The organism is Acidithiobacillus ferridurans (genome assembly GCF_003966655.1).
In the GTDB taxonomy this organism is placed as follows: Bacteria; Pseudomonadota; Gammaproteobacteria; order Acidithiobacillales; family Acidithiobacillaceae; genus Acidithiobacillus; species Acidithiobacillus ferridurans.
On the sequence record NZ_AP018795.1, the window covers coordinates 1,844,476 to 1,901,068 of the forward strand.

Below are 56,593 nucleotides of genomic sequence, written 5' to 3' on the forward strand. Positions count from 1 at the left end.
CCCAGGCGGCACACTAGGATACCGTCATGGCTTTGACCTTATCGGAAAGTGCGGCGCGGCAGGTACGCAAGAGTATTGCCAAACGCGGCAAGGGTGTGGGTATCCGCATCGGTGTGAAAACCAGCGGCTGCTCGGGGTTGTCGTATGTCATGGAGTTTGTGGATGTCCCCAACCCGGAAGATCTGGTGTTTCCCCATGATGACGTGAGTCTTTTCGTGGACCCCAAAAGTCTCATTTATCTGGATGGCACCGAACTGGACTTCACCCGCGAAGGCTTGAACGAGGGATTCCGTTTTAATAATCCCAACGTGAAAGATGCCTGCGGCTGCGGTGAGAGCTTTACGACCTGATGGTGGACTCCTGTTTCCGGTGCGGGGCGGAGTTGGGTGCTCCGCCCGCGCTTTGCGCTTCTTGCGGGGCGGTGCAGCCCTTCCGCGCGGACCTGTCCTTGTATGCGGTGGCGGGCTTGCCCGAAACGTATGACCTGGACGTGCAGACGCTGCGCACGCAAGTGTTGGCGCTGCAAAAAGGCCTGCATCCGGACCGCTTCGCCAATGCGGAACCGGCGGCAAGACGCTATTCCCTGGAGTGGAGTACCCGCCTTAATGAGGCCTTGGCCATATTGCGGGACCCCCTGCGGCGTGCCGATTATCTCCTGCAACGGCAAGGCGTGGACGCGTTGGGTGAGCAGGTGAAGGTCGCTGACCCGGAACTGCTGATGACCCAGATGATCTATCGCGAACGTCTGGAAGATCTGGTGGCGGCACGCGACCTGTCGGGCATGGAGGCTTTGCGTCAGGAAGTGGATACGGCAGCGACCGGGGTGGTGCAACGTCTCCGGAGATTATTGGGTGTTTTACCCTGTGTTGAGCCGGAAGCGGCGGGCGCGGCGCTGCGCGAGTTACAATTTCTCGATAAGCTTCTCGGCGAGATAGACCGCCGCGAAGAGCATTTGCAGAATGCCTGAGCGGCGGAACCTCCACAATCAGGGCGATATATCATGGCGTTAATGCAAATTGCAGAACCGGGCACGGCCGCTGATCCCCATCGGCGGCGGCTGGCTATCGGTATCGACCTGGGAACCACCCATTCGCTGGTGGCCTCCGTATTGTCGGCGGTGCCCACCGTCATGCGCGATCATGACGGTAAATATCTGCTGCCTTCGGTGGTGCGTTACCTCGGTGGCGGCGGTATTCACGTCGGCTATCCCGCGGTCGCCGCCGCCGGGCAGGACCCGCACAATACCATCGCCTCGGTGAAACGCCTGATGGGGCGCGGCCACGGCGATGTGCAGACTCTTGCCGGGCACTTACCTTACGACCTTGTTCCTGGAGAGGGTATGGTGCGCCTGCGCACGGTGGCGGGTGAAAAATCCCCCGTAGAGGTGTCTGCCGAAATATTGCGGGTACTCAAAGAGCGGGCAGTGGAAACCCTGGGTGGCGAACCGGAGGGCGCGGTGATCACGGTGCCCGCTTATTTCGACGAGGCCCAGCGTCAGGCCACCAAAGATGCGGCCCGTCTGGCGGGGCTGAACGTGCTGCGCCTGCTGGCCGAGCCGACCGCGGCGGCGGTGGCCTATGGCTTGGACAAGGGCAGTGAAGGCATTTTTGCCATCTACGATCTGGGCGGCGGAACCTTCGATATTTCCATATTGCGCCTACAGGCCGGAGTCTTTGAGGTGCTGGCGACCGCCGGTGATTCCGCACTTGGCGGTGACGATATGGATCATGCGGTGGCCGAATGGCTGATGCAGGAGGAGGGCGGTGATGCGTCCGATCCCCTCTGGCGGCGGCAGGTGCTGCAGCAGGCGCGTACCGCCAAAGAGGCGCTCAGTGCCGTAGACGAAACGATGATAGCGCTGACGCCTTCCGGTCGCGCGGCCCGCGAGATAAAGCTGTCGCGTGGCCAGTTGGAATCACTGATTCAGCCGGTGATCCAACGGTCCCTCCCGGCTTGTCGGCGGGCGCTGCGGGATGCCGGGTTAAAACTGACTGATATTGACGGTGTGGTGCTGGTGGGCGGCGCCACCCGTGTCCCCGCCGTGCGCGCGATGGTGGAGGCGTTCTTTCAGCAGAAGCCGCTGACGGACATCGACCCCGATCAGGTGGTGGCCCTGGGTGCCGCCATTCAGGCCGATGCCCTGATAGGCAATCAGCGTGAAGATTTGTTGCTCATGGACGTGCTGCCACTGTCCCTTGGTCTGGAGACCATGGGCGGACTGGTGGAGAAAATCATTCCCCGCAACACCCCCATTCCGGTGGCACGGGCGCAGGAGTTCACCACCTTCAAGGATGGTCAGACGGCCATGAGCGTCCACGTCGTGCAGGGGGAACGCGATCTGGTGCAGGACTGTCGTTCGCTGGCGCGCTTCAGTCTGCGCGGCATTCCCCCCATGGTGGCCGGTGCCGCAAGGATTCGCGTGACTTTTCAGGTGGACGCCGATGGCCTGCTGGCGGTGCGTGCAGAGGAAACCAGTACGGGGGTGCGTTCGGAAGTTGTCGTCAAACCGTCTTATGGTCTGAATGATGAAGAAATCGCCAGGATGTTGCAGGACTCGTTCACCCATGGCGCCGAAGATGTGGTCAGACGACGCCTGTCAGAAGCCAAAGTGGAGGGTGAGCGCGTGCGCGAAGCCTTGCGTACGGCTTTGGCCGCCGATGCCGACCTGCTGGATCCGGCGGAGCGGGAAGCCCTGGACAAGGCCAGTGCCGCGTTGATCAATGCCTTGTCGGGTGACGACGCCGGCGTGATCACCGCCGCCGCGGAGGCGGTGGAAACCGCCGCGGAACCGCTGGTGCAGCGGCGTATGGACAGTGCCCTGCGCCGCGCCATCACCGGCCGTTCCATTGACGATCTGGGAGATTGAATGACAAAAATACGCGTCCTGCCGAACCCGGAAGTCTGTCCCGAGGGGGCGGAGTTCGACGCTGAGCCGGGGGAGACCATCATCACCGCGGCGCTGCGCAATGATATTCACATTGAGCATGCCTGCGAGATGTCCTGCGCCTGCACTACCTGTCATGTGATTCTGCGCGCGGGTTTTGACAGTCTCGTCCCTGCGGAAGAAAAAGAAGAGGATTTGCTCGATAAGGCCTGGGGCCTGGAGCCGACCTCCCGCCTCAGTTGCCAGGCGAAAGTGACGGATACCGAACTGGTCATCGAAATCCCCAAATACACCATCAATCTGGAAAAGGAGCGGCACTGATGCGCTGGACCGACACCTCGGAGCTTGCCATTGCCCTGGATGAAGCCCACCCGGACGCCGATGTGGCCCATCTGCGTTTCACCGACCTGCACCGCTGGATATTGGAACTCCCTGATTTTGAAGGCGAGCCCGAAAAGTCCAGCGAAGGCATCCTCGAAGCCATCCAGATGGCCTGGTTGGCGGAGAAGGACTGAGTCAGGCCGCACACTATGGCCGAAAAAAAAGCCCTCATCGCCCTCTCGGGAGGAGTGGATTCTGCCGTAGCGGCCCTGCTTATGCAGGAGCAGGGCTACGAACTCACCGGTGTGACCATGCGCCTGTGGCCCAGGAGCCGCTGCTGCGATGAAAAAGATATCGAAGACGCCGCCGAGATCTGCGCCCGTCTAGGGATTCCCTACACGGTGCTGGATTATCGCGAGGCGTTCCGGCGTCAGGTGGTCGACGTGTTTGTCGCCGAATATCAGGCGGGGCGCACGCCCAATCCTTGTGCGCGCTGCAATCAGTTCCTCAAGTTCGATGCCCTGCTGGCGGAGGGCGAAAAGTTGGGCGCCACGATGCTGGCGACGGGCCATTATGCGCGGCTGGCGGAAACCTCCTCGGGTACTGCTCTGCTGCGTGGCCGTGACGATGCCAAAGATCAATCCTATTTTCTTTTCGCCATTGCTGCGGGGATATTGCCCCGCCTGCGCTTTCCCGTGGGTGGCATGAACAAGGACGAGGTGCGCGCCGTGGCCCGAAAGCATGGCCTGCCCGTGGCCGCCAAGCAGGACTCACAGGATATCTGCTTTGTCCCGGACGGCGACTACCGCCGCTTTCTGGAGGATTACGCCGGGCTGGACATGGCGCAGGAAGGAGAGATGGTTGACAGCAGCGGGCAGGTGCTGGGCCAGCATCCGGGTACGCTCAACTTCACCGTAGGGCAGCGCAAAGGACTGGGTGGCGGCAGTGACCAGCCGCGCTATGTCCTTGCGCTGGACTCAACCAGGAACCGGGTAATCGTCGGCAGAGAGGATGAGCTCTACCGCAATGTGGTCAGCCTGGCCGAGTGCAACTGGCTGGCGGATTTATCCCCCAACGAAACCCATGCCGTGACCGCAAAACTGCGTTACCGCTCCCGCGCCGAGTCGGCCACGCTGCACCTGCTCTCCGATGCCCGGGCCGAACTCCGCTTTCCCGAGCCGCAACGCGCCGTTACCCCCGGTCAGGCTGCCGTCTGCTACCTAGGTGAGCGCCTGCTGGGCGGAGGCTGGATTCAGGGCACGGAATAGTCCGCTGGCGCGCCGGGGTCAGGATATACCCAACAGGTGCTGTATTTCCGGTAACATGCTCTGTACGCATTTTTTCCCCTCCGTGATGGCTTCGCCGGCGCGATAAAACTCCAGTAAGCCAATGTGGGACAGCTTCGGAGAAAGCAGGATATCCGGAGGATCTCCGGCCATGCGGCTTCTGGTGATTCTGTCCTGCATGATATTCACCGAGCCGGCGATGGCATCAAAGAGGCTGGGTGGTTGCTCCTCATCGCCTGTCGCCGGAAATATCGAGGCTGTATATGCAGTGATCAGGTCTGATATTTTTCCGGTAACGCCGGTATCCTGTGTTTTTATGACTTTGTTATTTTGAAGGTGTTTTCCAACGATATCATCGTTCAACGTTACGGCAATAACGACATCGGCGCCAAGAGCCCGACAGACCGAAACGGGGACGGGATTCACCAATCCGCCATCTATGAGCCACCTGCCGTTGTTCTTGACTGCCGGAAAGAGGCCGGGCATGGATATGGACGAAAAGACGGCATCCAAAATGGAACCATCCGTCAACCAGATCTCGCTTCCGGTTTGCAATTCGGTTGCTACCGATGCATATTTTTTGTTAACTATGTCCTCTATTTTTGAGTCATCATCTGCCACATATTTATTGAGGAAATAATGTAGCCGCTCTTTATTGACAAAACCATTCAACGACATGTTGATGGCAAAAAATTTGGCTGTTTCAAGCTTGGTCAGTGAACAAACCCATTTCTCCAGCTTCTCAAGATTGTTGGAAACATAGGATGCGCCGACCAGCGCGCCTATGGACGTACCACAAACGATATCCGGTACGATTCCTTGATCACTCAGCGCGCTTATCACCCCTATATGCGCCCACCCGCGGGCCGCGCCGCTGCCAAGAGCCAGGCCAATAGTCATGCTGATCTTCACCTCCCATGCGTTTTTGACGCCACAACGTAAGCGGTAACTGAGCGGCGTATCTTGCGGCTTAGTACGAGATATTATAGAGATGTAACAGATGCCTCCCTCTACAGGACCGGCTGCGGGGCGCTCCAGAAGGGAGTCCCCGCTTGAACCGGACGGCATCAAGGTGCCAAGGTGGAAATTTATCCACGATAAGGACAAGGAGGACTCGACATGCAGGTTACAACTTATGGACTGGTTTGGCAAAAAAGGTCATGCAACTGCATTGGGTAGACATGGAGACGGGTGAGATTCACCGCAAACGAGGGTGTTCTGAATTTTGTGTAAACGGCGTTTTCATTTAACGTTGTGGCATCCCCCCGGTGTCAGCCTAGTTGTCGCCTTCCTGAAATGGCGTATCACGAAATGAGGGGGGCCGAGATTTGGGGCAACAGTTTAAGCGTGTTTTCTTGGTAAGGAGGAGGCGAAGAGCGCAAAATTGGAAGTTTCGTGAGGACTACACCAGACAGAACGCCTCCTTCTGTCTGGTGAGCGCCGTGCCCTGAGCTGCGGACGGCCCGGTTTTGCGGGGTTCATGGTCCACCTGCTTGGTGTCATTATAAGACAAAACGGTGAGGTTGCTTATTCAGGCCACCAGTCAGCCAAAATCTGAGCGTTTATATTCCAAGGGCAAGTGTCAGGGAACGTCGACAATGGAAGTCCTGTCTCTTCCGCTGCTTCGTCTGTCGCGCTTGTCCATGTTTCGGGTAATGAGTAGCGCAGAAAGTTATCGAGACTTGGAGAGTCCTTGAGGATGAGGGCTATCTGCTTTCGTTGCTCTTTGATGGTCTGGGACCAGCTCTGCGAGCGTTTTTCCGGCTGCCATTGCCATTTGGCGATGTGCACAAGCAGTTTCTCCAGGCGACTGATGATTTCGCGGCGATCCCTCTTACCCATGGATTCCAATTCCTCTGCGACGTTGTTCCAGTCCATCCAGTCCGGCTTGCGACGGCGCAAAAGGTCTGCCTGCTCCATAGTCCATACATAGAAGTCCTGATCGTACAGATTGACGGGCGTTTCGAGCTTTATTGCTGTTCCCATGGTCACGCCTCCTGTTGGGCATGCTTGATGCTGTAAAGCATCAAGCATGGCTCCAGCGTCTGTCAAGGTAGATACCGACTTGGTCCCGGCCCAGTCCTCTGATATTGACGGCGCCAACCATACGCATTTAGACTGGTCTAAGACTGGTTGAAAGATGAAGTGTCTGATATGTCCGAGATTGGCGCCTATGAGGCGAAGACGCATTTGTCCGAGATTTTAGAGCGGGTGCGCAAAGGGGAATGTTTCACCATCACCAAGCATGGGCAGGCGGTGGCCGAGTTGCGGCCGCCCATGGGCCAGGGATTGGAGGAACGGCGGGCCGCCGTGGCGCGCATGAAGGTGTTCCAGGCCAGCCATGACTTGGGGGGTGTTTCGTTGCGCGAGTTGATCGATGCGGGACGCAAATACTGATGGCTTTTGTCGCGGATGCTTCCATGACCCTCGCTTGGTATCTTCGGGATGAAAATGCCGAAGTCGCCAACCGGGTGCGGGAGCGGCTGTTGGGGGAGGGCATTTGCGTTCCCGCGCATTGGGCGTTGGAAATCTGCAATGCACTGTTGGCCGCCGCGCGGCGCGGTCGCATCACCATGCAGGAGCTGCGCGAACTGGTGCCCGACCTGCGCCTGCTGCCGGAGACCATTGACCATCAGACGGATGCCGCGGCGTGGTCTGCCACCTTGGATCTCGCCGAGGAGCACCGCCTGACGATCTACGACGCCGCTTATCTGGAACTGGCCTTACGGCGGAAGCTGCCACTTGCGACACTGGATAAGCAGCTTCATGGAGCTGCTCTCGCCCTGGGCATTGCGCTCGTGCCAGAGATAAAAAATGGCGACCGCTAGACCGGGAAAACCATGAACACCGCCACCATCGTCCAGAAACTCTGGAACTACTGCAATATCCTGTGGCACCAGCGGCTTTCTGTCGGCGGCGCACGATCGACTACGAAGATCTGGTCAGCCGCGACAAGGCGAGCCTGGACATTGTCTGGCTCAGGGACGAATCCCTGGAGGATGCAGAGAATCTGCCTGCCCCCGTACTGATCCTGCAGGAAATCATGGAGGATCTGGAAGGGGCCTTGGCGCAGTTGCAGGAAATGGCGGGAGATTTGGGGGCCACTTCAGGCACTACCCGTTTTCACGGAGCAGGTCGTAGATTGCTGCGGCATTCCCGCGAAAGCGCTCGCCGTGGGCGTAGATGGTCAGGCGCTGATCCCGCGCGTAACCGACAAGGGTAAGATTGTGGGTCTGTGCAATCTGGATCGCCAGACTGCTGACTCCGGAGATCGCCGCTACGATGGGAATCTGAAAGCTCAAGGCCTTGAGGGCAATCTCAAAAGTCAGCCGCGAAGACACGCCCAGCAGGATATTTCCGGAAGGCGGCCATCCCTGCCGGAGCGCCGCGCCGATGGTCTTGTCTACGGCGTTGTGGCGGCCGATGTCTTCCCGCACCAGGGTCATGCCGTTGGTGGCGGCCAGGACGGCGGCGTGAGCGGTCCCGGTATGCCGGTTCAATCGCTGATGAGCGCGCATCTCCTGGAGCAGGTCGTGCACCAGTGCGGGTTCCACACAGACATCGTGGTCTATGGGTGCGAAGGGGACGAGGTCCTCGAAGTTCGGGGTGCCACAGAGACCGCAGGCGCTGCCGCCGATCACCAGACGCCTTTTTCGGGCGGCTCTGGCTTCGGCCTCCGCCGAAACCTGCAGGTAGAGGGTCAACCCTTCCGGAATACAGACAGACTCCCAGGTGATGATATCGGCGATCGACCGGATCACCCCCTCACCGTAAAGGAACCCCATAAAGAAATCTTCCAGATGATCGGGGGTGATCATCATCACCGCATAGGGCTTGCCATTGAGGATCAACGAAACCGCCATTTCCTCCAGGATGGCTTCCTCGCATTTCACTGAACGGTACGCGCCGTCCATGCGCCTGGCCGGAGACCATACTATTCCGTTGCCGCCTGCATCTGTGCGCACAGGGTCCTCCCTTCTGGTGTCAGCGTGATGACGGTTCTGCCCCGTTGTTCTTCCGGGCGAACATAATGGAGCCCACCCCATTGTTCCGAGTTTCCCAAGAGCAGAAGCAGGCGCTCCATCTGGCTGCGGGGAAGGCCGAAAGACTTGCAGGCTCTGGCCACCGATACCGGCCCTTCCGTGCAAAGCATCCAGAGCAAGGCAATGGCCAAATCCTCCGGAGCGGCTTCTGGTGTATGCCGGTCGTTCCCCGCCTTGCGGTCAGGCGACATGGTGTTGGTCTCCCTTTGCCCGTGCCAGGGTCACCGGGATCGATTTGGATGTCGGCGTGCGGGCGCGATCGGCGTAACTGGACAGGGGCACCAATATGTTCAATTCCGGGTAATAGCCCGCAAGCATTCCTTTGGGAATATCGAACGCAACCAGCAGGAAGTCCCGCGCCACACGTTCACCGTCTGTCCAGTGCGAGGTGATGTCCACCCGGTCGTCGGCCTGAAAACCCATGTCCCGAATATCCTCCGGATGCATGAAACACACGTTGCGCAGGCCGGATACGCCGCGATAGCGGTCATCGTAACCGTAGATCGTGGTGTTGTACTGATCGTGGCTGCGAATCGTCATCAGGGTGAAGAGCTTTTCGGAGGTCTGCGGCACAAAATGGTCATCGGCGATGGTGGACAGCGCCTTGGCCAGAAAATTCGCCTTGCCGCTGGCAGTGGGCCATACCCGTGAACGGGGAGGCAGATCCAAATGAAATCCCCGTGGTTTATGGACTCGGGCGTTGAAATCCTCGAAACCCGGCACTACGCGCGAAATGCGGTCGCGAATGAGGTCATAGTCTCCCATGAGTTGCAGCCACGGGGTGGGGCTGAGCGGCAGGGTCGCCCGCGCCAGACGCGCCACGATGGCACATTCCGACAGCAGGGAAGGGGAGGCCGGTTCGTTCATCCCCTGGGAGATGTGCACCATGCAGAAGGTGTCCTCCACGGTTACCCCTTGGGGACCGGTTTTCTGGATGTCGATCTCCGTGCGTCCCAGGCAGGGTAAAATCAAGGCCTGTTCGCCGTGGACGATGTGGGACCGGTTGAGTTTGGTGGTCACATGCACCGTCATCGCGCAGCGCCGGAGCGCGGCGTGGGCGCGCGCCGTGTCGGGTGTAGCATTGGCAAAATTGCCACCCAGCCCGAAAAAGAACCTGGCTCGCCCATCCTCCATCGCTTCGATGCTGGCTACCGTATCGTAGCCGTGCTCCTGCGGCGGCGTAAAATGGAACTCCGCCCCGAGGCGTTGCAGAAACGCCGGGGAAGGTTTCTCATATATCCCCATGGTCCGGTCACCCTGCACATTGCTGTGACCGCGAATCGGCGAGGGGCCGGCGCCCGGTTTGCCGATGTTGCCCTTGAGCAGCAGCACGTTCAGGAACATCTGGATGGTGGCCACCGCATGCTTTTGCTGGGTAACGCCCATTCCCCACGTAAATATGGCGGCCTGTCCCTGATCATAGATGTGCCCGATCTCCTCCAGATCGTGGCGGCTGAGGCCGCTCTGTTCCTCGATCTCTGTCCAGGGCGTGTTCATGACCAGATCGCGGAAATCGTCAAACCCCTGGGTATGCTCTTCGATAAACGCCTGATCCGGGTTCCCGGACTCCAGGACGGTGCGGGCGATTCCCATGGCAAGGGCGTAGTCACCGCCGCTTCGGGGCTGATAGTAGTGGCTGGCGATGGGGGTGGCGTGATTGGTGAGCATCTCTACCGGATGCTGGGGATGCAGAAATCGCTCCAATCCGCGTTCATGCAAGGGGTTGAAGACCAGGATCTGCGCACCCCGCTTGGATGCCTCACTCAGCGTAGCCAACATACGTGGCGCACAGGTCCCGGGATTATGACCGAACATCAGTATGGTATCGGTCAGTTCAAAATCATCCAGGGTTACCATGGCCTTGCCCACTCCGATGGATTCGGGCATGGCCAGGCTGGTGGGCTCATGGCACATGTTGGAACAGTCGGGGAGATTATTGGTACCGAATTCCCGCACAAAGAGCTGATATAAAAATGCCGCTTCATTGGAGGTGCGCCCAGACGTGTAAAATATGGCCTCGTCAGGGGATGCCAGGGCATTGAGTTGCGCGGCGATCCGCGCAAAAGCGGTATCCCAGCTAACGGGCACGTAGCGGTCACTCTGCGGATCGTAAGCCATGGGCTCGGTCAGACGCCCCTGCTCTTCCAGAAAATAGTCCGTTTGCTCCGCCAGCCAGGACAGGGTGTGCGCTGCAAAAAAATCTGCGGTCACCCGTTTTCCGGTAGCTTCGGCGGCGACGGCCTTGACCCCGTTCTCACAGAACTCGAAGCTGGAATGCGCCTCGGGATCTCCCCAGGCGCAACCCGGACAATCAAAACCTTCCGCCTGATTCATTTTGAGGAGCAGGGCGGCACCATCCGCCAGCGCGTGTTCCTGACGCAAGCTGCGCAGCGAGGCACGCAGGGATCCCCAGCCTCCCGCCGGTTGTTGGTAATGGGTGATCTTGAACGAAGACATAATCCCTCCCGAATGATCGAAATATACAGGACAGCACCACCGTCCATTGCGACTCATGGTATAATGATAATCCACTAGCAGTTTCCGCGCCAGGGCTGCACGATCTGGTTGATTGTTATATCTCCAAACACTTATTTGACTCGGTATTCCCCAGAACCAGACTGTTGGTAAACCGGATGAAGGTGGATAGACGATAATGTCTCATTATGATACGGATCCATCAATGGATAATGACTATATAACCCATGCCTGGGATCGTTGCACCGGACAATATCGGTTGGACGCGCATGATGCCCCAGAACTGCAAAGACTGGATGCGGGCAACCTCGGGCGACTTCTTGAGGAACAGCATCTTTTTGTAGAGATCGGATCTGCGGAAATGGCCCGTCTGATTCAGCAGATGTTGCGATTTTCCGAGGATGCCCTGCTACCGTCACCAGACTGTACATTGCTGTTGCTGGATGCCGGCGGCATCGCGCTGCATGCTGTCGGGACGGAAATCGGGGGCGGATGTGATGCCCGCTATTCGGGTATGGACGCCGGATTCATATGGCGGGAAGAGTATGTCGGGGTAACCGGACCGAGCCTTTGTCTGCATGACATGAAGCCCCGCATGGTCCACCGGGAAGAGCATTTATTCAAGAACTTTGTGGAGATGGCGTGCTGCGCGATGCCCATTTGGGCGCCATCTGGCGCACTGCTGGGGGTGATCGATTCAACCTATTCCCGCAGCGGTTATGTGAAGTCGGCGTATGTCTCGGTCATGCCGCTGTTGGCACAACTGGCACGGCGGATCGAAATGAAATATTTCGCCCGGAGTTATCAGGACCATATCATACTGTCGGTGAGCAGGATGAACGATTATACCGACCATGATGACGAAGCATTGTTTGCAATTAACGAGAATGGCGTCATTATCGCGGCGGAATTCGCGCTGACAAAAGGCACCATCGCTGACGCCAATGGCCGTCTTGTCGGTGCGAACGTGCGGGATGTGTTCGATGTCTCGCTGGACAAGATGCTGGACGATCACCATCGTGCGGAAAAGTCGCTCTTCAGACCCCAGCTTCGAAATGCCGGAGGGGGTGATAGTCTGCGGGTATTTTCGCTGCCGGACAAAGTGCCGTTCAGGGCTGTCGTGAACGGCATTCTCGGAAATGCACCGCATTCCAGGGACGCAGCATCGGTTCAGGTGCACGATTCCCTGCGGGCGTTATCGAGTGGCGATGCCGTGGTATCGGAAAATATTGGTCGTATCCAAAAGGTATTGAACAAAAATATCAGCATTCTGCTGCTGGGCGAAACCGGTACTGGCAAAGATACGTTTGCGCGCGCCATACACTGCGCCAGCGATAGAAGAGATAAACCTTTTGTGGCGATCAATTGCGCAGCCATACCCGAATCGCTCATTGAGAGCGAACTATTCGGGTATGAGCCCGGCTCCTTTACCGGGGCGAGCCGGGTGGGCAAGCAGGGTAAGGTGATGGCCGCCAATGGTGGCACGTTGTTCCTCGATGAAATCGGAGACATGCCCGCCGCGCTTCAGGGACGCCTGCTGCGAGTTCTCGAAGAACGGGAGGTCACCCCTCTTGGGACCACCAAAGCCAGCCCCGTGGATATTCGGGTGATCAGTGCAACCAATAAGTCGATCGATGGTCTGGTGCAGCAGGGAAGCTTTCGGACGGACCTGCTTTATCGGATCAACGATGTCGTGCTAAGCCTGCCGCCACTGCGGGAGCGGAGCGATAAAATCCGGCTTATGGAAACCATTTACCAACAGGAATGTGGCGTATCTGAAATGGAGATATCAGCGGAAGCACGGAATATTTTTCTGGGTTATTCCTGGCCGGGTAACATCCGCGAACTTCGCAGTGTGATGCGTACTGCCCTGGCACTGAGTGATGGCAAGCTCATCCGGTGTGAAGACCTGCCAGACCGGTTGGTGACCGGCGAATGGGCCGCTGGCCGCGTAACGACACCGGCGAACACACCACTATGGAGTGATTGCGATGCGCTGGAGCGAAACCGAATTCTCGCGGAGCTGGAGCGTCACCACTGGCGCGTGATCGATACCGCGAAATTCCTCAAGGTCAGTCGTAATACCTTGTACCGTAAAATGCGCCGGTATGGCATTATGGACGCTAACGCATAAAATTGGTGTCCATTGCATCCATGCGGTCTTATGGAAGGTGCGCCAAGCAGGACAGCCTGCTTTTCCATGCGTCATTTCATCGGAACATTCTTGCATCGTTTTTCCCTGGTGCCGGTTATGATGTAACTGCGGCAGAGCCGGGCCAGATGCGCGGCCCGTGTGACATTATGTCATCTTCATATGAACATTATGTGCAGCATCGGGCCGGATAACAGGATCATGGCGACATGATGGACCATGCCTCTTCCCCCTAAAACCACATGTAAATCCGTTGGTACATAATGGCACAATAATTGCTAATAATTTGTGGATCCGGATTCCATGTCTTGAAAAGTTTTTTGCCACACCATGGTCCTTGGGCGTCGGTTGGTGCTCAAGCATATAACCGTTGAATTCTGCTTAGGAGGTATTGGATATGCCAAGCTCGGTTACCATTCATCCGTCTGTTGATCATGGGGTCACGGCGGGATCGTCCCATTTTCATGGCGGTACCTTACGTTGCCATTGCACCCATAACCCGGTGCTGGTGGAGGTGAAGTCGCAACTGGCCCACAATCATGCATGTGGCTGCACCAAATGCTGGAAGCCCAAAGGCGCCAAGTTTTCGGTGGTTGGGGTCGTGCCCAGGGATTCGGTCACGGTGCTGGAGAACGGCGATAAACTCCATGTGGTCGATCCGAGTGCGGTGATTCAGCGCCACGCGTGCAAGGCCTGCGGCGTTCACCTGTTTGGCCGCATTGAAAATAAAGACCACGCGTTTTATGGTCTGGACTTCGTTCACTCCGAACTGTCGCCGGAGAAGGGCTGGGCGGCCCCCGAATTCGCGGCTTTCGTCTCGTCGGTCATTGAAGGCGGTATGGCGGCACCGTCGGAAATGGCGGGAATCCGCGCGCGGCTGACGGAACTGGGACTGGCGCCCTATGACTGCCTGTCGCCACCGCTGATGGATGCGTTGGCTACCCACGCCGCCAAGCAAAAAGGTGTGCTCAAGGAAGCCTGATGATATCGCGGATCCGCCCCATGGTGCGCCCGACCGAAAATGCGGTGGCACCGAAGGCGGGGTTTCAGCAAAAATTCTTACCAGGAGTCTACAGTCATGGATGTTCGCGCAGCAGTCGCCTTTGAGGTGGGTAAACCACTGGTCATCGAAACCGTGCAACTGGACGGTCCCAAGGAGGGTGAGGTACTGGTGGAGCTCAAGGCCACCGGCATCTGTCACACCGACCATTTCACCCTTTCCGGTGCAGATCCCGAGGGTCTGTTCCCGTGTATCCTCGGTCATGAAGGCGCCGGGATCGTCGTCGACGTTGGCCCGGGCGTGAAGAGCGTCAAAAAGGGCGACCACGTCATTCCCTTGTATACCCCGGAATGTCGCGAATGCGAGTATTGTCTCTCGCGGAAGACCAATCTCTGTCAGAAGATTCGGACGACCCAGGGGAAGGGCCTGATGCCCGACGGGACCACGCGCTTTTCATTCAAAGGCAGGCCGTTGTTCCATTACATGGGTTGTTCGACCTTCGCCAATTATACCGTGATGCCGGAAATCGCCCTGGCCAAAATCCGGGAGGATGCCCCCTTTGACACCAGCTGCTATATCGGCTGCGGGGTAACCACGGGCATTGGTGCCGTGGTGTTTACGGCGAAGGTGGAACCGGGTGCCAATGTAGTGGTTTTTGGGCTGGGCGGCATCGGCCTGAATGTGATTCAGGGCGCCAAACTGGTGGGCGCCAACATGATCATCGGGGTGGATATCAATCCGGCCCGGGAGGCCATAGCTCGGAAGTTCGGCATGACGCATTTCGTCAATCCGAAGGAGGTGGAAGGCGACCTCGTATCGCATCTGGTCGAACTGACCCATGGCGGTGCGGATTACAGCTTCGAATGCATCGGCAACGTAAAAGTCATGCGCCAGGCGCTGGAGTGCTGTCATAAAGGCTGGGGTGTTTCCTGTATCATCGGTGTTGCCGGCGCTGGCCAGGAGATATCGACGCGCCCCTTCCAGTTGGTTACCGGGAGGCGGTGGATCGGCAGTGCGTTCGGCGGCGCCCGGGGGCGTACCGACGTTCCGAAAATTGTCGACTGGTACATGGAGAAGAAGATCAATATCGACGACCTGATCACCCATCGTCTCAAACTGGAAGATATCAACGAAGGGTTCCATCTTCTGGAAACGGGGCAATCCATTCGCAGCGTGGTGGTGTATTGATGGCTCCGCTAGAAATACGGGAAGAGCATCGCTGCTTTGGTGGACGCATGGGTTATTATACCCATGCGTCCAGTGCCACGGGGGTATCCATGAATTTCGCGGTGTACCAGCCGCCCCAGGCGTTGGGCGGTGTCCTGGTCCCGGCCCTGTATTACCTGGCGGGGTTAACCTGCACCGAAGAAACGTTCATGATAAAGGCTGGCGCGCCGCGCTTGGCCGCTGATCTGGGGTTGATGCTGGTCGCCTGCGATACCAGTCCCCGCGGACTGAACATCCCCGGCGATTCTGATACCTGGGACTTCGGCGTGGGGGCAGGGTTTTATCTCAACGCAAGAATGCTGCCCTGGACGCGGAATTACCGGATGGGCAGTTATGTCGATCATGAGCTGCCAACCTTCATCGAAGAACATTTCCCGGCCTCTCCGGAACGCCGGGGCATTTTCGGGCACTCCATGGGCGGTCACGGGGCGCTGGTGCTCGCTTTGCGCAATCCGCAACACTGGCACTCGGTATCGGCATTCTCGCCCGTCTGTCACCCCAGCACGGTGCCCTGGGGAGAAAAAGCCTTTGGGAATTATCTGGGACCTGATCGTGAGCAATGGCGGGAATGGGATGCCAGCATGCTGATGCGCCAGCGTCCCTATCCTGGCGAGATACTGGTGGACCAGGGGGAAGCGGATCCTTTTCTTGCGGCGCAATTGATACCGGAGGCCCTGGAGGCCGCCGCGGAGGCCTCCGGGCAACGACTCCGTCTGCGACGGCATCCGGGCTATGATCATTCCTACTGGTTCATCCAGACCTTTGTGGAGGATCACCTCCGGCACCACGCCCTGCAACTGGGCCGTGTCGCCTGAGATTTCTGTCTTGCGGAGTTCGGGGTTGAATCACGAACCGGAGGGTAACGGCAATAACGCCCTGGAAGCCATTGTGGAATCCAGAGCCTGATCCACCGTGTTGCGATCGAGGTGTGGCGCGTATAACGCTATGAAGGTGTATAGATACCCGCGTAAATAGGTTCCCTGCCTCAAGGCCAGGTAGGTGGTGCTGGGATCGAACAGGTGACTCGCATCGATCACCTCCAGTTTTTTGTCCCGTATGGGGTCATACGCCATTTGGGCGACGATGCCTATCCCTAACCCCAGTTCCACATACGCCTTGATGACATCGGAGTCTATGGCGGAGAGTACGATGTTGGGGGACAGGCTGTGATTGGCGAAAGTCCTGTCGATCAGGGAGCGCCCGGCAAAGGCCTGGTCGTAGGTTACTATGGGATAGGCGGCAACTGCTTCCAGCGTCAGTGGCTGGCTTTGCAGCAGCGGATGGCCGGTGGGGGTGATCACGACGCGATTCCACTGATAGCAGGGCAGGGCGACAAGGCCCGCGTAGGAATTCAACGACTCCGTTGCGATCGCCACGTCTGCCTCCCCCGCCGCAAGCATCTCCGCGACCTGGGTAGGGTTGCCCTGGCGCAGGCGCAACTGAACCCCTGGGTAGCGTTCCATAAAGGTCTTTATCGCCTTGGGCAAGCTGTATCGGGCTTGGGTATGGGTGGTGGCGATCACCAATTCCCCACGATCGCCCTGAGAAAACTCCTGACCTACTTTTCGGATATTCTCGATGTCGCCGACTACCCGTTGTGCAAAAGTGAATATCTGCTCACCCGCCGGGGTCATGCCGATGATGCGCTTCCCTTTGCGCACGAAAAGCGCCACATGGATCTCCTCTTCCAGGAGCTGGATCTGTTTGCTTACCCCCGGTTGTGAGGTATACAGGCTGTCGGCGGCGGCCGATGCATTGAAGTTCTGGCGTACCACCGCGCAGATGAAACGAAGCTGTTGCAGGTTCATGGTCTGCTGCTCACCCAAGCCGGTTGGCCTGCACTGCGATAGGTCGGCAGTTGCATCAGGCGATCTCTATATCAATGGCGTAGCGCTTGATTTTGTTGGCCAGGCCTACCCGGGAAAGGCCGAGCGCCTCGGCGGCACGACTTTGATTGCCGTGGAAACGTTTCAGCGCGGAGATGACCATGCTACGTTCCAGACTTTCTGTATGTTCCTTTAATGTGCCGCCTTCCGTTGCCGATATGAATTGTTCCGGCTCTTTCCTCCGGTAGTTGATGATCGTATCGGAAAGGCGATCCGCGGTGATCGGTTGCCCGGATGGGGCGAGCGCTACGGTCCGGCGAATTTCATTTTCCAGCTCTCGCACGTTTCCCGGGAATGGATACTGGCGCAATATGTTCAATGCCTCGTGATCGATACCGGCATAGGATTTACCCAGACTCATGGAGAATTGTCTGGCAAAATGTTCCGCAAGCAACCGAATGTCCTCCGGTCGTTCACGCAGTGGCGGAATGCTGATTTCGAGGCCCTTCAAACGATAATACAAATCCTGCCGAAAGTTGCCCTGCTCCACCAGTTGGTCGAGCGGTACGTTGGTGACGGCGATGATCCGTACATCGGAATAATGCGTTTTATCGCTGCCGAGCGGTTTTACTTCGCCGGATTGCAGAAAGCGGAGCAAATTGGCCTGTAAGGGAGCGGACATATCTTCTATTTCGTCCAGCAAGACCGTGCCGCCATCCGCCGCGGAGAACAGGCCGAGACGATCACTCAGCGCCCCGGTATAGGCGCCGCGGCGATGTCCAAACAATTCCGACTGGAGCAATTCTGCAGGCACGCCGCCGCAGTTTTGCGCGAGAAATATCTGTTCACGGCGATGACTGTGGTAATGGATGCCGCGCGCCAGTAATTCTTTCCCGGTGCCCGTCTCACCATAGATCAGTATGGGTAAATCCGTGGTTGCGGCATGTTTCGCCAGATTGCATATTTTGTTCATGGCCTGACTACAGAAGAATAATTCGTCGAACTGGTGCGGTGATTGATTTGGATTCGCGTCGGCGGCTGCCGCCTTGGATTTTATCTGTCTGGATAAATCATGGGTGAGTTGGCGATGTTCGCGGGAAATTTCACGGTATTCCAGAGCCCGCTTCAAGCTCAGGGACACCAGTTCCGGGAACAGGGGCTTGCGCAGGTATTCGTAAACAGCGGCCACATGCAGGGCGTCGGCAAACTCGCTGGAATCCGTACCCGGGCCACACAGAAATCTTATCGCCGTCGGTTGCCGGGTGCGGAAGTCGAAGAGACACTGGGTGCCCGACATATCCTCCAGTTTTGCGTCGCAGATGATGGCATCCACAGGATGTGCGCCAGCGAGGTCCAGCGCCGCGGCGCCGCTGGAGACGATGATGCATTCATAGTGCGTGGACAGTGCCCAGCTCAGGTTGCGGGCTTCCTGCTCGTCCGTCAGGACCAACAAAATGACTGGAACCGCACGCGGGCTTGCTTCCATCGGTACCTCTGCATGAAAAGGAAGTATGCACATAGTATATTAACTTTCTTTGCAATGACGCAAGCCGTTCCGGCGGTTTTTATATATCAACTTGTTTAATAACAATATTATTTGTTGGCATCCATTCTGCTTAATGACTCATGTGGTACCCATATGACCATTTCAGAGGAGGTTACGACGATGGCGAACGTGCTTTGGCTCCAAGGAGGAGCCTGTTCTGGAAATACTATGTCTTTTCTTAATGCGGAGGAGCCGAGTGCTTGCGATCTGGTGACGGATTTTGGCATCAAGGTGCTCTGGCAGCCCTCTCTCGGAGTGGAACTGGGGGACAATGTTCAGAAGTTGCTTCGGGATTGTGTGTCTGGGGCAATTCCCCTGGATATATTCGTTTTCGAGGGTACCGTGGTTAACGCCCCCAATGGTACGGGGACCTGGAATCGCTTTGCCGGTCGTCCGATGAAAGACTGGGTGAAGGAGTTAACAGGTGCTGCCCAGTACGTGGTGGCGTTGGGAGATTGTGCGACATGGGGGGGTATCCCGGCGACCGCCCCGAACCCCAGTGATTCTCAGGGACTTCAGTTCCTCAAAAAGCAACATGGCGGTTTCCTGGGAGCGGGCTTCAAAAGCAAAGCTGGGCTTCCTGTCATCAATATCCCCGGTTGTCCTGCCCATCCGGATTGGATCACCCAGGTACTGGTGGCAGTGGCGACAGGACGCGCCGGAGAACTGGAACTGGATGATCTGCAGCGTCCAAAGACGTTTTTCAAGAGCTTCACCCAGACGGGATGTACCCGCAACATGCACTTTGCTTACAAGGTTTCCGCCACGGAATTTGGGCAGAGAAAAGGCTGTCTCTTTTATGACCTGGGCTGCCGTGGCCCGATGACGCATTCACCCTGTAACCGCATTCTGTGGAACCGGCAGTCCTCGAAAACTCGTGCGGGGATGCCCTGTTTGGGTTGTACCGAGCCGGAGTTCCCTTTCTTCGATCTGGCACCAGGCAGTGTATTCAAAACCCAGACTGTGATGGGGGTGCCGAAAGACCTGCCAGAGGGTGTGGACAAGTCCGCTTATATCAAACTGACGTCAGCCGCCAAGAGTGCTTCGCCGGCCTGGGCCGAAAAAGACATCTTTGTGGTCTGAGGCGCTGAGCGACCCATTTCTGTTTATTGCATATTCGAGGAGATATTGACATGGCAACAGCCGTACAGACACTGGATATCAGCCCGGTTGGCCGGGTGGAGGGGGATCTGGATGTACGCGTGGACATTCGGGACGGCGTTGTGGTCGAGGCCTACACGCAAGCTGAATTGTTCCGTGGCTTCGAGGTCATCTTAAGAGACAAGGACCCGCAGGCGGGGCTGGTGGTGACGCCGCGTGCCTGTGGTATTTGCGGCGCTTCGCACCTGACCTGTGCCGCCTGGGCGCTGGATACGGCATGGCAGACGGAAGTCCCGCGCAACGCCATCCTGGCCAGAAATATCGGTCAGCTTGCGGAAAGTCTGCAAAGCTTGCCGCGTCATCATTATGGATTGTTCATGATCGATATGGTGAATGAGAACTACCGGCATGGTAAGTTCTACGATGAGGCGGTCAGGCGGTACGCTCCGTTTACGGGTACCAATTACGAAATCGGCGTGACGATTTCCGGCAAGCCTGTGGAAATCTATGCGCTCTTCGGTGGGCAGTGGCCGCATTCCAGCTACATGGTTCCCGGCGGCGTTATGTGCGCACCCACCTTGGCCGATGTTACCCGTTCCTGGTCCATACTGGAGTATTACCGTACCAACTGGCTGGAACCGGTATGGTTGGGGTGTTCAATGGAGCGTTATGAGCAGATCAAGTCCTATGATGATTTCATGGCGTGGCTGGACGAGCGCCCGGAACACGCTAATTCCGACCTGGGAATGTATTATCGGATCGGCGAGGATATTGGGCTGATGAAGTTTGGTGAGGGGTTGGGCAAGTACGTTTCGTGGGGCTATCTTCCCCATGAGGACCGTTACCAGCATCCGACCATTGACACACGGCAACAGTCAGTCTTCATGAAGGGCGGGGTTTACGATGCGAGGGCCGACAAGTTTCATCCCATGGATCAGTCCTTCACCCGAGAATCGACGACCCACGGCTGGTATGACGAAGGAAACAGTCCTGTCCATCCCTTCAACCGGAACACGAGGCCGATGCAGTCCAACGATCGGGACTTCAATGGGGCCTATACCTGGTGTACCGAAGTTGCCCATGAGCAGTTAGGGCGCATGGAAGCCGGTCCCCTATCCCGGCAATTGATCGCCGGCGGCAATCATGGCGAATCCTGGCAGCATTCTGACCCCTTCATTCTGGATGTCTACAAGAAAATGGGCCCCAGTCTGTGGTTGCGGCATTTTGCGCGGATGCATGAGGCGGTGAAGCTATATCGCCAGGCCGAACATTGTCTGCGTGAGTTCCGCCTGAACGAGCCATTCTATATCAAGCCCCGCGAACGGGATGGGCAAGGATGGGGTGCCACGGAGGCCATACGTGGCGCACTGGCACACTGGATTGAAGTAAAGGGTGGCAAGATCAGTAATTACCAGATCATTGCACCTACCACCTGGAATGTGGGTCCCCACGATGCGCAGGGTGGTCGTGGTCCCATCGAAGAGGCTTTGATTGGAACGCCTATCGCGAATCCAGCGGACCCGGTGGAGGTCGGGCATGTGGCCCGTTCGTTCGATTCCTGCCTGGTTTGTACGGTGCATGCCCATGATGCCAAGTCCGGAAAGGAGCTCGCCCGTTTCCGCACTGCCTGAGTCGTATAATCTAAAAAATGGGGTCGGATACCGGAGTGCAGGGTCCGGCCCCAAAAATTCAGCCACTTGAATCCAGAAAGGCAGGGGCATTATGAATCACATGGCACATGAAGAGGACGCATTAAGGGCGCAAATTGCCAGCATGCTTAAAGCAGGACTGAAGACAGAGATCACCCCATTTCCCGAAGACAGCAATGCTTTCGCGCAACTACTGCAGCGTATCCGCGAAGAGGCGGGGTCGGATCTGGAGAAGAAACTGGTGATCGGCGGTTTTACGGATTACCCCATGGGGGAAGATCAGCAGCGCTGTCAGGAGTGCATGTATTATCTCAACCACCGCCGCTGGTGCGACCTGCCGGAACTGGACGTTCCGGTAGAGCCGGACTGGTGGTGCCGCCTGTGGCGTATCTAGGCAAGGAGGTATCTGGACATGCAGACCATGGAAGAATTCCCGGAGGACGCGCCGATACGTGCGCGGCTGGAAAAATTGCTGCTCGCTGGCCTGCCTACCGAAGCGGAACCGCGTGCGTACGACCTGGAAATGCAACAGTCGGTGCTGACGCGTTTGCAAAAGATACCGGCGGAAGATATCGCAGAACGTATCGCGATAGCCGGGTTCACGCTGCATCCTTATGCATCTGAGGGGATTGAGGAAGCGTGCGAAACGTGCATGTATTTTCTATCGCACCGGCAGTTCTGTGCGCTTCCTGAATTAATGTTACCGGTCAGGCCCGAATGGTCCTGTCGGTTGTGGAGAATTTAGTCATGCGTGTGGTGCTGGGATGCGGTAACTTGTACCGACGCGATGACGGAGTGGGTATCACGGTTATTCAGCGACTGCGGGGCGCGCTGGATCCCCTGCCCGCAGATATCGCCCTCCATGATGCGGGCACTTCCGGCATGGACGTGATTTTTAAGGCCCGCGATTGTCGGCAACTTATCATTGTGGATGCGTGCCGGACGGGCAGCGATCCGGGAGCGGTGTTCAGGTTGCCTGGCAGCGAGCTGGAATTGCCTCATACCCCGACCCTCACATTGCACGACTTTCGCTGGGAACATGCGCTTTATGCCGGAAAGCGCATGTTTGGGGAGCGATTTCCCGAGCGAGTAACCGTCTTTTTGGTAGAGGGTACTGATTTCGGTTTTGGCGACGGGCTCACACCACCCGTGGAGAGAGCGATCCCCGCAGTGTTAGCCCAGGTGAAAGCAGCGCTGGTCGAGCTGGAAACAGTCTCATGACTGAGAATGTTGTCAATCTTCTGTTGAAGGATGGGTACCTTTTTATTCCCGCGCCCGTTTATCGCGATGCCATGGCTGATCTCCGGGCGGTTGCCGTGCTCTGGCGATCGGCATGTTTGCATTTGATCCCCTTACATCCTGGTAGTGTCGGTGGCTTTTTGTTGAAACGTCGCAATCTTGCCGGCGATCGGGTGGTCGATCTTCGCCTCTTCCTGCGGGAGCATGAACTGCAGGAGAACTACGAGGGGGTTCTCTCCTTTCTGTGGATGCCGGAACAGGGAGCGTGGCAGACGATGCAGCTGTGTCCAGAGTTGTCTTGATAAGTAACTTATCATATATGTAATTGTGCTTGACAGCTCTGCTTTCTACGCTATACTACGGTTGTAAATAAACATTACAGTGTGCGTTCCATTCGGAGGTCTTTCATGTCCAGTACTTTGGCAGAAACGGAATATCAGGTCGCCTTGAGAACCGCTCGGGATGACAACATTCCGGCTGGAGAACGTGCGGAAATGCTCATGGAAATCGCGCTGGGTCTGCAGCGGCACCCGCGCCGACCGGAGGATCTCGAGCAGGTCAACGATCTATACAAAGAAGGTTTACAGGTTTGCCCGGATGGGGACGCCTTGCTACGGGCACGGCTATTGGCCGGACAGGCAACTGCCTTGCTGGCAACGCCCGGCGATACCCGGGTGCTTGAAGAAGCTGTCGCTTGTCTGCGCAGTGCGTTACCAGTACTGCAGACCTTGGGGAACGCCGAGGAGGTTGCCGAAACCGAGATGAACGAGGGACTGGCCCTACAAGGACTCGCTGTGGCGGGGAAGGTCCCGTTTCCAGATGCCGTAACGAAGTATCACAGCGCCTTACGCGTTTTTACTGCGGATAAATTCCCGCGCGAATATGCGATCATCCATAACAATCTGGCTACCGCCTATCTGTCCATGACTATGGGTGATGAGGCTTCCAAAATGCGTGAGGCACTGGCCGTCCAATCCTATGAGTCTGCGTTGCGTGCTGTCACCCTTGACGCTCATCCGACGGAATACGCCATGCTGCAAAACAACCTCGGTAATGCGCTGCAGTACAGCAGCAGTGCGCATCCGGTCGAAAATAATCTGCGTGCCCTGGAAGCCTATCGGGAGGCCTTGCGGGTACGGACCCCCAAAGAGCGACCGGAGGAATATGCAAACACCATCAGCAATATGGCCAATGCGCTGAGGAACCTGCCCGACGACCCAGAGCACCCGGAGCTCGGCAAGATTCGTAATCTGGGTGAGGCGGTCAGGTTATATGAGACCGCAGAAAAGATCTTCATGGAAATGGGGGAAATGGATAAGTCAAGGTTAGTCCGTGTGGCTCTGGACGAAACCCTGGCACTGGTACGCGAACATGGATCTGTACATTAACTGGGAAAATATCGGAGAGCACCTATGTCGGCACTGAACGCGTTCGACGGTCAACAGGTACAGGCGATCGTCATTCTATGGATTTTGCTGGGTGGATTGGTCGGAGTGTTGGCGGGGGCTGTGTCGGGGATGCTGATCGGCGGCAAAAAGCTGGGCGATTACAAATTGGCGGCAATGATGGGGGGCATGTATGCGGTGATGCCCGTCATTCCCGGCGTGGTCTTGGGTACGATTATCCTTGTACTGATCTGAAGTCGGGGGAGACCCAAAGGAGGAGGACATTATGTGGGACATGATATGGAACTCGGCAGGATTGTTCCTGCGCGGAAAGCTGTTCAAAGATACCCGGCTGGTTCTGATGCTGCTGGCGGCCAACATCATCTTGGCTGCTGTGGTCGTCGTTGCCGGACATTTAGCCGGCATTCCGTATCTGGTGGATTGTCTGGTTGCTGGCCTCCTGTGTGGCGCCCTGCAACCCATCCTTTTTTTGAATTTGAAGTACGCATGACATGGCGACGTCACCCGTGCCTGAGGACATTGAAAGCAGGGAAGCAGATACCCTGACGGAAGATATCGCCCGATTGGGCAGCCTCGAAAAAATCATACAGGGATGGGATGAAACACAGCAAAGAACGGTGCTGGCACTGCGCAATGGCTGGGAGGCGATTTACAGGGAATGTTTGCGGCGTCTTATTCGTACCGTGCAGAATGCCCCACAGGGGGCCACCGGCTTGCGGGAAGCTGCAGCAGATCCGTATGTCTATGCGGTGCTGCGGACCCTGAGTCTGGTTCGGCCCTCCCTGCAGGAACGCATCGAAGCGGCGCTGGATAGTGTGCGGCCAGGTCTGGAAGGCCATGGCGGCAATGTCGAACTGGTCGAACTGCGTCCGCCCGATACTGTAGTTTTGCGCTTGCTGGGGTCTTGTCACGGTTGCCCATCTTCCTCACTGACCCTGTCGGAAGGGGTGGAGAAAGCAATCCGCGAGGCCTGCCCGGAAATATGTCATATTGAAACGGTAGGTCGTCAACATGCCGCCACCGCGCCGATCGGCGAAGGAACTGAACAGCGTATCAGCCCCTTCGCCATTGGCGGGCGTCATCCCTGGCTGCCGGCCCTGCGGCTGGAGGACCTGCCGCGAAATAGCCTGCTCGCTCGGGAGGTCCTTTCCGACGCCCTGCTGTTCTGGCGCGATCCCGAAGGAGATGTGCACTGTTACCGCAATGCCTGCGCCCATCTGGGTATGCCTCTTGATGAGGGAGAGATAGATCCAGTCGGTGTTCTGACTTGTCCGCATCACGGATTCCAGTTTGCGTTGGAGAGCGGAGAATGTCTGACGATACCCGAAATCCAGTTGGAGCCCTGGGCGGTGCGGATGGTCGATGGTGAGATCCAGGTGAGGAGGAATCATGACTGAATATACCCTACCCCTGAGTGCCGCTATCCGGAACCGGCCAACCGCCATCTCTTCGGAGCAGTTGCTGGTGGGGGCGGGGGCGAGGGTCATCCTGGGGGAGCAGGTACAGCCCAGGGGGGTCGTCGTTCCTGTCGTTCCTTCCGCGCGGACGCTTTTCGGCCCGCGCGGTGCCAGCCTCATGGCTGACGGATCTCTTTGGGTGGCTGATACCGGCCATCATCGCTTGCTGGGGTGGCCCACGCTACCCGCAGCCGATGGCCAACCTGCCACTTGGCTCATTGGTCAGCCAGACTTTGAACGGGACGGGGGGCGCAACGCCCACGGTCCCGTCGGCGCGGCATCGCTGAATGTTCCCACCGGGATCTGTCCGGTTGGCAACGGGATGGCGGTGGCGGACGTCTGGAACCATCGGGTGCTGATCTGGAATGAAGTGCCTCATGAAAGCCATGCTCCGGCGGATCTGGTTCTCGGCCAAAGCGATTTTGTGTCGGCGGAAATCAATCGCGGTGCGCCCCAACCATCCGCGTCTAGCTTATACTGGCCCTATGGGGTCTTTTGGGATGGTGCTAGGCTTTATATCGCGGATTCTGGTAACCGCCGCGTCCTCTGGTGGGAGGGCATTCCCACGGAAAAAGGACAACCCGCGGACGGTGTCCTGGGCCAGGCGGATTTTCATTGCCGGGACGAGAACGGAGGTCACGAAGCGGACGCCATGAGCATGCGCTGGCCCCATGCGGTAACCCATTTCGGGGATTGGCTGGCCATGGGGGATGCGGGGAACAACCGGGTGCTGCTCTGGCGTGGGGCACCACAGCGCAATGGCCAGGTGGCCGATATGGTCCTCGGTCAGCCTGACTTTGCTCAGAACGCCCACAATCGCGGTAATTACTTCCCCAATGCGGCCTGTTTCAATATGCCCTATGGCGTGACCGCCACGGGAAACTGGCTGATCGTGGCGGATACGGCCAACAGCCGACTGCTGGGCTGGCAGGCGGACGATCTGGTGACGGGCGCTCCGGCACGTACCCTCGCCGGTCAGGATGATTTCCAGCACAAGGGGGACAACCGCTGGGGTGTGGTGGGGCGCAATACGCTATGCTGGCCTTATGGGATTTCTGCTGCGGGAAGGAGTGTGATCATCGCCGATTCGGGTAACAACCGCGTACTGCTTTGGGACAGGCGGTCATGAATTCCCCCGCGGACCGGGTCGCAACCCTGGGTGAGGAAGTCCGAGTGCGCGGACTGGTTCAGGGCGTTGGGTTCCGTCCTGCGGTTTGGCGCATTGCCCGCGACTGCGGGTTGTCGGGCGATGTGTGCAACGATGGGGAAGGGGTGCTGATCCGGATCTGGGGGCCGGCAACCGAGCGGGATCGATTTCTGACCCGCCTGCGCGACGAACACCCACCCCTCGCGCGCATTGACGAGGTGGTCCGCGGATATTTGCGCGAAGATCCTCCTGAGGGGCCTTTCGGGATCAGCACCAGCCGCTCTGGGCACGTACATACGGGAGCGGTGCCGGATGCCGCTACCTGTCCCGCCTGCCTGGGGGAGATATTCGACCCCTTCCATCGGCGTTATCGTTACCCTTTCACCAATTGCACGCACTGTGGTCCGCGTTTTTCGATCCTCGAAGACATCCCCTATGACCGTGCCCATACCTCCATGGGCGTCTTTCCGCTCTGCAGGGATTGCCGTGCGGAATACGAAAATCCGGAAGACCGGCGCTTCCACGCGCAACCGGTGGCCTGCCATGCCTGCGGCCCGAAGGCCCGGCTCGTCCGGCTCGATGGCCACGCGGTCAGTGCCGACCGGTATACCCAACTGGACGCGGTGGACGCGGCGACCAACCTCCTCAAGCGCGGGGAAATCGTGCTCATCAAAGGGCTTGGCGGTTTTCATCTCGCCTGCGATGCCACGAATGACCGTGCGGTGTCCACCTTGCGCCTGCGCAAACACCGTCCCCATAAACCCCTGGCGTTGATGGCCAGGGATCTGGAGGTCGTGCGCCGCTATGCGCACGTGAGCCGCGCAGAGGAGAAGTTGCTGCGGTCTCATCAGGCGCCCATCGTGCTGCTGAACCGTCTGGACAACGACTCCCTGGCGCCTGGCATTGCGCCGGGGATGCGGCGGCTCGGATTTATGCTGCCTTATACCCCCCTGCACCATCTCCTGATGCGCCGGATGGACCGCCCGATCGTCCTGACGAGCGGCAATCTCTCGGATGCTCCGCAGGTTATTGACGACGCGACTGCCGTCCGGGCGCTGCGGGGGGTGACCGACTGGATGCTGACCCATGACCGGGCGATCATCAACCGCGTCGATGATTCTGTGGTGCAGATGGCGGGAGACGACACCATGATCCTGCGCCGGGGGCGTGGCTATGCGCCGGAGTCGTTGCCGCTGCCCGAGGGTTTCAGGGCAGCGCCGGACCTGCTGGCGCTGGGTGGGGAGCTCAAGAACACTTTCTGCCTGATCAAGGACGGACAAGCCATCCTTTCCCAGCACATGGGCGATCTCGAACAGGCAGCGGTCTGGGACGACACTGTCCGGAATCTCGCCCTCTACGCCCGGCTCTTCCAGCATGTGCCCAAGGCCGTCGTGGTGGACCGTCACCCCGAATATCTGTCGCACAAGTGGGGGGTGGAGATGGCGGAGGAGGGCGATCTCCCCCTGATTTCCGTGCAACACCATCACGCCCATATTGCCGCGGTCCTGGTAGAACACGGCCTGCCGCTGGAGCATCCGCCGGTCATCGCCCTGGCTCTGGACGGTATGGGTCTGGGCGAGGGGGGCGCTTTGTGGGGTTGTGAGTGTTTGCAGGTGAGTTACCGCGAAATCCGTCACCTGGGCGGGTTGCGGCCTTCCGCCCTGCCGGGGGGTAGTCGCGCGATGCGTGAACCGTGGCGCAACGCCTTCGTGCAGCTTGCGGACGCCTTCGGCTGGTCCGTGGCGGGGCAACGATTCGCCGATCTGGCCATCATGCAGTACCTGTCCGAAAAGCCGGTGGCGCAGTTGTTGCACATGCTGGACAGGAACGTCGGCACGCCGCTCTGCAGTTCCGCCGGGCGGCTGTTTGACGCCGTCAGCGCGGTCTGTGGCCTGTGCACGGACCGGGTGAGTTATGAAGGGCAGGCGGCCATGCTGCTGGAGGCCTGTGTCGATCCGTCTATCATGGGGGATGCCTCAGAGCCGGGCTATCCTTTCGGCATCGTCGAAAGCGAAAAGAACTTCATTCAGATGGATCCGCGGACCCTGTGGCCGCCGCTGCTGGGCGATCTCCAGGGTGGGGTTCCGCTGGCGGCGATTGCTGCGCGCTTCCACAAAGGCTTCGCCGCCGGCCTGGCGCAATTGCTCAGCCGGGCACTGGGCGCCACACCCTGGACTTCCACCGTCGCCTTGTCCGGGGGTGTTTTTCAGAATCTGACCCTGCTGCGGGCAACCCGGGAGGCTCTGGAATCCCAGGGGCTGGAGGTTCTGGTTCCGCATCTGATCCCCGCCAATGACGGCGGCCTGGCTTTTGGGCAGGCGGTGGTGGCGGCCGCGCAAATCGTCGCTGGTCAACATCCTATTGCAGGAGGGCATGAGCCATGTGTCTAGGTATTCCGGGTCAGATCACGAGAATCATCAATGCGCGTGAACGACGGGCGGAGGTGGCAATCAACGGGGTACGGCGGGAGGTCAATATCGCCTGCATTGCCGATGTGGAGCACCCCGCGGAGTCCTGTGTCGGTGACTGGGTGCTGGTGCATGTGGGTTTTGCCATGAGCCGCATCAGCGCGGAGGAGGCAGCCCTGACGCTGGATGTGCTGACGCAACTGGGCGAAGCTCAACTGGAAATGGATCGTATGCGCGAGTCCGCGCCAACAGGTCCCATGGCGTAATCGCCAGGAGGTGCAATGATGGATCCTCTGCAGGATCTTTATCCTTTTCTGCACGGTCAGGCCAAAAATCCGCAGCGGGAAAAGACGGCGCTGCTGGAGTCCGTGCGGCAGAAATCTGCCGAAAGCCGGAATGTCAAGGCGCAGTTTTTTGCGGCGCACGCGGAGGCGCTGGTTTCCATGGCGGCGGCCCTGGCGGCGGTTTATCAGAGCGGCGGTATGCTCTATACCATGGGTAACGGCGGCTCCTCCTGTGATGCGGACCACTTGGCGGTGGAGTTCATGCACCCCGTTACCACGGGCCGTCCGGCTCTGGCGGCGCACAGTCTGGTGAGTGACCGGGCCATGCTGACCGCCGTCGGTAATGACGTGGGTTATCAGCATGTGTTTTTACGGCAACTGACGGCCTTGGCAAGACCGGGGGATGCGCTGTTCGGCTTTTCGACCAGTGGCAACTCCGCCAATCTCATGGCCGCCTACCGCAAGGCCCGGGAAACCGGCATGGTGACCTTCGGCCTTGCCGGCATGGAGGGGGGTGAGATGCAGGCAAGCGGCCTGGTGGACCACCTCTTGGTGGTGGCGACGGACAGCATTCACCGTATCCAGGAATGCCACGTCACGACCTTTCACATACTCTGGGACCTGGTGCATACCATCCTGGCAGACCGGCGCGGAGACTTGCGGGCGGAGGTAACCGAAGATGCGTTACGTGGATGAGTTCCGGGATCCCGAAAAGGCCCGCTATCTGGTCAAGGATATTCAAAGGCTGGCGGCGCTGATCCCGGCCACCGCGAACCGGCCGTTACAACTCATGGAGTTTTGCGGTGGCCACACCCATACCATTTTCAAATACGGTATCGAGCAGATGCTGCCGCCCTCGGTGGAATTGGTGCATGGGCCGGGTTGCCCGGTCTGCGTGCTGCCCATGGGCCGGGTGGATGATTGCGTGACCATTGCCGAGTGTCCGGAGGTGATATTCACCACGTTCGGTGACGCCATGCGGGTTCCCGGCTCGCGCAAGAGCCTGCTGCAGGCCAAGGCCACGGGCGCTGATGTGCGGATGGTCTATTCGCCGCTGGATGCGCTGGCCATCGCCAGAGATAACCCGGACCGGGAAGTGGTGTTTTTCGGTCTTGGTTTTGAAACGACCATGCCGGCGACGGCGCTGACCATTCTCGCCGCAGAACGCCAGCGGGTGGCCAATTTTTCCGTATTCTGCAATCACATCACGACGCTGCCCACCATCAAGGCCATTCTCGACTCCTCCGATATGGAGCTGGACGGTTTCCTGGGCCCCGGCCATGTCAGCATGGTGATCGGTACCCATCCCTATCACTTTATCGCCGGGCATTACCACAAACCCGTGGTGATCGCGGGGTTCGAGCCTCTGGATATCCTGCAGTCCCTGTGGATGCTGCTGAAACAACTGGTCGAGCGTCGCTGTGCGGTGGAAAACCAGTACGCGCGGGTGGTTCCCGAAGAGGGCAATATTCAAGCGCTGGAAGCCATCCAGCAAGTGTTCGAGATTCGCGAGTACTTCGAGTGGCGGGGGCTCGGCTCCATCGACCACTCCGGGGTCGGGATCCGCAATCGCTTTGCAGCCTTCGACGCCGAGCGCCGCTTTACCATACCCAATCTGTCCATTGCCGACCCCAAGGCGTGTCAGTGCGGAGAGGTGCTCAAAGGGGTCATAAAGCCTTGGGAATGCAAGGTCTTTGGTATGGCATGCACCCCGGAAACGCCGCTGGGCTCCTTGATGGTTTCTTCGGAAGGGGCATGTGCCGCCTACTTCAATTATGGAAAGATGCCGGGAGAGGTTCCCGCTACGGCAGAGGAGGTGTCCTGATGGCTGCAAATCCGCAACCGCGTGTCAAAAGACCCCATGGTGATGTGGTCAATCTTTCCCATGGCAGTGGTGGCAAGGCCATGCGGGATCTGATCGAAGGATTGATTCTGCCCGCCCTGGGCGCCTCCAGTGCCACGCCGCTGGAGGATCAGGCCCGCATCGATGTACCGGAAATCCTTGGGAACGGTGACCGGATCGCCTTTACTACGGATTCCTACGTCGTCGACCCCCTCAGCTTTCCGGGCGGCGACATCGGCACGCTGGCCATCAACGGTACCGTAAACGATCTGGCGGTGGGCGGCGCACGGCCCATCGTGCTGAGTTGCTCCCTGATCCTCGAAGAGGGCCTGCCCTTCACCATTCTGGAGAAGATGATGTGCAGCATGGCGCGGGCGGCACAGGCGGCGCGGGTCAGGATCGTCACGGGGGATACCAAAGTGGTGCCCCGGGGCAGCGCGGACAAGCTGTTCATCAACACCGCCGGCATCGGAATCATCCCGAAGGGCGTCCATCTGGAGATCGCCCGGATCCGACCGGGTGACCAACTGCTGTTGAATGGCTACCTGGGGGATCATGGCGCCGCCATTTTGAAGGCGCGCGGCGATCTGGCCCTGGACGCCGATGTGGAGAGCGATTGCCAGCCTCTGCACGGGATTATCGCCGCCCTGCTGGCGGCGGCGCCGGGCACCCGATGCATCCGCGACGTGACCCGCGGCGGGCTGGCCACGGTGCTCAACGAATTTGCCGGGGGGGCTGGCGTGGGTATGCGCATCGTGGAGGATAGCATTCCCGTCCGCCCCGTGGTCAGAGGCATCTGCGAAGTGCTCGGCCTGGATCCCCTCTATCTGGCCAACGAAGGCAAACTCCTTGCAGTGGTGCCAAAGGAAGAGGCTGGGGCTGCGCTGGATGCGCTACGTTCCTGCCCGGAAGGCACCTACGCCGGGGTGATCGGCGAGGTGCTCGCGGGGCCTCCCGGAAGGGTCGTGCTGAGCAGCCATTTCGGCGGAGAACGCATCGTCGACATGCTGGTGGGCGAACAGTTGCCGCGAATCTGTTAGACGGGGAACGGCGATGCACGAACTCGGGATCACCCGCAACATTGTCTCCATCTGCAGCGAGCAGGCCCGTGGTCGCAAGGTGACCCGGGTGCGGCTGGAAGTGGGGTTGTTATCGGGGGTGGTGCCGGACTCCATTCGCTTTTGCTTCGACGTGTGCAGTCAGGGCACGCCGCTGGAGGGCGCGGAACTGGAAGTGCTGGAGATTCCCGGTGAGGGCGAATGCCGGTCCTGTGGCAAACGTATCCCTCTCCGGCAGGTATTCGGGCATTGTCCGTGTGGTGCGGGCGACCTGATCTGTGTGGCCGGTAAGGAACTCAACATCAAGGATATGGAGGTGCAGTGATGTGTAAAACCTGTGGATGTTCCGATGGGGCACAAACGCGGATAACGCACCTGGGTATTGCGCGGGGTGATGCTCCGGATACCCTGGAATCATCGGGCGATGTGCCCGGACATGCCCATGAGCACCGGCATGGCGATGCAGCGGTGCATAACCATGGCCTGCATTCGCATGCCCACGGTGGTGCGAGCTCCCATCTCCATCCCCACCCCCATGTACCGGCGGACGGGAATGCCCACCTGGTGTCTTTGGAGGCGCGGATTCTGGACAAAAATGATCGCCTCGCGGAACGCAATCGCGGCTGGCTGGCGGGACGGGGCGTGTTTTCCCTGAATCTTATGAGTTCACCGGGAGCCGGGAAGACGACCCTGCTGGAAAAAACCCTGGCAGAACTGGCGGGCGAGTTCCCCCTGGCGGTAGTGGAGGGCGATCAGGAAACCACCCACGATGCGGAACGCATACGCCAGGCGGGTTGCAACGTGGTGCAGATCAATACCGGCCAGGGCTGTCATCTGGAGGCGGATATGGTGGCGCAGGGACTGCAGGAGATCGACCCGGCCGCCGGTTCCGTCGTCTTCATCGAGAACGTGGGAAACCTGGTATGCCCGGCCCTCTTTGATCTCGGTGAAGCGGCGCGGGTGGTCATCCTGGCGGTCACCGAGGGCGAAGACAAGCCGGCAAAGTACCCCCACATGTTTCACGGCGCGGACCTGATTCTGATCAACAAGATCGATCTGCTGCCCTACCTCTCCTTCGACCTGGAACGTTGCCTCGGTTACTTGCACGAAGTCGCGCATCATGCCGAGGTGCTGCAGATCTCCGCCGCCACGGGAGCGGGTCTGGAGCCGTGGTTTGCCTGGTTGCGCGAGCATCGAAACAAGGCGTTGTCGGAGGCCGGAAAAGTGTTGGCCGGTTCCTGAGCTTCCTCGTGCCCAGGAGGCGGTCATGCCCACGGACGCCCATCAGACGCTGCACAAGACATTTCAGCTCGTTGATTTGTCCAGTCTGTCCATCTCCAGCGTGGGTCCCATCTTCAGCGTGGCGGCGGCAGGGTCGGCCATGGTCCAGGCAGCAGGAGCAGAGGTGCCCCTGGCGATCGTACTGATTGCCATTCCCTTCATTCTGTGTTCCTGGATATTTCTGTCGCTGAATCAGTATTTTCCCAACGCCGGTGCCTCCTATCACTGGTCCCGGCGGATCATGGGCATCGATTACTCGAATTTTCAGGCATGGATCGTGATCATGGCCTATTTCTGGTCGATCCCGCCGATCCTGATCCCGGCGGCGCGGTTCACTCTAGAGGCGCTGGGAGTACCGCACCCCGGCGCCGGATTGCAGATCGTGGTGGCCACGTTCTGGGCACTGTTCGCGGCGGGTGTTTTGTTGTTCGGGGCGCGTATCACCGCCAGGGTCACCCAGATATTTCTACTCATCGAGATGGTATCCGTCGCCTTCATGGCCATCGTCGGCTATTCCCATTGGGGGCCGCCGGCGGTGGGGGCGGGGTCCTTCTCCCTCAGCCATATTCACTGGGCCGGCGTCATCGTCTGCATGGTGGTGGGCGCCACCATCGTGGACGGCTGGGAAATCGACTCCTACGCCTCGGAAGAATCCAGAAAACCGCGCATCACCCCGGGATGGGGAGGAATCATCGGGGCTGTGAGCGTGGTGCTCTACTACCTGCTGATCTGGCCCCTGCTTCTGCATCAGGTACCCCTCGACCAGTTGCAAAACACCAATGATACCCTGAGTCTCTGGGCGGCAACGGTATCCCCGCAATTACTCCCGTGGATGCGCATAGCGATTATCGCGTCGACCGCCGGTGGTCTCTGGCTCACCACCTTCATCCTGTCCCGCGCCCTTTTCGCCATGTCCCGGGATAGGGTGATGCCGGGGTGGCTGGGCCGACTGAATGGCGAACACGTGCCGTACTGGTCCGTCATCCTGCCCATCCTGCTGGCCATGGCGGTTGTCCTCATGCAGGTTTTCTTCCACAGTATGCGGGACCTCTTCAACCTGGTGCTGAGCGCGGCGGGGTTCTTTCTGGTGGCGGAGTTTTTATTGGATGGGGTCAACATGATGCGTTTTTTATTGCTTCAGCACCGCTCCGTCCGGCACCATTTCAGTGCGCATCATCACGCCGGTCTCCTGCTCGGATCGCTGGTCGTGATCATCAGCCTTTCCGCCGTGGAGGTGCTGTTCCTCATCTATGGCCCGCAATATATTGCGGCCGGCATCGATCAGACCGTTGGGGTGTTTTTGCTGTTGGGCATCTTTTATGTGCTCTGGCTGCGCCGGCGGAAGGCGGGGCAAGACATTTACGTCTTCGATGAGCTGGAGTTGCAGGAAGATTGACCAGGACTGCGGCCTCTGCTATATCGGGCGGACGCTAACCTTCTCAACTTTCCCCGGGGTTTTTATGGCAGTACATGGTGAAGTGGTGGTTCTGGGAGCAGGCATCGTCGGGGTTTCCATTGCCCTGCAGTTGCAGTTACGGGGCCGTCCCACCATTCTTCTGGACCAGCAAGGGGCCGGAGAGGGGACGTCCTTCGGCAATGCCGGCCTGATTCAGCGCGAGGCGGTCATGCCGCACCCCTTCCCCCGTGCCCTGGTGACGCTGCTCAGCTACGCCCGCAATCAGTCGACCGAGGCCTACTACCGGGGGACGATGCTGCCGCGTCTGGCCATTCCCTTCCTGCGGTACTGGTATAACTCCCGTGAAGACCGTCACCGGATGATTGCCCGGCATTATGCGGCATTGATCGCGCACTGCCTGGATGATCATCTGGCTCTGGCCGGTGCGGCGGGGGCGATCGACCTGCTCCGTCCCGGTGGCTGGTTGCAGGTACACCAAAATCCCGAGTCTCTGGACCATGCCCTGAAAGAGGCGGCGTATAACGCCGGGAATTTCGAGGTGGCTTACGACGCACTTGATAGCGCGCAGGTGGCGGCGATGGAGTGCAGTCTGCGTCCCGGACTGGCCGGCGGTATCCACTGGACCCAGCCCCTGGCCGTTGTCGATCCCCACGCGCTCACTCTCGCGTACCTGAACTATTTTACCCGGATGGGCGGCGAGTTTCGCACCAGCGCCGTGCGGAGCATAGAGCGTGGTTCGACGGGGTGGCGCATCGCTACGGTGCATGAGCCGGTGGAGGCCGCCGAGGTAGTGGTGGCTTTGGGCGCCTGGTCGCCGGATGTGACTGGACCTCTGGGTTACCACCCGCCGCTTTTCGTGAAAAGGGGCTATCACATGCACTACGCCCAACCGGACGCCACACCACTCGGTCACCCGGTGCTCGATGCCGATCAGGGTTATATGCTGGTGCCCATGCAGCGTGGTATCCGGCTGACGACCGGTGCGGAGTTTGCGCATCGGGACGCCCCTCCTTCCGCTATTCCGCTTGCTCGGGCGGAAGCGCAGGCACGGCGGTTATTGCCTGCCCTCGGCGGGCGTCTGGACGCCGACCCCTGGATGGGGGTGCGCCCCTGCACCCCCGACATGCTGCCGATCATTGGTCGGGCGCCGGGGCATCCGGGTGTGTGGTATGCCTTCGGCCATTGTCACCAGGGTCTGACCTTGGGGCCGACCACCGGGCGTTTGCTGGCCGAGATGATGTTGGGTGAAACGCCGTTTACGGACCCTGCTCCCTACCGACCGGAGCGGTTCTGAACGTGGGATTTTTGGATATTGAAACGCAGTCTGCGAACGCCTGGAGCCAATCATCCTAAATTCGGCAGTTACCCCTGCTGATTTGGCAGGATTCCTCTGATAGGATTGATTTTTCCCCTGTGTTGGAGGCTCACCCAATGGGTGAACGCACTAAGCGGCCCCAAAAGCCCATTCCTGAGGCTATACAGAGCATGATTGTGGATACGATGGGCGGTCGTGTTCAGGTATCCTGGGATAAGGAATCGGCAGCCACTCCCTTTGGCCAGTTGGTGTTCTTTGCCGAGTTTCAGAAAGTCAGTGGTTTGTTTGATGCTTGGGTAGAAGAATGTCCCTTGATCTATAACAGCCCCAACGCACCCAAGAAGCGCGATGTATTGGGCACTTGGGATCTCTCCATACTGGCGGGTCACCGACGCTATGCACATGTCACTGGATTACGCAGTGATGGTGTCAGTCCGCAGATTCTGGGGATGAGCAAGATCGTCAGCGAAGACGCCCTGCGCCGGGCGCTGGGTAAAATCCCCGAAGGCGAAGGCACCGAATGGATGCGCAAGCACTTGTTCAAAAGCGCAAAGGCAGCCTGTGACACGCCTTGGATTCTTGATATCGACACCACCATCAAAACGTTATTCGGGCATCAGCAAGGGGCTGAAGTAGGCTACAATCCGCACAAACCGGGGCGTCCATCCCATGCCTATCATGCGTACTGGGTCGGTAATCTGCGGCTATTGCTGGATGTAGAAGTGACAGCCGGCAACACCACGGCCTCCAACCATGCCCAACCGGGGCTGAACCGCGTACTGGACACCCTGAGTGCCGAACAGCGTCCTTATCTGGTCCGTGGCGACTGTGGCTTTGGCAATGATGCGGTTATCCGCGAGATGGAAGCGCGGCAGCAGTCCTATCTCTTCAAATTGCGTCAATCGCCCCGGGTCAAGCGCCTGTTACAGCGGGAATTTACCCGCCGTGACTGGGCGGATGCAGGACAAGGCTGGGAAGGCCGCGAAGACACGATTCAACTGGCCGGGTGGCAGCAGAGCCGCCGGGTAGTCATTCTCCGTCGCCTACTCAAAGACCATCTAATCGCCACCCAGGAACATCAAGGCCAGCTGGAATTTGCTTTCGTGGACCGTCGCCAGACCAAGGTCTACGAATACGCCGTACTGGTGACGGATATCCAAGAAGGCATTCTGAGTATCGCGCAGTTGTACCGCGACCGGGCCGATGCGGAGAACGGTTTTGACGAACTCAAGAACCAGTGGGGATGGGGCGGGTACACCACTCGTGATCTGGCCCGTTGTCGGCTCTCCGCGCGTGCCGTGGGGCTGGTCTACAACTGGTGGAGCTGGTATTCCCGACTGGCTTTTCCGGGGTCACGGAGAGAAGCCATCACCAGTCGTCCATTGCTGCTCTCCGCTATAGGTCGCAGCACCAAACACGCTGGACAGATTCATCTTTTTCTGACACCCATGCATGCCGCGCAGAAAAAGGTGGAGCGCGGAATTGAGAATATCCGTAGAGGGTTGCGGATAGTTCGGGAGACTGCGGAGCAGTTCCTGGAACACCAGCCCTGGGACCTCCTCGTGAGCTACATCGTTGCGCAAATTACGCGATCACCATGGTCACCGCCGGGGACTTTTCCGGCACTTGCCGGACCTTAACTGCTTTTTTTAGGATCATGGAACAGGTAAGCCCTCCCAAACGCCGTCTCGAACCCCTGTGCGAAAAGATTACGCTGCCAGTGATCCGTGCCGTGGTGGATGATTTCTACAATCGTATCCAGCATCACCCGACCCTGGCGGAGCCTTTCTCCGTCGTTCAGGACTGGGAGTTGCACAAGGATCGTCTCGTTCACTACTGGTGGACCGTGTCTGGCGGACTTCCCTACAAAGATTACCGCTATGCGCTGGGCGACAAGCATGCTCCGGTCGGAATAACCCATCCGCTGGTGGATGACTGGCTCGCGCTTTTTCACGAAACCATGCTGGACCACATGGATGCGGATATGGCCCGTCGCTGGCATGGTATGGCCACCGGCATTGGCGAGTCTCTGCGCCTGATGTTCGCCCCGCGCGGGGATTAAGCAAAGGGTCGGTGCTGACCCTGATCCAAAAAAAACCGGTAGGCGGGGTTGGCGGTTTCCGCCACATGCGGGTAGTCGAGTCCGGCAAGCAGTGACTCGAATCGTGCCATCTCGCTGTCCGGCACCTCAAAGCCCGCCAGCACCCGGCCCAGGTCGACGCCATTATTGCGATAGTGGAAGAGGCTGATATTCCAGTGCCCGCCCAGTTTGTCGAGAAACTCCATCAGTGCCCCCGGCCGTTCGGGAAACTCAAAACGGTAAATCCGCTCATTCTGTGCGGCCGCCGCATGCCCGCCCACCATATGGCGGATGTGCAGTTTGGCCATTTCGTCGTCACTCAGGTCCAGCGCTTCGTGACCCGTGACTCGTAAGCTCTCCAGCAATGCATTGGCGTCTTCCCGGTCGCGGATGGCCACTCCGACGAAAATATGCGCCCGATCCCGGTGGTGCAGGCGGTAATTGAATTCCGTCACGACTCGTTGACCAATCGCCGCGCAGAAGGCGCGAAAGGCTCCCGGTCGCTCCGGGATGGTGACCGCAAACAGCGCCTCGCGTGCCTCGCCCAGTTCCGCCCGCTCGGCGATGAAGCGCAGGCGGTCAAAGTTCATATTGGCGCCGGAGAGGAGGGCGACCCAGGCCCCGCCCCGACCGGGGTCGGTTGCCGCCATCCGCTTGAGACCCGCCAAGGCCAGCGCACCGGCCGGCTCCATGACGGAACGGGTTTCGTCAAATACATCCTTGATGGCCGCACAGATCTCATCATTGGTCACCCGCACGATTTCATCCACATATTTGCGGCAGAGGGCAAAGGTGTGTTCTCCCACCTGGCGCACAGCCACGCCATCGGCGAAAATACCGACCTGGGGCAGAGTAATGCGTTCCCCCGCCTGCAAAGACCGATACATGGCGTCGGCCTCAAAGGGCTCTACGCCGATGATGCGAATCTCGGGCACGATGGATTTCAGGTAAGCCGCCACCCCGGCAATGAGGCCACCGCCGCCCACCGGAACAAAAATCGCTTCCAGGCCGGCGCCCCGCTGACGGAGTATCTCTGCGCCTATGGTCCCCTGTCCCGCAATCACCAGCGGATCGTCAAAGGGCGGAATGAAGACCATGCCCGATTCGGCGATCAGGGCGTCGCAATGCGCCTGCGCGTCGGAGTAGCTGTCACCATGAAGAATGACCTCCGCACCTCGCGCCCGTACCGCGTTGACCTTGATTTCCGGAGTGGTGCCGGGCATGACGATCACCGCACGGATACCCAGCTTCTGGGCAGCATAGGCGACGCCCTGCGCATGATTGCCGGCGCTGGCGGTGATGACGCCGCGTGCCTTTTCCGTATCCGAAAGCTGGGCGATCTTGTTGTAGGCGCCGCGCAGTTTGAAGCTGAACACCGGTTGCAGGTCTTCACGCTTGAACAGCACCTCGCGCTGCAGGCGTGCGCTCAATTTGGGCGCGGCTTCCAGGGGCGTTTCCCGAGCCACATCGTAGACCCTGCTGCATAGCACTTCGCGCAGAAGATTTTTCACGAAGCGTTTTCTTCCGGTTTGTGGAGCTGCATGAGTTTGCGGAATTCAGCGATATCAGGCGCCAGGGTCAGGTTTGCCTTGGCTTCCATGGCCTCGTAACGGGTGAGTATTTCTTCGCCCATTTCGGTCAGATGCGCACCGCCGCCGTGGCTGCCCCCGGTGGCGGTGCTCACCACCGGTGCCAGAAAACAGTGATTCATGGTGTCCACCAGCAACCAGGCGCGCCGGTAACTCATATTCATCGCCCGCGCCGCCGCAGAGATGGAGCCTTCTTCGCGAATATGGCGAAGCAGTTCGGCCTTGCCAGGGCCGATGGCGATGGCTTCCGCCAGCAAGACGCGAAGACGGGGTTGCAGGTGGTCTGTCATGGGATCCTCCTCTCAAAATAGTCGAGCAGCGTGTTTGGCAACCAACGCAGATGACCCGGAAAGGCGCCATCGATAAAGCCAACATGACCGCCTTGCTCGGTGATGCAACGTGTCACGGTCAGGCTTATCTGAACATTGCGCAGGCTGTCGACGGGTACGATAGGGTCATCCGCGCTGTTCAGAAGCAAAGTGGGTACCTGTATCCACGGCAACAACGGCGCCGCCGAGCCCTCTTCCCAGAGCTGCCGGGCGCCCGAGAAACCATGTACTGGCGCCGTAAAATATTCATCGAAATCATACACGCTTTTTGCCGAAAAGACCCGTGACCAGTCCGCCATGTCCGGGTATTTGGCTTCGTAACGGCGGACAGAAGCCTTCATTTTCTGGAGAAAATACCGGTTGTAGAAGCGAAGATGACTGGATTGCAGATACTCTGCCGTCGCGACCAGATCAACCGGGGCGCAGACCGCAGCCGCAGATTCCAGGTTTTTATGCGCCTCGTCTCCTGCCTCGCCCAGATATTTGAGCAAGGCGTTGCCGCCGAGGGAAACGCCGACGGCGTAGCGAGGGCGACATGGAAGCAGTGCCGTCGCGCGCTCCAGCATCCAGCGAATCTCGGCACTATCCCCCGCGTGGTAGCTACGGGGCAGTAAGTTGTCCATTCCTCCGCAGCCGCGGAAATTGATAAAACAGCCTGCCCAGCCCCTCCGCCGCAGGCCTGCCGCGAGGGCGCGGGCATAATGTCCCTGTGAACTACTTGCCAGGCCATGAAAGAGCATGACCACCGGCGCAGCGGCTGACGCGTCCACCCAGTCTACGGCGACCCGGTCGCCATCGGGGGTTTCCCAGATTTCCCGGCGAAAATCGACAGGATCCGAGCGCGCAAAAAAGGGCGCCCAGATGGTCTGAAAGTCACCACCCCGCGACCACCAGGGCGGATGAAAAGCGCAGAAAGGATTCAATCCTCTAGGTAGGCGTCATGGCTGCGCAAGTAGGCTTCGAGATCGCCGATGCAACTGCCGCAACCAGCGCCACAGCCGGCGTGGACCATCAACAGCTCCATAAAGGGCAGGGGGTTGGCGCGCTGGCGCTCAAGAATTTCCTGAAAAGTGGCGGCCGAACAGCAGCAATAGGGGCTGTCATCGACTTCCTCGGGGACGGCGGACATGGCGGAACTTTCACCTCTGATACAGCGCAAAAAGCAAAGCCATACAGTAGCCATTGAGGGCGTGCGGTGCAAGAGGGAGGCTACCACGATCCGTTCTGAAAACACCGTGGCCGAAGGCACGGGGCTGCTATTATCCTGGTCATGATATAAAATGTCTGTATCGGCGTTGGCGCCCGATGCAACCGCCCGATGCAACGGCCACCACAGAGAAGCCAACGCCCTTTTTGGGAAGAGGTTCCCATGTCTGTGAGCGTCAGCAGGTCATTGTCACAAAAAGTTCATCACAGTGCCGCACTATTGTCATATTTATGAGTCATAATGGGTGGAGATTTGCTATCGTTTTTGCACGGAGAACTCTGCATGCTCAGCACTCAGTCTCACGGCAGTACCAGTCACGCCGCCACCAGGAAAGAGCGCTCATTGCGCCTCTATCTGGCGCGTCACCAGGATGACGTAGAAGCAGCGCAGCGCCTGCGCTATGACGTGTTCAGCGCCGAGTACGGCGCGCAGCTCAGCGGTCGCCCCGGGCTGGATCAGGATGAATACGATCCATTTTGTGAGCATCTGATCGTCGAAGATGAGGTCCGTCAGGAGGTGGTCGGTACCTATCGGCTCTTTCTTCCAGAGAAGGTCGCCCGGGTGGGTCGCTATTATGCCGAGACCGAGTTTGACCTCTCCCGTCTGCTGACCATGAATGCGCGGATTATGGAGTTGGGACGATCCTGCGTACATCCCGAATACCGTCAGGGCGCGGTGATCGCGCTGCTCTGGTCGGGGCTCGCCGAGGCAATGACGATGTGGCAGATCGATTACCTCATGGGATGCGCCAGTGTCCACAGTACGGATGGTCAGGCGGTCGGCGCCCTGTATCAGAGTCTTGGCACCCATCTTACGCCGCTGGAACAACGTGTATTCCCCTTGCGGGCCCTGCCCCATTTTGACGCGCAGGCGCAGGTCGAACCGGCGCCACTGCCGAGCTTGCTCAAGGGGTATTTGCGGGCCGGGGTGCGCCTCGGCGGTGAGCCCTTCTGGGATCCGCAATTCCATTGCGCGGATTTTTTCGTCTGGTGCGAATCGACGTTGATCTCCCCACGCTACCAGCAGCGCTTCCTGGAACCGGCGGATGCGCGTAAATGATGCGTCGTAGAAAGCCCGCCCCGGTATTGGTGCCATACCCGGGGCGGCGCTGGCGCCGTTCGCGGCCCAAGGCTGTGCGGCGCATCTGGCGGCTGCCGGTGCTGGTATTTTATCTGCTTCTGGCCTTTCCGTTAGCGGTGTGGACCTGCGCCCGAAAGCCCGCACCGGACGCCGGTAGCTATCGGGCTTTTGCCTGGTGGAGTCGGCAGGCCCTGCGCATTTTTGGGATTCATCTGCGCGTGGATGGGGTCATCCCGGAAGCGCCGGTGCTGGTCGCCGCCAACCACGTTTCCTACCTCGACATTCTTGCGTTGGCGACCTTGATTCCCAGCCGTTTCGTAGCGAAGAAGGAAATGCGCGCATGGCCCTTTTTCGGGATTATGGGTGCGTGGTTGGGCACGCTTTTTATCGATCGCAGCGATGCCCGCGCCAGCCAGCGCATCCTGCGTCAGGCCGGTGAGATTCTGGCAGCCGGTACCAGCGTAACCGTCTTTCCGGAGGGGACTACCAGCGACGGCAGGGAAGTCGGCGATTTTTTTGCAGCGCCTTTTGAGGCCGCCTGCTGGGCAGGGACGCCCACCATACCAGTTGCACTGCGTTATGAAGACGTGCTCCGTCCCGGCCAGCCCGACGCACTTTGCCCCTTTGTCGGTGACGACAGCCTATTCGGCCATCTCTGGCGACTGGCGGCGGCCGCACCCCTGACGCTGCGGCTGGAATTCCTGCCCGCACTGGCCCCCGGATTGGGACGCCGCGAGTTGGCGACGGCCGCCCGGCAGGCCATCACCGAGGCCCTGCAGCGGATGGAACAGGGGGCGTCTGTCACCTATCTGCGCGACCCTCGCCGTCACTCCCTACGGGATGCCTGGGTGGCGTGGCGGCGGGGACATGGCGGCTGAGGAGGTATCCACAGGAGAACTAGGCGGTCTTCGGTCGCCAGCTCTGCACGCTTTCGACAAGAATGGCAACATGTTCAACGGGGGTCTGCGGGGTGATGCCGTGGCCGAGGTTGAAGATATGACCGGTCCCCGACCCGTGACTTTCCAGAATGCGCGTCGCTTCCCTGACAATCCCTTCGGGGCTGCCGTAGAGGGCGATGGGGTCCATATTACCCTGTAGCGCAACGCTGTTACCCAGACGCTGGCGGGCGACGCCCAGTTCCGTCGTCCAATCGAGGCTCAGTGCATCGGCGCCGCTCGCGGCCATGGCCTCGAGCCAGTTGCCTCCGCCCTTGGTAAAGAGTATGACCGGCACTCGGCGGCCTTCGGCTTCGCGCCGCAAAGCGGCGACGATCTCGCTCATATAGGCGAGGGAGAACTCCGCATACGCAGGAGTACTGAGGCTGCCGCCCCAGGTATCAAAAATCATGACCGCCTGGGCACCCGCGGCAATCTGAGCGTTGAGGTAGCTGGCCACCGACTGCGCCAGGTGGCGCAGCAGCCGATGCAGCAGCGCCGGATCGCTGTACAGCAGCCCTTTGATGTGGGTGAAATCGCGGCTGCCACGCCCTTCGATCATATAGCAGGCGAGGGTCCACGGACTGCCTGCAAAACCGATGAGGGGCACACGTCCGTCGATCTCACGGCGGATGAGCCGCACGGCGTCCATCACAAAGCGCAACTCCGTTTCCGGGTCGGGCTGGCGGAGTGCGGAGATATCGGCAGCGCTGCGCAAGGGGCGTGCAAAAACCGGACCTTCTCCTTCCTGAAATTCCAGCCCGAGTCCCATGACATAGGGGATGGTCAGGATATCCGAAAAAAGGATGGCGGCATCCAGGGGGAAGCGGTTGATGGGCTGTAAAGTGACCTCGCAGGCCAGTTCCGGCGTGGTGCAGAGGCTGAGAAAATCGCCGGCCCGGGCGCGGGTGGCGCGGTACTCAGGCAGGTACCGCCCGGCCTGACGCATCAGCCAGACGGGTACGTGATCCACCGGCTGACGCAGGCAGGCGCGCAGGAAATTATCGTTCTGCAATGTGGGTTTCACCGTCTATACCCCCAGATAGTCGAGGATACCCTGCGCCGCGCGGCGCCCTTCGTCCACCGCAGTGACCACCAGGTCGGAGCCTCGTCGCATGTCTCCCCCGGCAAAAATGCGCGGGTTGCTGGTCTGGAACTGCGCGTTGGTGCTGATCCGCCCCCGGCTGTCCGTAGTGATGTGGTGTTCCGCAAACCAGGGAGCAGGGGAGGGATCAAAACCAAAAGCGATGATCACGACATCGGCATCCAGCACTTGTTCCGAGCCGGGAATGATTTCCGGGTGACGCCGGCCCCTGGCATCGGGCTCGCCCAGACGGGTCTCCACCAGACGCACGCCCTGGGCTCCCGATGCAGCATCTCCGACCACTTCGACGGGCTGACGATGGAAAAGAAAGTGGACGCCTTCCTCGCGGGCATTGGCGACTTCCCGGCGTGAGCCGGGCATGTTCTCTTCATCGCGGCGATAGACACAGGTCACCTGGCGGGCACCCTGGCGGATGGCCGTACGCAGACAGTCCATGGCGGTATCACCGCCACCCAGCACCACAACCCGCTTGCCGGAAAGGCTGATATAGGGGAGTGTCGGGTCCGGCAACTGCATCAGGTGACGGGTGTTCGCGATCAGGTAGGACAGCGCCTTGAGGACGCCTGGCAGTTTCTCGCCGGGGAAGTCGCCGGTCTTGGCGGTATAGGTGCCCATCCCCAGGAACACGGCGTCAAAATCTTCCAGGAGCTTACCCAGGGAAATATCTCTGCCAACCTCCGTGTCGAGCTGAAAACGGATACCCATTTCCTGGAGCAGGTTGGCGCGGCGTGCAACCACTGCCTTCTCCAGTTTGAAGGACGGGATGCCGAAGGTGAGCAGACCACCAACCGCCGGATAGCGGTCAAAGACGACCACTTCGGTGCCTGCGCGGTTGAGGATGTCCGCACAGCCGAGGCCTGCCGGACCGGCACCCACTACGGCGACCCGTTTGCCATTGGGGAGGATGTCGGGCATCCGCGGCTGCCAGCCACGGGCCAGCGCTTCTTCGGTGACGAACCTTTCCAGATTGCCGATGGTGACGGCGCCGAAGCCGTCATTGAGGGTACAGGCACCTTCACACAGGCGATCCTGAGGGCAGATGCGGCCGCAGATTTCCGGCAGGGTATTGGTCTGATGGGACAGCGTGGCCGCTTCTTCCAGACGATTCTCGACAATGAGTTGCAGCCAGTTGGGAATATAGTTGTGCACCGGGCACTTCCATTCACAATACGGGTTGCCGCAATGCAGGCAGCGGTCGGCCTGAAGCTGGGCACTGCCCAGGTCAAAGCTCTGGTAGATTTCCCTAAAGGCTTCGCGGCGTTCTTCTACGTCCAGCTTTTTGGGGTCCTGCCGCGGGTCTTCGATGAATGAAAAATGACTCATGGTTTTTCCTCAGGGTGACGCGGTCAGCTCGCTTCTTCGAGCAGGACATCCAGTTTGGCGGCCTTGGGCACCACCAGCCAGACATCGCGGATAAAGTGGGTCCAGTCCTTGAGTAGCCCCGCGGCATAATCGCTGCCGGTGGCGGCCACATGGGCCTCGATATGGCGCCGCAGGAGGGCCTCGTAGCCGCGCATGGATTCGGTTTCGATCCCGTGGTAATTCACCAGCTCACCATTCACTTGATCAGGGAACTGGCGGGCCTGATCGCGGACGAAGGCGAGGCCGCCGGTCATGCCCGCCCCGAAATTCACGCCGACCGGGCCGAGGATGACGATCTGGCCCCCGGTCATGTATTCGCAGGCGTGATCTCCGGCGCCTTCGATCACGGCGATGGCTCCTGAATTGCGCACTGCAAAGCGCTCACCGGCGCGTCCCGCGGCGTAGAGGTGTCCCCCGGTGGCTCCGTACAGGCAGGTGTTGCCGACGATGGCCGAGTCCCAACTCGCATAAGTGACACCTGCCGGCGGCGCGATGATGATCGTACCGCCATTCATGGCTTTGCCCACATAATCGTTGGCATCGCCATGCAGATGCAGGGTCATCCCCTGTACGCAGAAGGCACCAAAGGATTGGCCCGCGGTGCCCTGTAAGTCGACTTGTACCGCATCTTCCCGCAACCCGGAATTCCCATAGCGGCGGGCGATCTCTCCGGCAAGGCGGGCGCCGATGGAGCGGTTCACGTTACGGATCGGGTAGTGCAGGCGGGTGGGGATTTGTTCTTCCAGCGCGGGCCGGGCGTCCTTCACCATGGTTTCCGCCAGATCACCCTTGTCGAAAGGCGGGTTGCGGTCCTGGGTCTGAATGTTGGTGCCGGCATGGTGCAGGTCGGTATTGCCCAGCAGCGGACGCAGATCCAGATGTGCCTGTTTTTCCGTCTGCGCCCCACCGATTTCCAGCATCTGGCTGGCGCCGACGAGGTCATCGAAGCGACGGATACCGAGTTGCGCCATGATTTCGCGGGCTTCCTCGGCGACGAAACGGAAGTAGTTGATGACCATTTCCGGCAGGCCGGTGAAATGTTTGCGCAGGGTCTCATCCTGGGTGGCGATGCCCGTGGCGCAGTTGTTGAGATGACAGATGCGCAGATATTTGCAGCCCAGCGCGATCATCGGCGCGGTACCAAAACCGAAGCTCTCCGCACCCAGCAGAGCGCCTTTGATCACGTCCAGCCCGGTTTTGAAGCCGCCGTCGGCCTGCAAACGCACCCGATGCCGCAAGTGGTTGCGGCGTAGGGTGACCTGGGTTTCTGCCAGCCCCAGTTCCCACGGCGAGCCGGCATATTTGACCGAACTCAGCGGACTGGCGCCGGTGCCACCGTCGTAACCGGCGATGGTGATACGGTCGGCATAGGCCTTGGCCACGCCGGCGGCGATGGTGCCGACACCAGCTTCCGAGACCAGCTTCACGGAGACGTAGGCCTGTGGATTGACCTGCTTCAGGTCAAAAATGAGCTGTGCCAGATCCTCGATGGAATAGATGTCATGGTGCGGCGGCGGGCTGATGAGGGCGACGCCTTCCTTGGCGTAGCGCAGGCGGGCAATGATGCCGCTGACCTTGTGCCCCGGCAACTGACCGCCCTCTCCAGGCTTGGCGCCCTGTGCCACCTTGATCTGCAACTCTTCGGCGTTGACCGCATACTCCGGCGTCACACCAAAACGACCTGAGGCGATCTGCTTGATCTTGCTGACTTTATTGTTGTGGTAACGGGCCGGATCCTCACCGCCTTCGCCGGAGTTGGAACGCCCGCCTATGGTATTCATGGCGATGGCCAGGGCCTCGTGGGCTTCCGGCGACAGGGCACCCAAAGACATGGCCGCCGTGTCGAAACGGCGGGTAATCGCCTCGATGGGCTCCACTTCGCTGAGTGGGATGGGCTGTGCGGCCGGGCGCAACTGCAGCAGATCGCGCAGGTTGGTGACCGGGCGATCGTTCACCAGCCCGGCAAAAACCCGGTAGTCGGCGTAGCGCCCTGAACGGACCGCCGTTTGCAGGCTCTGGACGACATCCGGGTGGTAGGCGTGATATTCACCGCCGTTGACATATTTGAGCAGACCGCCCAGTGACAGCGCCTTTCGGGGCATGTACGCATCGCGAACTTGCTGGCGGATATCGTTTTCGAGATGGCTGAACGACGCCCCGCCGATGCGGTTGACCGTCCCCTTGAAACAGCGCTCCACCACCATCTGATCCAGGCCGAGTGCCTCGAAGAGCTGGGTGCTGCGGTACGATGCCAGGGTGGAAATCCCCATTTTTGAGAGGATCTTATAGAGGCCTTTGTCGATGCCCTTGCGATAATTTTCCAGTGCCTTGAGAACCGTCACCGGCTGGCTGAAGGCGTGCCGTTCGGCCAGGCTGCGGATGATGGCATAGCTCAGGTAGGGGTAGACGGCAGTGGCGCCATAACCGATCAGGGTGGCGAACTGGTGGGAATCGCGGGCATGGGCCGTGGCTGCCACGATGTTACAGCGGGTGCGCAGGCCGGCATCGATGAGGGCATGGTGGACGGCACCTACCGCCATCAGCGCCGGGATGTAGAGCCGGTCACGCTCCAGGGCGTGATCCGAGAGCACCAGGATGACGGCCCCGTGCCGCACCGCCTCGATGACCGCCTCGCAGAGGGCCTCGATGGCCCCTCCCAGATTATTGTCCGCAGCGGAATAGCAGAGATCGAAGGTCTGGCTGCGGAAGGCGGGTTCCGTGTGGCTGGTGAGGGCGCTGAAAATGGCATCGGAGAGCACCGGGGAGTGCACCTCGATGCGCCGGGCATACTGGGGTCGCTCGGCAAACAGATTGCTTTCGCTGCCGATGACCGTGTTGAGGGACATTACCAGCGCTTCGCGCAGGGGGTCTATGGGGGGTTGGTGACCTGGGCGAACTGCTGTCGGAAATAATCGGCGATGTGCCGGGTCTGCCGCGACAGGACCGCCATGGGGGTATCGTCACCCATGGAACCGACGGCTTCCTGGGCACCTTCGGCGAGGACGCGGATCACCTGGTCTTCTTCCTCAAAGCTGACGCCAAAGGCCTTTTCACTGACCAGCAGGTCGTTCACCGGTAACGCGGGGGTGGCAGTCCGGTCGTCGCTGTCGAGATGTTCGGCATACAGATCCAGCCATTCCCGGTAGGGGTGGCTGTTCTGGATTTGCGCGTCGATGTCCGCCGACTCCAGAAATTTTCCCGTGGCCATATCCACCGCCACCAGTTGTCCCGGCCCGACTCGGCCCTGCACGACGATGTCGCGGTGATCGTAGTCGAAGACGCCCACTTCGGAGGAGATGTTGATGATCCGGTCTTTGGTGATGACATAGCGGGCCGGACGCAGACCGTTGCGATCCAGTGCGCAGGCCGCGATGCGTCCGGTGTTGAGCACCAGTCCGGCGGGGCCGTCCCAGGCCTCCATGCGCATGGAGTGATATTCGTAGAAGGCACGCAGGGCGGGTTCAATGCGCGGGACGTTATGCCAGGCGGGCGGCACCAGCAGACGGATGGCCTTGAAAAAGTCCATGCCGCCCTGCACCAGCAGTTCCAGCATGTTGTCGAGACTAAAGGAATCACTGCCGCCGCCCACCGCCGGAAGCACTTCCGCCATGGGTAACAGCTCGCATTGGAGCTGCGCCTCGCGGGCCTTGGCCCACAGACGGTTGCCCTGCACGGTATTCAACTCGCCATTGTGGGCGAGGATGCGGAAGGGCTGGCACAGCCGCCATTCCGGCCAGGTATTGGTGGAAAAACGCTGGTGGTAGGTGACGAGGGCGGAGGCGAAGCGCGGGTCGCGGAGGTCGGGGTAAAAAACCGGGAGATTTTCCGGCAATACCATGCCTTTGTAGCCGATGACCTGAGAGGAGCAGGTCACCGCAAAAAAACTGCCCTCGTCGGCAAAGCGTTTCTCTACCCGCCGCCGCATGCGGTAGAGAAGGCGCTCCCGGTTGTCCGTATCCATACCGTCGGGGAGGCCCACAAAAGCCTGCCAGATTCCCGGCAGACTCTGCAGGGCTTCTTCACCACAGGCGCCAAGGTCGGCAGGTACCTCGCGCCAACCCAGGCAGCGCAGTCCGAGATCTTCCGCTTCAGCACCCAGCGCTGTTCGAATAGTCGTTGCAACCGTTTCGTCCCGAGGCAGGAAAAACTGACCGATACCAAAGTGCGTACCGAGAGTGATGCCCTGTTCGGCAGCGATGGCGCGGAAAAAGGCCTCCGGCATCTGCAACAGCAGGCCGCAACCGTCGCCGCTTTTGCCGTCGGCGGCTATGGCGCCGCGGTGGGTGAGCCGCGCCAATGAGACGATGGCCGTCGCGACGATGGCGTGACTGGCCTGGTTGTCCATCTGGGCAATCAGCCCGAAGCCACAGGAGTCCCGTTCAAAATCGGAGGAGTATAAGCTTTGCGTCATATCGTCACCTGGTCGTCACATCACCCTGTCGCCGGACTGCAAAGCAGGGCCGGGCATTATAACGCGCTCATGGGTACCATCCAAGGGTGCGAATGGATCATTCCCGGAATAACGGGGCAGGATGGGCAAGAGAAGGTTCAGGCCTCGCCGTGCGGGTCAAACAGACGGTCATACTCGGCGATGGCAAAGCGGTCGGTCATGCCCGCCACATAGTCGGCAACGACACGCGCCCGACGCTTTGCTGCACCGTCACACTCGTTGATGCGCACCTGGTATTTCAGTGGCAGCAGCCGCGGATCTTCGAGCAGGGTATGGAACAGCTTGCGTACCAGGCGCTTGGCTTTTTCCGCCTGACGGTGCACCCGGGGGTGGCGGTACATGCGCTGAAAGAGAAAGCGTTTGAGGGTGGCGACTTCGTGGGCGATGGCCGGACTGTGGGCGGCGAGCGGCTGCGACGCGGCCCGCACTTCCGCTATGGTGGTGACGCCTTCGGCCGCGATGCGGCGCCGGGTCTCACGGACCAGATCGTGGATGAGCAGATTGATGAGGCGGCGGCCCGTCTCGTGACGCAATATGGTCGCGGAAGCGTCGGGAAAGCGTTGCTGCACCTCGGCGAAAATCGTCCCGTATAAAGTATTGGCGCAGAGTTCTTCGCGGCTCAGCAGGCCGGCGCGCAGACCGTCATCGATATCATGGTTGTTATAGGCGATCTCGTCGGCGAGATTGGTGATCTGCGCCTCCAGGCTGGGCTGGGAGCCCCGCAGAAAGCGTTCACCCACGTCGCCTAGGTCGGGGGCTTTATTTTTGGCGCAATGCTTGAGAATACCCTCGCGGGTTTCGAAGGTCAGGTTCAGGCCTGGAAAGTCGCCGTAGCGCTTTTCCAGATGGTCCACGATTCGCAGGGACTGGATGTTGTGCTCGAAACCGCCGAGGTCGGCCATGCATTCCTGCAGGGCATCCTGTCCGGCATGGCCGAAAGGGGTATGACCCAGATCGTGGGCCAGGGCGATGGCTTCGACCAGATCCTCGTTCAAGGCCAACTGGCGGGCGATGGCGCGCCCCACCTGTCCGACTTCCAGGCTGTGGGTGAGGCGAGTGCGGTAGAGATCCCCCTCGTGATTCACGAAGACCTGGGTCTTGTATTCCAGACGGCGGAACGCGCCGGAGTGAATGACCCGGTCGCGGTCGCGCTGAAAGGCGCTGCGACCGGCGGGCGGCTCCTCTGCGTGTTTGCGGCCACGGCTCTGCGCGGGGTCGGCGGCGTATGGCGCCAAGCCCCCGGGCTGTCCCGGAGAGGCCAGGTCAGGCATGCCCGGACGATTCCTGCAGTGTGGCACCGGCGGCCGCGGATTCGTCCAGCACCCGCTGCATGGTTTCGGCGAGTAGCGGCAGGCGGGCGGCGAACAGCGCGAAGGCCGCATCGGCATACTCGCGAATTTCATACTGGGCGTCCTGCTTGCGCCGTAGTTTGAAAAAATTCATCAAACTGCGGAAGTTGACCGTCCAGTAGACGTCCGAGTAGGTCGCGACCGGCATCACATTGCGCAGCAGTTCGCGGACCCGGCCACGGTAAGGGTCGCGCCCACCTTCTTTGGGAGCCAGTTCACCGCGTTCGCGCGCACCGTCAATGCGGCTGCATGCCGCGCTATATTGTTTCTCATACCAGGCGAAGAGTTGCGCCATCAGCGCTTCATATTCGTCTATGGCGGCCTCATCCAAAACCGCAAAGCCATCCACCGTGCGCGCGGCGACATCGGGCACATAGGCGACGGAGATGGGCTTGCGATAGCGCATGGAAAACTCGTTCCAACTGGAAACGCGGTGTTTGACCCACTGGCGCAGCACGAAAATCGGCGCGATGAAGCGGAAACGAAAATAGACGGTCTCGAAGGGGGTGCCATGCTGATCGCGCAGCAACTGGTAAAGCAGGGCGCGGTCGCGATCCGTAAATTCGTGCCCGTTGGCGAGGCGCTGGTTGGTGGTGCTGATGCGCGCGGTGTTGATGATGGTGGCCTCATCACCCCAGGTTTCCTCCAGTTCGATGAAACCGAAGTTGCCAATGCGGCGGGTACCGCCGGGATTGAGTGCGCTACGCCGCGCCATTTCCTCCCGCAATTCCGCGGTCGCCTTGTTGATCTCATGCATGTCCGTGCTCCATGAACGCCTGAAGGGTTTGAGTGATGGCGGCCGGGGGAACTTCTCCGGTGATGACCGCACTCCCGATGCCGCGCAGCAGGATGAAGCGCACCCGCCCCCCTCCGCTTTCTTGTCGACGCGCATGAAGCCGAAATAGTCGGCGACGGGGAGGGCCGGGGCCAGGGTGGGCAATCCGGTGGCTTCGATCAGGGCGTAGATGCGATCCTGCTCACTTTCCCGGATCAGATCCAGGCGACGCGACAGATCCGCCGCCATGACCATGCCGATGGCCACCGCCTCACCGTGCAGGTACTGGCCGTAGCCCGTCGCCGCCTCGATGGCATGACCAAAGGTGTGTCCAAGGTTGAGAATGGCCCGCAGCCCGCCTTCCAGCTCGTCGCGCGCCACGATATCCGCCTTGTCCTTGCAGGAGTGCCGGATCACTTTGGTCAGTGCGTCCGGCTCCCGGGCCAGTACGGCATCCATGTGATCTTCGAGCCAGGAGAAAAAGCCCTGATCGTTGATGAGACCATATTTGATCACTTCTGCCAGGCCCGAACGGAATTCCCGTTCGGGCAGGCTGTCCAGGGTGTCGGTGTCGGCGATCACTGCCTGCGGTTGGTAAAAAGCGCCGATCATGTTCTTGCCGAGCGGGTGGTTGACCCCGGTCTTGCCGCCAACCGAGGAGTCCACCATCGCGAGCAGGGTGGTCGGCACCTGAATGTAGGCCACCCCCCGCTGATAGACCGCCGCGGCAAAACCGGTGATGTCCCCCACGACCCCGCCGCCGAGGGCGCACAGGGTACAGTCGCGGCCGTACCCTGCGCTCAACAGGCGCCCGGCGATTTCCTGAATGTTGTCCAGGGATTTGCTCTCTTCGCCGGCGGGCAGGATGATGCTCAGCGACGGCTTGTCCAGGGCCTTGAGGGTGTTTTGCAGGGTCTCCAGATAGAGGGGCGCGACATTGCTGTCCGTGACGACCGCCACAGGACCTTTGCTCAGAGCAGGCGCAAAGAGCGCGGAGTCGGCGAGAATGCCTGTGCCGGTGTGAATAGGGTAACTGCGCTGACCCAGATCGACGCAAAGACTACGCATGGTATGTTTTCTCTTATGGACCGGTTATGCCCCATTGTTGTGGTTCTTTTGCGTTGAGGCAAGTGCGCCGCGCCATTGTGGTCGTTTGGCGCCGGTTTGACCCCTCTATCTCCGGCCGGGGGCGTGCCCTGCGCGCTGCTGGAGGTGGCGCAGTATTCGGCGCAGAACCTGATCCGAGCGCAGGCCGTCTCCCACCACCCGCCAGTGTGCAGCCTCCCGGTACAGGGTGTTGCGTTGCTCCGCCAGTGTTTTCAGACGGCAACCGAGGTCCGTATTTTGCAGCAGTGGGCGGTTGCGGTCATGGCGAATACGTCTGAGTTGCTCGTCGACGCTGATATCCAGATGAATGACCTGGCCCATCTGCCGCAGATGATGTCGATTGGCCGGGTCGAGTATGGCACCGCCGCCGGTGGCGAGTACCATCGGTTCGCTCCGGGTGGAGAGGTCGGCGATGATTTTGCGTTCCCGTTCGCGGAAGCCCGATTCCCCCTCGATCTCAAAAATAGTGGGAATATCCACCCCCGTATGATGGACGATGAGCGCGTCGCTATCCACATAAGGAAGACGCAAGCGGGCGGCCAGAAGCCGCCCGATGGTCGATTTGCCCGATCCCATGGGACCGATGAGGATGATGCTGCCGGTCATGTTCCCGGATTGCTGCCGGCGGAAGCGACGCCGAGTCCCCCTGGAGACTCGCCACCGACGACCTTGGGGGTCAGGAAGACCAGCAGTTCGGTCTTGGCCACACTGTTGATGTGGCTTTTGAAGAGCCAGCCCAGCACGGGAATATCCCGGAGCAGCGGAACGCCGGTTTCATTCCGGGTGGTCGAATCGGTGTAAATGCCGCCAATCACCACGGTCTGGCCATTATTGACCAGCAGCTTGGTTTTGACCTGTTGGGTATTGATGGGGATACCGGAAGGCATGGCCTGAGCATAGTTGGGTTGGTCGTTGCGCGCATCCACATCCAGGGTGATCTTGCCGTTGGGCGAGATGTGCGGGGTGACGTCCAGGCTCAGCACCGCTTTTTTGAAAGACACGGCCGTCGCACCACTGCTGGTGGCCTGCTGATAGGGGATTTCCTGGCCCTGTTCGATAACCGCTTTTTCGTTGTCCTGAGTGAGGACTTTGGGGCTGGAGATGATCTTGGCGCGGTTATCGGCCTGCAGAGCCTGTAGCTGCAGATTCAGGATCCGATTGCCGGCGGCGGTGCCCAGAGCAAAACCCAGCGATGCCGGATTCATGCTGGCGAGGGCGGTGCCGGCAGTGGAGGGTACCAGATTTACCAGTGCCGGGGTGGTGAAGCCGGTTCCGGTGGTAGTGGTTGTTCCAGACATCGGGTAGGCGCCGCCCTGTGTCGAGGTAACCCCCGTAGCACCGGTGCCCGATAGGTTGACGACGCCACCGCCACCGCCGCTGGTATAGGTGCCGCCCCAGTTTACGCCCAGGGACTGGGCCGCACTGGTGGTGACCTGCACGATGCGCGCTTCGATCAATACCTGGGGGACCGGGCGATCGATCTTGGCGATCAGGTGCTTGATGTTGGCGATATCCTGGGGGGTGTCCCGGACCAGCAAACTGTTGGTGCGAGTCACTACCGCCACGGAGCCGCGTGGGCCGAGCAGGGAATTACCGATGAGGCTGGAGTTGGGAATGCCCAGCGCACTGGCCAGTGCGGCATTCTGCGCCGGATTCATTTCGTTGCCGGTATCTCCGCCGCCGGGTTCCTTGTTCTGGTCGAAACCCTGCAACAGCGAGGCGATCTCTGAGGCTTTGGCATATCTGATCCGGATCAATTCCGTCTCCAGCGGTTCCAGCTTGCGCTTGCTGGCGTCGGCCTTCAGTTGTGCCTCTTCCTGGCTGGTGATCTGGTTGGCGGGTGCCACCCAGAGAATGTTGCCGATGTGTTTTACCGCCAGCCCCTGAGATTGCAGGATCACCTGGAAGGCCTGTTCCCACGGTTCATTCTTGAGGCGGATGGAAAGGCTGCCGGTCACATTGTTGGAGACGACGATGTTCTGATGGGTGAAGTCGGCGATGACCTGCAGGGCATCGCGCACGCTGATATTCTGGAAATCCATGCTCAGGCGCGCGCCGGCGTTGGCATTGTCGCCCGCCTCAGCGGCTTTGGGATGTACATCGATCAAGGTGCGCTGCCCCAGTTGATAAGCCGAATACTCGTAAGGACCATGAATGGCGAATACCAGGCGGGTACTTCGCCCCAGGGGATAGCTATCCACATACTGAACCGGGGTGCCGAACTGACTGACGCCGAAGCGGTGAGTATAGCTGGACGGAATGCCCGTGTCTTTGAGCTGGACGACGAGAGCGCCGTCCTCGCGGGTGACGTTCATCTGCGGTTGTGGACCGGAGATGGAAAGATCGAGAATGCCGCCGCCGTTTTTGCCACGCTTGAAACTCAGGCCGTTGATTTGGGTGCCTGAAGCGATGGCCGGTGCGGGAGCCGGCGGCGCCGAGTCTGCCGGTGCGGGGGCCGCGCTGCCGGTGGCGGGTACCGCCGAAGTACCCGCTGCGGAAGTCGCCGCGTTACCTTTGTCGGCGACGAGCGCGAGCCGATAACCCTCGGGGGCGGGCTCCATCATGATCGCTTGCGGAGACTTCAGCAGCAGATCAAGGCGGGCGTGATGACCGATATTCTCCGTGAGTACATTTTGCACCGCGCCGCTGCCCGCGACGGTGCCCACGGAGTTCAGGAAGTGGGCATCACTGAAATCGATGCGTACGCGGTAGCCACCGTTGAGCGTATTCACATCATAGGCGGGGCGACTGTCACTACGGATGAGAAAGGCTGTGCCATGCTGATCCTGTACCGGCGTAATGCTGCTGATGAGGCTCTCCGCCCACGCCGCACCGGAACTCAGGCAGAGGGTCGCCGCCA

54 protein-coding genes and 3 pseudogenes (2 of these 57 running past the window's edge) are annotated in these 56,593 nt (G+C 59.7%); 38 read left to right on the forward strand and 19 right to left on the reverse strand.

Going from position 1 to position 56,593, the window contains the following annotated elements; all coding sequences use genetic code 11:
- The 7 genes in view from iscU to mnmA are tightly spaced (at most 33 nt apart) and all read left to right on the forward strand, a layout consistent with a single transcriptional unit that may run on beyond the window.
- Positions 1-17: the final stretch of a Fe-S cluster assembly scaffold IscU gene (iscU, locus tag AFERRID_RS09535; RefSeq protein WP_113527087.1), read on the forward strand. The gene continues 415 nt to the left of window position 1, outside the view; the window shows 17 of its 432 coding nt (coding positions 416-432); the start codon falls outside the window, past its left edge; its stop codon occupies positions 15-17.
- Between the two features lie 9 nt (positions 18-26).
- Positions 27-350 carry an iron-sulfur cluster assembly protein IscA gene (gene iscA / locus AFERRID_RS09540; RefSeq protein WP_113527086.1) on the forward strand — a complete coding sequence of 108 codons (324 nt, stop codon included), beginning with the start codon at positions 27-29 and terminating at the stop codon, positions 348-350.
- Between the two features lie 32 nt (positions 351-382).
- Positions 383-967 (forward strand): Fe-S protein assembly co-chaperone HscB, encoded by a 585-nt coding sequence (gene hscB, locus AFERRID_RS09545; RefSeq protein WP_226835688.1) that lies wholly within the window; start codon positions 383-385, stop codon positions 965-967.
- 33 nt (positions 968-1,000) lie between these two features.
- The gene (gene hscA, locus AFERRID_RS09550) at positions 1,001-2,866 is read left to right on the forward strand and encodes a Fe-S protein assembly chaperone HscA (RefSeq protein ID WP_113527084.1); all 1,866 of its coding nucleotides are present in this window, start codon (positions 1,001-1,003) and stop codon (positions 2,864-2,866) included.
- Positions 2,867-3,205, forward strand: coding sequence for an ISC system 2Fe-2S type ferredoxin (gene fdx / locus AFERRID_RS09555; protein WP_113527083.1), 339 nt, complete (start codon positions 2,867-2,869; stop codon positions 3,203-3,205).
- The gene (iscX, locus tag AFERRID_RS09560; protein WP_009566452.1) at positions 3,205-3,399 is read left to right on the forward strand and encodes a Fe-S cluster assembly protein IscX; all 195 of its coding nucleotides are present in this window, start codon (positions 3,205-3,207) and stop codon (positions 3,397-3,399) included. Before fdx ends, iscX begins: the two co-directional genes overlap by 1 nt.
- Before the next feature lie 15 nt (positions 3,400-3,414).
- On the forward strand, positions 3,415-4,473 hold the full coding sequence (mnmA, locus tag AFERRID_RS09565; RefSeq protein ID WP_126605048.1) for a tRNA 2-thiouridine(34) synthase MnmA: 1,059 nt from the start codon (positions 3,415-3,417) through the stop codon (positions 4,471-4,473).
- An 18-nt stretch (positions 4,474-4,491) separates the two neighbouring features.
- On the opposite strand, the gene AFERRID_RS09570 is transcribed toward mnmA, so the two are convergent.
- Positions 4,492-5,391: a patatin-like phospholipase family protein gene (locus tag AFERRID_RS09570; protein ID WP_113527080.1), complete on the reverse strand. Its 900-nt coding sequence runs from the start codon at positions 5,389-5,391 to the stop codon at positions 4,492-4,494.
- 219 nt (positions 5,392-5,610) lie between these two features.
- On the opposite strand from AFERRID_RS09570, the pseudogene AFERRID_RS16210 reads away from it, so the two are divergent.
- Positions 5,611-5,726 (forward strand): annotated as a pseudogene (locus AFERRID_RS16210) (IS110 family transposase); the annotation flags it as partial.
- Positions 5,727-6,018: 292 nt separating this feature from the next.
- Here the strand turns inward: AFERRID_RS16210 and AFERRID_RS09575 are convergent.
- Complete coding sequence (locus tag AFERRID_RS09575; protein WP_126605050.1) at positions 6,019-6,477, reverse strand: DUF29 domain-containing protein; 459 nt, start codon at positions 6,475-6,477, stop codon at positions 6,019-6,021.
- Positions 6,478-6,645: 168 nt separating this feature from the next.
- Between AFERRID_RS09575 and AFERRID_RS09580 the strand changes: the two genes are divergently transcribed.
- The gene (locus AFERRID_RS09580; RefSeq protein ID WP_126605052.1) at positions 6,646-6,888 is read left to right on the forward strand and encodes a type II toxin-antitoxin system Phd/YefM family antitoxin; all 243 of its coding nucleotides are present in this window, start codon (positions 6,646-6,648) and stop codon (positions 6,886-6,888) included.
- Complete coding sequence (locus AFERRID_RS09585) at positions 6,888-7,319, forward strand: type II toxin-antitoxin system VapC family toxin (RefSeq protein WP_126605053.1); 432 nt, start codon at positions 6,888-6,890, stop codon at positions 7,317-7,319. Before AFERRID_RS09580 ends, AFERRID_RS09585 begins: the two co-directional genes overlap by 1 nt.
- A gap of 285 nt (positions 7,320-7,604) precedes the next feature.
- On the opposite strand, the gene fdhD is transcribed toward AFERRID_RS09585, so the two are convergent.
- From fdhD to AFERRID_RS09605, 3 genes are read right to left on the reverse strand one after another with little or no spacing between them, the layout of a single operon-like run.
- Positions 7,605-8,456 carry a formate dehydrogenase accessory sulfurtransferase FdhD gene (fdhD, locus tag AFERRID_RS09595; RefSeq protein WP_126605055.1) on the reverse strand — a complete coding sequence of 284 codons (852 nt, stop codon included), beginning with the start codon at positions 8,454-8,456 and terminating at the stop codon, positions 7,605-7,607.
- On the reverse strand, positions 8,426-8,725 hold the full coding sequence (locus AFERRID_RS09600; RefSeq protein ID WP_126605057.1) for a hypothetical protein: 300 nt from the start codon (positions 8,723-8,725) through the stop codon (positions 8,426-8,428). Before AFERRID_RS09600 ends, fdhD begins: the two co-directional genes overlap by 31 nt.
- On the reverse strand, positions 8,715-10,991 hold the full coding sequence (locus AFERRID_RS09605; protein ID WP_126605058.1) for an FdhF/YdeP family oxidoreductase: 2,277 nt from the start codon (positions 10,989-10,991) through the stop codon (positions 8,715-8,717). Before AFERRID_RS09605 ends, AFERRID_RS09600 begins: the two co-directional genes overlap by 11 nt.
- 223 nt (positions 10,992-11,214) lie before the next feature.
- Here AFERRID_RS09605 and AFERRID_RS09610 point away from each other — a divergent pair, with 223 nt between their 5' ends.
- The 4 genes from AFERRID_RS09610 (at position 11,215) to fghA (ending at position 16,203) form a co-directional block, all read left to right on the forward strand.
- Positions 11,215-13,143, forward strand: a complete 1,929-nt coding sequence (locus tag AFERRID_RS09610; RefSeq protein ID WP_225981950.1) for a sigma-54-dependent Fis family transcriptional regulator — start codon at positions 11,215-11,217, stop codon at positions 13,141-13,143.
- A 415-nt stretch (positions 13,144-13,558) separates the two neighbouring features.
- A complete protein-coding gene (gene gfa / locus AFERRID_RS09620; RefSeq protein ID WP_126605060.1) occupies positions 13,559-14,143 on the forward strand; it encodes an S-(hydroxymethyl)glutathione synthase in 585 nt (194 codons plus the stop codon).
- Positions 14,144-14,239: 96 nt separating this feature from the next.
- A complete protein-coding gene (locus AFERRID_RS09625; protein ID WP_113527072.1) occupies positions 14,240-15,349 on the forward strand; it encodes an S-(hydroxymethyl)glutathione dehydrogenase/class III alcohol dehydrogenase in 1,110 nt (369 codons plus the stop codon).
- Complete coding sequence (gene fghA / locus AFERRID_RS09630; RefSeq protein ID WP_126605061.1) at positions 15,349-16,203, forward strand: S-formylglutathione hydrolase; 855 nt, start codon at positions 15,349-15,351, stop codon at positions 16,201-16,203. The genes AFERRID_RS09625 and fghA overlap by 1 nt, the downstream gene beginning before the upstream one ends.
- A gap of 30 nt (positions 16,204-16,233) precedes the next feature.
- Here fghA and AFERRID_RS09635 read toward each other — a convergent pair whose 3' ends face one another.
- Entirely contained in the window at positions 16,234-17,196 is a 963-nt protein-coding gene (locus tag AFERRID_RS09635) for a CysB family HTH-type transcriptional regulator (RefSeq protein WP_113527070.1), read from the reverse strand.
- A 55-nt stretch (positions 17,197-17,251) separates the two neighbouring features.
- A complete protein-coding gene (locus tag AFERRID_RS09640; protein ID WP_126605063.1) occupies positions 17,252-18,700 on the reverse strand; it encodes a sigma-54 dependent transcriptional regulator in 1,449 nt (482 codons plus the stop codon).
- Between the two features lie 180 nt (positions 18,701-18,880).
- On the opposite strand from AFERRID_RS09640, the gene AFERRID_RS09645 reads away from it, so the two are divergent.
- The 22 genes from AFERRID_RS09645 to AFERRID_RS09750 all read left to right on the forward strand — a co-directional run bounded on the left by AFERRID_RS09645 (position 18,881) and on the right by AFERRID_RS09750 (position 38,427).
- Positions 18,881-19,843, forward strand: a complete 963-nt coding sequence (locus tag AFERRID_RS09645; RefSeq protein ID WP_126605065.1) for an NADH-quinone oxidoreductase subunit B family protein — start codon at positions 18,881-18,883, stop codon at positions 19,841-19,843.
- A 50-nt stretch (positions 19,844-19,893) separates the two neighbouring features.
- Positions 19,894-21,492 (forward strand): nickel-dependent hydrogenase large subunit, encoded by a 1,599-nt coding sequence (locus AFERRID_RS09650; RefSeq protein ID WP_126605067.1) that lies wholly within the window; start codon positions 19,894-19,896, stop codon positions 21,490-21,492.
- 91 nt (positions 21,493-21,583) lie between these two features.
- Complete coding sequence (locus AFERRID_RS09655; RefSeq protein WP_126605069.1) at positions 21,584-21,904, forward strand: hypothetical protein; 321 nt, start codon at positions 21,584-21,586, stop codon at positions 21,902-21,904.
- Between the two features lie 18 nt (positions 21,905-21,922).
- Positions 21,923-22,255 (forward strand): hypothetical protein, encoded by a 333-nt coding sequence (locus tag AFERRID_RS09660; RefSeq protein WP_126605071.1) that lies wholly within the window; start codon positions 21,923-21,925, stop codon positions 22,253-22,255.
- Between the two features lie 2 nt (positions 22,256-22,257).
- Complete coding sequence (locus AFERRID_RS09665; protein WP_126605072.1) at positions 22,258-22,731, forward strand: hydrogenase maturation protease; 474 nt, start codon at positions 22,258-22,260, stop codon at positions 22,729-22,731.
- The gene (locus AFERRID_RS09670) at positions 22,728-23,051 is read left to right on the forward strand and encodes a hypothetical protein (protein ID WP_126605074.1); all 324 of its coding nucleotides are present in this window, start codon (positions 22,728-22,730) and stop codon (positions 23,049-23,051) included. The genes AFERRID_RS09665 and AFERRID_RS09670 overlap by 4 nt, the downstream gene beginning before the upstream one ends.
- 105 nt (positions 23,052-23,156) lie before the next feature.
- Positions 23,157-24,137, forward strand: a complete 981-nt coding sequence (locus tag AFERRID_RS09675; RefSeq protein WP_126605075.1) for a tetratricopeptide repeat protein — start codon at positions 23,157-23,159, stop codon at positions 24,135-24,137.
- Between the two features lie 24 nt (positions 24,138-24,161).
- Positions 24,162-24,389: a hypothetical protein gene (locus AFERRID_RS09680; RefSeq protein WP_126605077.1), complete on the forward strand. Its 228-nt coding sequence runs from the start codon at positions 24,162-24,164 to the stop codon at positions 24,387-24,389.
- A gap of 31 nt (positions 24,390-24,420) precedes the next feature.
- Entirely contained in the window at positions 24,421-24,645 is a 225-nt protein-coding gene (locus AFERRID_RS09685) for a hypothetical protein (RefSeq protein ID WP_081577129.1), read from the forward strand.
- 16 nt (positions 24,646-24,661) lie between these two features.
- Positions 24,662-25,552: a NifU family protein gene (locus AFERRID_RS09690; protein ID WP_225981953.1), complete on the forward strand. Its 891-nt coding sequence runs from the start codon at positions 24,662-24,664 to the stop codon at positions 25,550-25,552.
- Positions 25,545-26,741, forward strand: a complete 1,197-nt coding sequence (locus AFERRID_RS09695) for an NHL repeat-containing protein (protein WP_126605080.1) — start codon at positions 25,545-25,547, stop codon at positions 26,739-26,741. Before AFERRID_RS09690 ends, AFERRID_RS09695 begins: the two co-directional genes overlap by 8 nt.
- Positions 26,738-29,149, forward strand: a complete 2,412-nt coding sequence (hypF, locus tag AFERRID_RS09700) for a carbamoyltransferase HypF (RefSeq protein ID WP_126605081.1) — start codon at positions 26,738-26,740, stop codon at positions 29,147-29,149. Before AFERRID_RS09695 ends, hypF begins: the two co-directional genes overlap by 4 nt.
- Positions 29,140-29,433 carry a HypC/HybG/HupF family hydrogenase formation chaperone gene (locus AFERRID_RS09705; protein WP_126605082.1) on the forward strand — a complete coding sequence of 98 codons (294 nt, stop codon included), beginning with the start codon at positions 29,140-29,142 and terminating at the stop codon, positions 29,431-29,433. Before hypF ends, AFERRID_RS09705 begins: the two co-directional genes overlap by 10 nt.
- Before the next feature lie 15 nt (positions 29,434-29,448).
- Positions 29,449-30,147 carry a D-sedoheptulose-7-phosphate isomerase gene (locus AFERRID_RS09710; protein WP_126605083.1) on the forward strand — a complete coding sequence of 233 codons (699 nt, stop codon included), beginning with the start codon at positions 29,449-29,451 and terminating at the stop codon, positions 30,145-30,147.
- A complete protein-coding gene (gene hypD, locus AFERRID_RS09715) occupies positions 30,131-31,276 on the forward strand; it encodes a hydrogenase formation protein HypD (RefSeq protein ID WP_113527056.1) in 1,146 nt (381 codons plus the stop codon). The genes AFERRID_RS09710 and hypD overlap by 17 nt, the downstream gene beginning before the upstream one ends.
- Complete coding sequence (gene hypE, locus AFERRID_RS09720) at positions 31,276-32,334, forward strand: hydrogenase expression/formation protein HypE (protein WP_126605084.1); 1,059 nt, start codon at positions 31,276-31,278, stop codon at positions 32,332-32,334. Before hypD ends, hypE begins: the two co-directional genes overlap by 1 nt.
- A 13-nt stretch (positions 32,335-32,347) precedes the next feature.
- Positions 32,348-32,677, forward strand: a complete 330-nt coding sequence (locus tag AFERRID_RS09725) for a hydrogenase maturation nickel metallochaperone HypA/HybF (RefSeq protein WP_126605085.1) — start codon at positions 32,348-32,350, stop codon at positions 32,675-32,677.
- Positions 32,677-33,594, forward strand: coding sequence for a hydrogenase nickel incorporation protein HypB (gene hypB / locus AFERRID_RS09730; protein WP_126605086.1), 918 nt, complete (start codon positions 32,677-32,679; stop codon positions 33,592-33,594). The genes AFERRID_RS09725 and hypB overlap by 1 nt, the downstream gene beginning before the upstream one ends.
- Before the next feature lie 25 nt (positions 33,595-33,619).
- Positions 33,620-35,029 (forward strand): APC family permease, encoded by a 1,410-nt coding sequence (locus AFERRID_RS09735; RefSeq protein WP_126605088.1) that lies wholly within the window; start codon positions 33,620-33,622, stop codon positions 35,027-35,029.
- 64 nt (positions 35,030-35,093) lie between these two features.
- Entirely contained in the window at positions 35,094-36,344 is a 1,251-nt protein-coding gene (locus AFERRID_RS09740) for an NAD(P)/FAD-dependent oxidoreductase (RefSeq protein WP_126605095.1), read from the forward strand.
- A 137-nt stretch (positions 36,345-36,481) separates the two neighbouring features.
- Positions 36,482-38,005, forward strand: coding sequence for a transposase (locus AFERRID_RS09745; protein ID WP_226833168.1), 1,524 nt, complete (start codon positions 36,482-36,484; stop codon positions 38,003-38,005).
- A 17-nt stretch (positions 38,006-38,022) separates the two neighbouring features.
- Entirely contained in the window at positions 38,023-38,427 is a 405-nt protein-coding gene (locus tag AFERRID_RS09750) for a group III truncated hemoglobin (RefSeq protein ID WP_126605096.1), read from the forward strand.
- On the opposite strand, the gene ilvA is transcribed toward AFERRID_RS09750, so the two are convergent.
- From ilvA to AFERRID_RS09770, 4 genes are read right to left on the reverse strand one after another with little or no spacing between them, the layout of a single operon-like run.
- Complete coding sequence (ilvA, locus tag AFERRID_RS09755) at positions 38,424-39,956, reverse strand: threonine ammonia-lyase, biosynthetic (RefSeq protein ID WP_232027482.1); 1,533 nt, start codon at positions 39,954-39,956, stop codon at positions 38,424-38,426. The genes AFERRID_RS09750 and ilvA overlap by 4 nt on opposite strands.
- Complete coding sequence (locus AFERRID_RS09760; protein WP_009567572.1) at positions 39,953-40,324, reverse strand: winged helix-turn-helix domain-containing protein; 372 nt, start codon at positions 40,322-40,324, stop codon at positions 39,953-39,955. Before AFERRID_RS09760 ends, ilvA begins: the two co-directional genes overlap by 4 nt.
- Positions 40,321-41,286: a YheT family hydrolase gene (locus AFERRID_RS09765; protein ID WP_126605100.1), complete on the reverse strand. Its 966-nt coding sequence runs from the start codon at positions 41,284-41,286 to the stop codon at positions 40,321-40,323. The genes AFERRID_RS09760 and AFERRID_RS09765 overlap by 4 nt, the downstream gene beginning before the upstream one ends.
- On the reverse strand, positions 41,283-41,492 hold the full coding sequence (locus AFERRID_RS09770; protein WP_012536311.1) for a (2Fe-2S)-binding protein: 210 nt from the start codon (positions 41,490-41,492) through the stop codon (positions 41,283-41,285). Before AFERRID_RS09770 ends, AFERRID_RS09765 begins: the two co-directional genes overlap by 4 nt.
- A 360-nt stretch (positions 41,493-41,852) precedes the next feature.
- Here AFERRID_RS09770 and AFERRID_RS09775 point away from each other — a divergent pair, with 360 nt between their 5' ends.
- Positions 41,853-42,629, forward strand: coding sequence for a GNAT family N-acetyltransferase (locus tag AFERRID_RS09775; protein WP_126605101.1), 777 nt, complete (start codon positions 41,853-41,855; stop codon positions 42,627-42,629).
- Positions 42,626-43,528, forward strand: a complete 903-nt coding sequence (locus tag AFERRID_RS09780; protein ID WP_172959364.1) for a lysophospholipid acyltransferase family protein — start codon at positions 42,626-42,628, stop codon at positions 43,526-43,528. The genes AFERRID_RS09775 and AFERRID_RS09780 overlap by 4 nt, the downstream gene beginning before the upstream one ends.
- A 19-nt stretch (positions 43,529-43,547) precedes the next feature.
- Here AFERRID_RS09780 and hemE read toward each other — a convergent pair whose 3' ends face one another.
- The 8 genes and pseudogenes from hemE to AFERRID_RS09820 form a co-directional block, all read right to left on the reverse strand.
- Entirely contained in the window at positions 43,548-44,612 is a 1,065-nt protein-coding gene (gene hemE, locus AFERRID_RS09785; protein ID WP_126605103.1) for a uroporphyrinogen decarboxylase, read from the reverse strand.
- Positions 44,613-44,615: 3 nt separating this feature from the next.
- Positions 44,616-46,013, reverse strand: a complete 1,398-nt coding sequence (locus AFERRID_RS09790; protein WP_126605104.1) for a glutamate synthase small subunit — start codon at positions 46,011-46,013, stop codon at positions 44,616-44,618.
- A gap of 26 nt (positions 46,014-46,039) precedes the next feature.
- Positions 46,040-50,463: pseudogene (locus AFERRID_RS16215) on the reverse strand (glutamate synthase central domain-containing protein); the annotation flags it as partial.
- Between the two features lie 137 nt (positions 50,464-50,600).
- Complete coding sequence (locus tag AFERRID_RS09800; RefSeq protein ID WP_113527043.1) at positions 50,601-51,773, reverse strand: deoxyguanosinetriphosphate triphosphohydrolase; 1,173 nt, start codon at positions 51,771-51,773, stop codon at positions 50,601-50,603.
- Entirely contained in the window at positions 51,766-52,608 is an 843-nt protein-coding gene (gene thyX, locus AFERRID_RS09805) for an FAD-dependent thymidylate synthase (RefSeq protein ID WP_113527042.1), read from the reverse strand. Before thyX ends, AFERRID_RS09800 begins: the two co-directional genes overlap by 8 nt.
- A pseudogene (aroB, locus tag AFERRID_RS09810) lies at positions 52,601-53,694 on the reverse strand (3-dehydroquinate synthase). Before aroB ends, thyX begins: the two are co-directional and overlap by 8 nt.
- A gap of 105 nt (positions 53,695-53,799) precedes the next feature.
- Positions 53,800-54,339, reverse strand: coding sequence for a shikimate kinase (locus AFERRID_RS09815; protein ID WP_113527040.1), 540 nt, complete (start codon positions 54,337-54,339; stop codon positions 53,800-53,802).
- Positions 54,336-56,593: the 3' portion of a type IV pilus secretin PilQ gene (locus AFERRID_RS09820; RefSeq protein WP_126605106.1), read on the reverse strand. Its footprint extends 97 nt past the window's final position; the window shows 2,258 of its 2,355 coding nt (coding positions 98-2,355); its start codon lies off the right edge, out of view; its stop codon occupies positions 54,336-54,338. The genes AFERRID_RS09815 and AFERRID_RS09820 overlap by 4 nt, the downstream gene beginning before the upstream one ends.

Bases quoted from the DNA above. Each gene is read 5' to 3' on its own strand.
- AFERRID_RS09815 (WP_113527040.1), bottom strand. From the start codon at position 54,339: ATGACCGGCAGCATCATCCTCATCGGTCCCATGGGATCGGGCAAATCG.
- AFERRID_RS09725 (WP_126605085.1), top strand. From the start codon at position 32,348: ATGCACGAACTCGGGATCACCCGCAACATTGTCTCCATCTGCAGCGAG.
- AFERRID_RS09660 (WP_126605071.1), top strand. From the start codon at position 21,923: ATGCAGACCATGGAAGAATTCCCGGAGGACGCGCCGATACGTGCGCGG.
- AFERRID_RS09735 (WP_126605088.1), top strand. From the start codon at position 33,620: ATGCCCACGGACGCCCATCAGACGCTGCACAAGACATTTCAGCTCGTT.
- hypE (WP_126605084.1), top strand. From the start codon at position 31,276: ATGGCTGCAAATCCGCAACCGCGTGTCAAAAGACCCCATGGTGATGTG.
- AFERRID_RS09575 (WP_126605050.1), bottom strand. From the start codon at position 6,477: ATGGGAACAGCAATAAAGCTCGAAACGCCCGTCAATCTGTACGATCAG.
- thyX (WP_113527042.1), bottom strand. From the start codon at position 52,608: ATGCATGAGATCAACAAGGCGACCGCGGAATTGCGGGAGGAAATGGCG.
- AFERRID_RS09800 (WP_113527043.1), bottom strand. From the start codon at position 51,773: ATGCCTGACCTGGCCTCTCCGGGACAGCCCGGGGGCTTGGCGCCATAC.
- AFERRID_RS09645 (WP_126605065.1), top strand. From the start codon at position 18,881: ATGGCGAACGTGCTTTGGCTCCAAGGAGGAGCCTGTTCTGGAAATACT.
- AFERRID_RS09775 (WP_126605101.1), top strand. From the start codon at position 41,853: ATGCTCAGCACTCAGTCTCACGGCAGTACCAGTCACGCCGCCACCAGG.
- AFERRID_RS09605 (WP_126605058.1), bottom strand. From the start codon at position 10,991: ATGTCTTCGTTCAAGATCACCCATTACCAACAACCGGCGGGAGGCTGG.
- hscA (WP_113527084.1), top strand. From the start codon at position 1,001: ATGGCGTTAATGCAAATTGCAGAACCGGGCACGGCCGCTGATCCCCAT.
- AFERRID_RS09790 (WP_126605104.1), bottom strand. From the start codon at position 46,013: ATGAGTCATTTTTCATTCATCGAAGACCCGCGGCAGGACCCCAAAAAG.
- AFERRID_RS09750 (WP_126605096.1), top strand. From the start codon at position 38,023: ATGGAACAGGTAAGCCCTCCCAAACGCCGTCTCGAACCCCTGTGCGAA.
- AFERRID_RS09580 (WP_126605052.1), top strand. From the start codon at position 6,646: ATGTCCGAGATTGGCGCCTATGAGGCGAAGACGCATTTGTCCGAGATT.
- AFERRID_RS09640 (WP_126605063.1), bottom strand. From the start codon at position 18,700: ATGGAAGCAAGCCCGCGTGCGGTTCCAGTCATTTTGTTGGTCCTGACG.
- iscX (WP_009566452.1), top strand. From the start codon at position 3,205: ATGCGCTGGACCGACACCTCGGAGCTTGCCATTGCCCTGGATGAAGCC.
- AFERRID_RS09680 (WP_126605077.1), top strand. From the start codon at position 24,162: ATGTCGGCACTGAACGCGTTCGACGGTCAACAGGTACAGGCGATCGTC.
- AFERRID_RS09695 (WP_126605080.1), top strand. From the start codon at position 25,545: ATGACTGAATATACCCTACCCCTGAGTGCCGCTATCCGGAACCGGCCA.
- hypD (WP_113527056.1), top strand. From the start codon at position 30,131: ATGCGTTACGTGGATGAGTTCCGGGATCCCGAAAAGGCCCGCTATCTG.
- AFERRID_RS09760 (WP_009567572.1), bottom strand. From the start codon at position 40,324: ATGACAGACCACCTGCAACCCCGTCTTCGCGTCTTGCTGGCGGAAGCC.
- mnmA (WP_126605048.1), top strand. From the start codon at position 3,415: ATGGCCGAAAAAAAAGCCCTCATCGCCCTCTCGGGAGGAGTGGATTCT.
- AFERRID_RS09625 (WP_113527072.1), top strand. From the start codon at position 14,240: ATGGATGTTCGCGCAGCAGTCGCCTTTGAGGTGGGTAAACCACTGGTC.
- AFERRID_RS09570 (WP_113527080.1), bottom strand. From the start codon at position 5,391: ATGACTATTGGCCTGGCTCTTGGCAGCGGCGCGGCCCGCGGGTGGGCG.
- AFERRID_RS09780 (WP_172959364.1), top strand. From the start codon at position 42,626: ATGATGCGTCGTAGAAAGCCCGCCCCGGTATTGGTGCCATACCCGGGG.
- gfa (WP_126605060.1), top strand. From the start codon at position 13,559: ATGCCAAGCTCGGTTACCATTCATCCGTCTGTTGATCATGGGGTCACG.
- AFERRID_RS09650 (WP_126605067.1), top strand. From the start codon at position 19,894: ATGGCAACAGCCGTACAGACACTGGATATCAGCCCGGTTGGCCGGGTG.
- iscA (WP_113527086.1), top strand. From the start codon at position 27: ATGGCTTTGACCTTATCGGAAAGTGCGGCGCGGCAGGTACGCAAGAGT.
- AFERRID_RS09705 (WP_126605082.1), top strand. From the start codon at position 29,140: ATGTGTCTAGGTATTCCGGGTCAGATCACGAGAATCATCAATGCGCGT.
- AFERRID_RS09745 (WP_226833168.1), top strand. From the start codon at position 36,482: ATGGGTGAACGCACTAAGCGGCCCCAAAAGCCCATTCCTGAGGCTATA.
- fghA (WP_126605061.1), top strand. From the start codon at position 15,349: ATGGCTCCGCTAGAAATACGGGAAGAGCATCGCTGCTTTGGTGGACGC.
- AFERRID_RS09585 (WP_126605053.1), top strand. From the start codon at position 6,888: ATGGCTTTTGTCGCGGATGCTTCCATGACCCTCGCTTGGTATCTTCGG.
- AFERRID_RS09655 (WP_126605069.1), top strand. From the start codon at position 21,584: ATGAATCACATGGCACATGAAGAGGACGCATTAAGGGCGCAAATTGCC.
- AFERRID_RS09635 (WP_113527070.1), bottom strand. From the start codon at position 17,196: ATGAACCTGCAACAGCTTCGTTTCATCTGCGCGGTGGTACGCCAGAAC.
- AFERRID_RS09670 (WP_126605074.1), top strand. From the start codon at position 22,728: ATGACTGAGAATGTTGTCAATCTTCTGTTGAAGGATGGGTACCTTTTT.
- AFERRID_RS09710 (WP_126605083.1), top strand. From the start codon at position 29,449: ATGATGGATCCTCTGCAGGATCTTTATCCTTTTCTGCACGGTCAGGCC.
- hypF (WP_126605081.1), top strand. From the start codon at position 26,738: ATGAATTCCCCCGCGGACCGGGTCGCAACCCTGGGTGAGGAAGTCCGA.
- AFERRID_RS09740 (WP_126605095.1), top strand. From the start codon at position 35,094: ATGGCAGTACATGGTGAAGTGGTGGTTCTGGGAGCAGGCATCGTCGGG.
- AFERRID_RS09610 (WP_225981950.1), top strand. From the start codon at position 11,215: ATGGATAATGACTATATAACCCATGCCTGGGATCGTTGCACCGGACAA.
- AFERRID_RS09675 (WP_126605075.1), top strand. From the start codon at position 23,157: ATGTCCAGTACTTTGGCAGAAACGGAATATCAGGTCGCCTTGAGAACC.
- AFERRID_RS09770 (WP_012536311.1), bottom strand. From the start codon at position 41,492: ATGTCCGCCGTCCCCGAGGAAGTCGATGACAGCCCCTATTGCTGCTGT.
- fdx (WP_113527083.1), top strand. From the start codon at position 2,867: ATGACAAAAATACGCGTCCTGCCGAACCCGGAAGTCTGTCCCGAGGGG.
- AFERRID_RS09665 (WP_126605072.1), top strand. From the start codon at position 22,258: ATGCGTGTGGTGCTGGGATGCGGTAACTTGTACCGACGCGATGACGGA.
- hypB (WP_126605086.1), top strand. From the start codon at position 32,677: ATGTGTAAAACCTGTGGATGTTCCGATGGGGCACAAACGCGGATAACG.
- AFERRID_RS09600 (WP_126605057.1), bottom strand. From the start codon at position 8,725: ATGTCGCCTGACCGCAAGGCGGGGAACGACCGGCATACACCAGAAGCC.
- AFERRID_RS09685 (WP_081577129.1), top strand. From the start codon at position 24,421: ATGTGGGACATGATATGGAACTCGGCAGGATTGTTCCTGCGCGGAAAG.